The sequence below is a fragment of the Salicola sp. Rm-C-2C1-2 genome (assembly GCF_040196175.1).
In the GTDB taxonomy this organism is placed as follows: domain Bacteria; phylum Pseudomonadota; class Gammaproteobacteria; order Pseudomonadales; family Oleiphilaceae; genus Halospina.
The window spans coordinates 565,043-622,713 of the sequence record NZ_JBEFNF010000001.1; the positions used below are offsets into that span (position 1 = coordinate 565,043).

Annotated in this window: 49 protein-coding genes and 1 pseudogene (2 of these 50 running past the window's edge); 17 read left to right on the plus strand and 33 right to left on the minus strand. The window is 56.8% G+C overall.

Features of this window, described 5'->3' with window-relative positions:
• From AAF659_RS02640 to AAF659_RS02655, 4 genes are all read left to right on the plus strand, one after another.
• Positions 1–494, plus strand: partial view of a methyltransferase gene (locus tag AAF659_RS02640; RefSeq protein ID WP_349750140.1) — the 3' portion only. Its footprint begins 43 nt before the window's first position; 494 of the gene's 537 nt are visible here — the last part of the coding sequence; its start codon lies beyond the left edge, outside the window; it ends in the stop codon at positions 492–494.
• An 80-nt stretch (positions 495–574) separates the two neighbouring features.
• Positions 575–1,303 carry an HAD family hydrolase gene (locus AAF659_RS02645; protein ID WP_349750141.1) on the plus strand — a complete coding sequence of 243 codons (729 nt, stop codon included), beginning with the start codon at positions 575–577 and terminating at the stop codon, positions 1,301–1,303.
• 102 nt (positions 1,304–1,405) lie between these two features.
• A complete protein-coding gene (locus tag AAF659_RS02650) occupies positions 1,406–1,915 on the plus strand; it encodes an MOSC domain-containing protein (RefSeq protein ID WP_349750142.1) in 510 nt (169 codons plus the stop codon).
• Between the two features lie 181 nt (positions 1,916–2,096).
• On the plus strand, positions 2,097–3,128 hold the full coding sequence (locus AAF659_RS02655) for a GGDEF domain-containing protein (RefSeq protein ID WP_349750143.1): 1,032 nt from the start codon (positions 2,097–2,099) through the stop codon (positions 3,126–3,128).
• Between the two features lie 18 nt (positions 3,129–3,146).
• On the opposite strand, the gene AAF659_RS02660 is transcribed toward AAF659_RS02655, so the two are convergent.
• The 5 genes from AAF659_RS02660 to glpK all read right to left on the minus strand — a co-directional run bounded on the left by AAF659_RS02660 (position 3,147) and on the right by glpK (position 9,164).
• On the minus strand, positions 3,147–3,551 hold the full coding sequence (locus AAF659_RS02660; protein ID WP_349750144.1) for a DUF2721 domain-containing protein: 405 nt from the start codon (positions 3,549–3,551) through the stop codon (positions 3,147–3,149).
• 126 nt (positions 3,552–3,677) lie between these two features.
• A complete protein-coding gene (locus tag AAF659_RS02665) occupies positions 3,678–5,312 on the minus strand; it encodes an NADP-dependent glyceraldehyde-3-phosphate dehydrogenase (protein WP_349750145.1) in 1,635 nt (544 codons plus the stop codon).
• A gap of 20 nt (positions 5,313–5,332) precedes the next feature.
• Positions 5,333–6,127 (minus strand): triose-phosphate isomerase, encoded by a 795-nt coding sequence (tpiA, locus tag AAF659_RS02670; RefSeq protein WP_349750146.1) that lies wholly within the window; start codon positions 6,125–6,127, stop codon positions 5,333–5,335.
• Positions 6,128–6,151: 24 nt separating this feature from the next.
• Positions 6,152–7,453, minus strand: a complete 1,302-nt coding sequence (eno, locus tag AAF659_RS02675) for a phosphopyruvate hydratase (RefSeq protein WP_349750147.1) — start codon at positions 7,451–7,453, stop codon at positions 6,152–6,154.
• Positions 7,454–7,691: 238 nt separating this feature from the next.
• The gene (glpK, locus tag AAF659_RS02680) at positions 7,692–9,164 is read right to left on the minus strand and encodes a glycerol kinase GlpK (protein ID WP_349750148.1); all 1,473 of its coding nucleotides are present in this window, start codon (positions 9,162–9,164) and stop codon (positions 7,692–7,694) included.
• A 215-nt stretch (positions 9,165–9,379) separates the two neighbouring features.
• On the opposite strand from glpK, the gene AAF659_RS02685 reads away from it, so the two are divergent.
• Together AAF659_RS02685 and glpD are read left to right on the plus strand one after the other, a co-directional pair.
• On the plus strand, positions 9,380–10,138 hold the full coding sequence (locus tag AAF659_RS02685; RefSeq protein ID WP_349750149.1) for a DeoR/GlpR family transcriptional regulator: 759 nt from the start codon (positions 9,380–9,382) through the stop codon (positions 10,136–10,138).
• Between the two features lie 174 nt (positions 10,139–10,312).
• Positions 10,313–11,845 (plus strand): glycerol-3-phosphate dehydrogenase, encoded by a 1,533-nt coding sequence (glpD, locus tag AAF659_RS02690; RefSeq protein ID WP_349750150.1) that lies wholly within the window; start codon positions 10,313–10,315, stop codon positions 11,843–11,845.
• A gap of 173 nt (positions 11,846–12,018) precedes the next feature.
• On the opposite strand, the gene AAF659_RS02695 is transcribed toward glpD, so the two are convergent.
• Positions 12,019–13,194 (minus strand): porin, encoded by a 1,176-nt coding sequence (locus tag AAF659_RS02695; protein WP_349750151.1) that lies wholly within the window; start codon positions 13,192–13,194, stop codon positions 12,019–12,021.
• Between the two features lie 431 nt (positions 13,195–13,625).
• On the opposite strand from AAF659_RS02695, the gene pyk reads away from it, so the two are divergent.
• From pyk to aceF, 3 genes are all read left to right on the plus strand, one after another.
• Positions 13,626–15,074 (plus strand): pyruvate kinase, encoded by a 1,449-nt coding sequence (pyk, locus tag AAF659_RS02700; RefSeq protein ID WP_349750152.1) that lies wholly within the window; start codon positions 13,626–13,628, stop codon positions 15,072–15,074.
• Positions 15,075–15,144: 70 nt separating this feature from the next.
• Complete coding sequence (aceE, locus tag AAF659_RS02705) at positions 15,145–17,811, plus strand: pyruvate dehydrogenase (acetyl-transferring), homodimeric type (protein ID WP_349750153.1); 2,667 nt, start codon at positions 15,145–15,147, stop codon at positions 17,809–17,811.
• Positions 17,812–17,838: 27 nt separating this feature from the next.
• Entirely contained in the window at positions 17,839–19,506 is a 1,668-nt protein-coding gene (aceF, locus tag AAF659_RS02710) for a dihydrolipoyllysine-residue acetyltransferase (protein ID WP_349750154.1), read from the plus strand.
• Positions 19,507–19,550: 44 nt separating this feature from the next.
• Here aceF and AAF659_RS02715 read toward each other — a convergent pair whose 3' ends face one another.
• Positions 19,551–20,765, minus strand: a complete 1,215-nt coding sequence (locus AAF659_RS02715; RefSeq protein WP_349750155.1) for an iron-containing alcohol dehydrogenase — start codon at positions 20,763–20,765, stop codon at positions 19,551–19,553.
• 360 nt (positions 20,766–21,125) lie between these two features.
• Here AAF659_RS02715 and AAF659_RS02720 point away from each other — a divergent pair, with 360 nt between their 5' ends.
• Positions 21,126–22,655: a methyl-accepting chemotaxis protein gene (locus AAF659_RS02720; protein WP_349750156.1), complete on the plus strand. Its 1,530-nt coding sequence runs from the start codon at positions 21,126–21,128 to the stop codon at positions 22,653–22,655.
• 139 nt (positions 22,656–22,794) lie between these two features.
• Here the strand turns inward: AAF659_RS02720 and AAF659_RS02725 are convergent, their stop codons facing one another.
• The 7 genes from AAF659_RS02725 to AAF659_RS02755 all read right to left on the minus strand — a co-directional run bounded on the left by AAF659_RS02725 (position 22,795) and on the right by AAF659_RS02755 (position 30,769).
• The gene (locus tag AAF659_RS02725) at positions 22,795–24,537 is read right to left on the minus strand and encodes an ABC transporter substrate-binding protein (RefSeq protein ID WP_349750157.1); all 1,743 of its coding nucleotides are present in this window, start codon (positions 24,535–24,537) and stop codon (positions 22,795–22,797) included.
• Positions 24,538–24,717: 180 nt separating this feature from the next.
• The gene (locus tag AAF659_RS02730; protein ID WP_349750158.1) at positions 24,718–26,457 is read right to left on the minus strand and encodes an ABC transporter substrate-binding protein; all 1,740 of its coding nucleotides are present in this window, start codon (positions 26,455–26,457) and stop codon (positions 24,718–24,720) included.
• Positions 26,458–26,517: 60 nt separating this feature from the next.
• Positions 26,518–26,790 (minus strand): DUF2160 domain-containing protein, encoded by a 273-nt coding sequence (locus tag AAF659_RS02735; RefSeq protein ID WP_349750159.1) that lies wholly within the window; start codon positions 26,788–26,790, stop codon positions 26,518–26,520.
• Positions 26,791–26,806: 16 nt separating this feature from the next.
• Entirely contained in the window at positions 26,807–27,700 is an 894-nt protein-coding gene (locus tag AAF659_RS02740; protein ID WP_349750160.1) for a carbohydrate ABC transporter permease, read from the minus strand.
• Position 27,701: 1 nt separating this feature from the next.
• The gene (locus AAF659_RS02745; RefSeq protein WP_349750161.1) at positions 27,702–28,586 is read right to left on the minus strand and encodes a carbohydrate ABC transporter permease; all 885 of its coding nucleotides are present in this window, start codon (positions 28,584–28,586) and stop codon (positions 27,702–27,704) included.
• Complete coding sequence (locus tag AAF659_RS02750; protein ID WP_349750162.1) at positions 28,579–29,679, minus strand: ABC transporter ATP-binding protein; 1,101 nt, start codon at positions 29,677–29,679, stop codon at positions 28,579–28,581. The genes AAF659_RS02745 and AAF659_RS02750 overlap by 8 nt, the downstream gene beginning before the upstream one ends.
• Position 29,680: 1 nt before the next feature.
• Complete coding sequence (locus tag AAF659_RS02755; protein ID WP_349750163.1) at positions 29,681–30,769, minus strand: ABC transporter ATP-binding protein; 1,089 nt, start codon at positions 30,767–30,769, stop codon at positions 29,681–29,683.
• 381 nt (positions 30,770–31,150) lie between these two features.
• Between AAF659_RS02755 and AAF659_RS02760 the strand changes: the two genes are divergently transcribed.
• Positions 31,151–33,124 (plus strand): sigma-54-dependent Fis family transcriptional regulator, encoded by a 1,974-nt coding sequence (locus AAF659_RS02760; RefSeq protein ID WP_349750164.1) that lies wholly within the window; start codon positions 31,151–31,153, stop codon positions 33,122–33,124.
• Positions 33,125–33,300: 176 nt separating this feature from the next.
• Entirely contained in the window at positions 33,301–34,200 is a 900-nt protein-coding gene (locus tag AAF659_RS02765; RefSeq protein WP_349750165.1) for a DMT family transporter, read from the plus strand.
• Positions 34,201–34,242: 42 nt separating this feature from the next.
• On the opposite strand, the gene AAF659_RS02770 is transcribed toward AAF659_RS02765, so the two are convergent.
• The 8 genes from AAF659_RS02770 to AAF659_RS02800 all read right to left on the minus strand — a co-directional run bounded on the left by AAF659_RS02770 (position 34,243) and on the right by AAF659_RS02800 (position 42,460).
• The gene (locus tag AAF659_RS02770) at positions 34,243–36,210 is read right to left on the minus strand and encodes an ATP-binding protein (protein ID WP_349750166.1); all 1,968 of its coding nucleotides are present in this window, start codon (positions 36,208–36,210) and stop codon (positions 34,243–34,245) included.
• Between the two features lie 23 nt (positions 36,211–36,233).
• Entirely contained in the window at positions 36,234–38,456 is a 2,223-nt protein-coding gene (locus tag AAF659_RS02775) for a GGDEF/EAL domain-containing response regulator (RefSeq protein ID WP_349750167.1), read from the minus strand.
• 256 nt (positions 38,457–38,712) lie between these two features.
• On the minus strand, positions 38,713–39,435 hold the full coding sequence (locus AAF659_RS02780) for an ABC transporter permease (RefSeq protein ID WP_349750168.1): 723 nt from the start codon (positions 39,433–39,435) through the stop codon (positions 38,713–38,715).
• 3 nt (positions 39,436–39,438) lie between these two features.
• Positions 39,439–40,143 carry an ABC transporter permease gene (locus AAF659_RS02785; protein WP_349750169.1) on the minus strand — a complete coding sequence of 235 codons (705 nt, stop codon included), beginning with the start codon at positions 40,141–40,143 and terminating at the stop codon, positions 39,439–39,441.
• Positions 40,144–40,162: 19 nt separating this feature from the next.
• Positions 40,163–40,915, minus strand: coding sequence for a transporter substrate-binding domain-containing protein (locus AAF659_RS02790; RefSeq protein ID WP_349750170.1), 753 nt, complete (start codon positions 40,913–40,915; stop codon positions 40,163–40,165).
• Between the two features lie 115 nt (positions 40,916–41,030).
• Positions 41,031–41,819 (minus strand): ABC transporter ATP-binding protein, encoded by a 789-nt coding sequence (locus tag AAF659_RS02795; protein ID WP_349750171.1) that lies wholly within the window; start codon positions 41,817–41,819, stop codon positions 41,031–41,033.
• A 120-nt stretch (positions 41,820–41,939) separates the two neighbouring features.
• Positions 41,940–42,101 carry a YdhR family protein gene (locus AAF659_RS15050; RefSeq protein WP_502949193.1) on the minus strand — a complete coding sequence of 54 codons (162 nt, stop codon included), beginning with the start codon at positions 42,099–42,101 and terminating at the stop codon, positions 41,940–41,942.
• A complete protein-coding gene (locus AAF659_RS02800; RefSeq protein ID WP_349750172.1) occupies positions 42,080–42,460 on the minus strand; it encodes a diguanylate cyclase domain-containing protein in 381 nt (126 codons plus the stop codon). Before AAF659_RS02800 ends, AAF659_RS15050 begins: the two co-directional genes overlap by 22 nt.
• Positions 42,461–42,740: 280 nt before the next feature.
• Between AAF659_RS02800 and AAF659_RS02805 the strand changes: the two genes are divergently transcribed.
• Positions 42,741–44,480 (plus strand): GGDEF domain-containing protein, encoded by a 1,740-nt coding sequence (locus tag AAF659_RS02805; RefSeq protein ID WP_349750173.1) that lies wholly within the window; start codon positions 42,741–42,743, stop codon positions 44,478–44,480.
• A gap of 113 nt (positions 44,481–44,593) precedes the next feature.
• On the opposite strand, the gene AAF659_RS02810 is transcribed toward AAF659_RS02805, so the two are convergent.
• The 10 genes from AAF659_RS02810 to AAF659_RS02855 all read right to left on the minus strand — a co-directional run bounded on the left by AAF659_RS02810 (position 44,594) and on the right by AAF659_RS02855 (position 54,151).
• A complete protein-coding gene (locus AAF659_RS02810) occupies positions 44,594–45,562 on the minus strand; it encodes a Brp/Blh family beta-carotene 15,15'-dioxygenase (RefSeq protein WP_349750174.1) in 969 nt (322 codons plus the stop codon).
• Complete coding sequence (locus tag AAF659_RS02815) at positions 45,559–46,716, minus strand: lycopene cyclase family protein (RefSeq protein ID WP_349750175.1); 1,158 nt, start codon at positions 46,714–46,716, stop codon at positions 45,559–45,561. The genes AAF659_RS02810 and AAF659_RS02815 overlap by 4 nt, the downstream gene beginning before the upstream one ends.
• Positions 46,706–47,707 carry a phytoene/squalene synthase family protein gene (locus AAF659_RS02820; RefSeq protein ID WP_349750176.1) on the minus strand — a complete coding sequence of 334 codons (1,002 nt, stop codon included), beginning with the start codon at positions 47,705–47,707 and terminating at the stop codon, positions 46,706–46,708. The genes AAF659_RS02815 and AAF659_RS02820 overlap by 11 nt, the downstream gene beginning before the upstream one ends.
• Positions 47,707–49,263 carry a phytoene desaturase family protein gene (gene crtI / locus AAF659_RS02825; RefSeq protein ID WP_349750177.1) on the minus strand — a complete coding sequence of 519 codons (1,557 nt, stop codon included), beginning with the start codon at positions 49,261–49,263 and terminating at the stop codon, positions 47,707–47,709. The genes AAF659_RS02820 and crtI overlap by 1 nt, the downstream gene beginning before the upstream one ends.
• Positions 49,247–50,254 carry a polyprenyl synthetase family protein gene (locus AAF659_RS02830; protein WP_349750178.1) on the minus strand — a complete coding sequence of 336 codons (1,008 nt, stop codon included), beginning with the start codon at positions 50,252–50,254 and terminating at the stop codon, positions 49,247–49,249. Before AAF659_RS02830 ends, crtI begins: the two co-directional genes overlap by 17 nt.
• Positions 50,255–50,386: 132 nt before the next feature.
• Positions 50,387–51,172, minus strand: a complete 786-nt coding sequence (locus AAF659_RS02835; RefSeq protein WP_349750179.1) for a bacteriorhodopsin-like — start codon at positions 51,170–51,172, stop codon at positions 50,387–50,389.
• Positions 51,173–51,390: 218 nt separating this feature from the next.
• Positions 51,391–51,957: an isopentenyl-diphosphate delta-isomerase gene (gene idi / locus AAF659_RS02840; RefSeq protein ID WP_349750180.1), complete on the minus strand. Its 567-nt coding sequence runs from the start codon at positions 51,955–51,957 to the stop codon at positions 51,391–51,393.
• A 196-nt stretch (positions 51,958–52,153) separates the two neighbouring features.
• The gene (locus AAF659_RS02845) at positions 52,154–52,603 is read right to left on the minus strand and encodes a pseudoazurin (RefSeq protein WP_349750181.1); all 450 of its coding nucleotides are present in this window, start codon (positions 52,601–52,603) and stop codon (positions 52,154–52,156) included.
• A gap of 142 nt (positions 52,604–52,745) precedes the next feature.
• The gene (locus AAF659_RS02850) at positions 52,746–53,201 is read right to left on the minus strand and encodes a pseudoazurin (RefSeq protein WP_349750182.1); all 456 of its coding nucleotides are present in this window, start codon (positions 53,199–53,201) and stop codon (positions 52,746–52,748) included.
• Positions 53,202–53,269: 68 nt separating this feature from the next.
• The gene (locus AAF659_RS02855; protein WP_349750183.1) at positions 53,270–54,151 is read right to left on the minus strand and encodes a LysR family transcriptional regulator; all 882 of its coding nucleotides are present in this window, start codon (positions 54,149–54,151) and stop codon (positions 53,270–53,272) included.
• A 115-nt stretch (positions 54,152–54,266) separates the two neighbouring features.
• Between AAF659_RS02855 and AAF659_RS02860 the strand changes: the two genes are divergently transcribed.
• From AAF659_RS02860 to AAF659_RS15055, 4 genes and pseudogenes are all read left to right on the plus strand, one after another.
• Positions 54,267–55,376, plus strand: a complete 1,110-nt coding sequence (locus AAF659_RS02860) for an S-(hydroxymethyl)glutathione dehydrogenase/class III alcohol dehydrogenase (protein ID WP_349750184.1) — start codon at positions 54,267–54,269, stop codon at positions 55,374–55,376.
• Between the two features lie 9 nt (positions 55,377–55,385).
• Complete coding sequence (fghA, locus tag AAF659_RS02865) at positions 55,386–56,228, plus strand: S-formylglutathione hydrolase (RefSeq protein ID WP_349750185.1); 843 nt, start codon at positions 55,386–55,388, stop codon at positions 56,226–56,228.
• Between the two features lie 170 nt (positions 56,229–56,398).
• Positions 56,399–56,848, plus strand: coding sequence for an ankyrin repeat domain-containing protein (locus tag AAF659_RS02870; protein ID WP_349750186.1), 450 nt, complete (start codon positions 56,399–56,401; stop codon positions 56,846–56,848).
• A 32-nt stretch (positions 56,849–56,880) separates the two neighbouring features.
• A pseudogene (locus AAF659_RS15055) lies at positions 56,881–56,997 on the plus strand (S-formylglutathione hydrolase); the annotation flags it as partial.
• On the opposite strand, the gene AAF659_RS02875 reads toward AAF659_RS15055, so the two are convergent.
• Positions 56,979–57,671 carry the 3' portion of a nitrate- and nitrite sensing domain-containing protein gene (locus tag AAF659_RS02875; protein ID WP_349750187.1) on the minus strand. Its footprint extends 183 nt past the window's final position, so 693 of the gene's 876 nt are visible here — the last part of the coding sequence; its start codon lies beyond the right edge, outside the window; it ends in the stop codon at positions 56,979–56,981. The pseudogene AAF659_RS15055 and the gene AAF659_RS02875 overlap by 19 nt on opposite strands.

A 57,671-nucleotide genomic window follows, 5' to 3' on the forward strand; every position in this document is an offset into this window, starting at 1 on the left:
TTGAGCGCATTACCTACTTTCTGGTTTCCCGCTACCCGAATTACTGGTGCCGACTGTGCTTGCGGTCGCCGCTGGCATCCTTCGGTGGTCCTGTGGATGTTCTGAATGGACTTTTCTATGGCTTCAAGTTCATCCAGGCAGCGGTGTTTCTTTACTGGTGGGGATTCTATGGTGATACTTGGCTGCCACTTCCGACAGCAGAAGGTATTGGTCTGGTTTTGGGGGGAGGACTGATTGCTGTTGGCATCCTGCTCAACTCGCTTGTCTTCTCCAAACTGGGCCGCACCGGTGTGTTCTATGGTGCTCAGATGGGGTATGACGTTCCCTGGATCCGCGGTTTTCCGTTTTCAGTCTTGCGTCACCCCCAATACCTGGGCGCGTTGGTCTGCATCTGGGGGCTTTTTGTGGTAATGCGTTTCCCCAATGATGACTGGTTCTATCTACCGCTTCTTGAAACCGCCTTATACGCTTGGGGGGCTTACAACGAACCCTGACAGGCGATGGTATTGCTGCGTTCCATCAGGTTCTTGGTTTCACTATAGGGACCGAATCAGCGTACACTTGCGATTGTTGGATGCTTAAGAGAGACGCTGAAGTGACCGTTTTAAGCCTGGATCTGGATGAGACGCTGTGGCAGATGGAGGGAGTGATTGAGCAGGCCGAGCGGGCTATGCATGCGCACCTGTGGACGAACCATCCCGCTGTAGCCACTGCGTATCCACCAGAGCGGATGCGGCAACTGAGCACGAACATCGCCGCCACCAATCCCAGCCTGAAACACAATGTGACCGCTCTACGTCTTCGCACCCTGGAGCATGCCGTGCTTGAGACAGGGGCACCGCGAGCTCTTGCTGATGAAGCGTTCGCCGTCTTCATGGAGGCACGCCATCATGTGCGGCTTTACCCCGATGCAATCCCGCTTCTGGAGTTGCTTCACAAACGCCTTCCCCTGGTCGCTCTGACCAATGGAAATGCCGATGTTCAACGGCTTGGTATGGGACATTATTTTGCGGCGTCTTGTTCTGCTGCGGACGTGGGCGCTGCCAAGCCGGATCGTTCCATATTTGAAGCTGCCGCTGACCGCGCTGGGATCAGCCTACATAACCTGATCCATGTCGGCGACGACCCATTAACCGATGTAGCCGGTGCTGCCCAGCATGGCCTGCGTGCGGTATGGCTTAATCGCTCCGGATCTCCCTGGCCGGAGCACGCGCCCTGGGTGACTCATGACGAGATAACGAGTCTGGATGAACTGCCCGGGGTTCTAACACGTCTGCAGCCTGATCTGGCCCGCCTTGAGTAAATTAGAGAAGACTTTGTGGCGTTCAGCGACCCTGTGGGCGGTGATCGAGCGGTCTTTTTAATCCTTTGAGATCGTTTTGTAACGGCATAGTGAGATCCCATAATGTCCAATTCGGAATCACTCGCAACACTTCTTGATACCCTGCCGCAGGTGGGCGAAGTTTGCTGGCTCGGTATCCGCCCGGCCAGAGGCGAGTCCATGGAAAAGCTGGAACGGGTAAGGGTCTTTCAGGGCAGTGGCCTTGAAGGGGACCGTTATAACGGTCGGGCAACCAGCCGCAGGCAGGTGACGTTGATTCAGCAGGAGCATCTGCCGGTGATCGCCTCCTGTGCTGGCCATAAGAGTGTGGAAGCAGCGGCTGTGCGGCGCAATATTCTGGTATCCGGAATTAACCTTCTGGCCCTCAAAGGGAAGACGTTTCGTGTGGGGGAGGCACTTTTGGAATACACCGGGCCTTGTGATCCCTGCAGCAAAATGGAGGCGTTGCTGGGACCTGGCGGTTACAACGCCATGCGCGGCCATGGCGGGATTACAGCTCGGGTTCTGGAAGAGGGTGAGATAGCGATTGGAGACTCGGTATGGCAGGGAGCGGGTCACGGTTTAGCGCCCTGAGCAATCTGCAGGGTGGTTAAGTGGACTGAGCAGAGAATGGTGCTATGGTTTCACAGCCCAGCAAGCCGATTCCGTATAATTATTTTCGAAATGTTACAAATCTGATGGGCAGCGTTTTCGCTTTGGGTCTAGTTTTTTTCCGTTAGGTGCGAGAACTAGCTTCTTGGTTTAGGCGAAAATCATGTCTGTCACAGAAAAACGACCTCAATTCTGGAAGGCTCTCAAGCGCAGTTGTCAGATTGCGGGATCGGTTGACGTTGGGTTCTTCTTTATTTTCCACCTCCTGAGTTCCCCCATCCTGGCCTGGGTCAACGTGGTCAGTGTTACCATGTACGGGGTGGCTTACCGGGCGATCGGCAGAAAACAGAATGGTCTGGCGATCTCGCTGATCTGGCTGGAAGTCATTGTCCACGCTGGGCTCGGTACCGTTCTCATCGGCTGGGACAGTGGTTTTCACTATTACCTGTTGATTTTCATTCCCGCTGTTTTCGTCAGCATGGGGTTTTCAGCCGCATTAGTGGCCCTGGCCGGGCTGTGGACCTACTATGTCGGGCTCTATCTTTTGATGTGGTTCACGCAGCCCCTTCAACCCATTGCGGCCGGTGCGCTTCTGGGCGTTTATCTGTTCAATCTGAGCGTGGTGTTCGCCATGTTTGGGTACCTGTCGTTTTTCTATCTTAAAACGGTAACGAAGGCGAGCCGGAAGCTTCGACAAATGGCGACGACGGATCCGCTGACGGGGCTGCTTAATCGCCGGCATATGACGTATCTCGTGGAAAAAGAGCTGGCGCGGTTTCGGAGAAACGGCCGCCCGATGGCGTTCCTGCTGTTCGATATTGACTATTTCAAGGAGGTCAATGATCAATACGGTCACGAAACCGGCGACCGCATTCTGGAGGATGTTGCTCGAATCATTAAGAATCAGGTACGTGCCGAGGACCTGATCGCCCGATGGGGTGGGGAAGAGTTTCTGGTAGTGCTCCCTGGCACCCGGTTACAGAGTGCCCGGATCAGCGCGGAGCGGATCCGGGAAGCGTTGATGGCGCACAAGTGGCAGGGGGCCAATGGGCAGCGGATCGAGATCACCACGAGTGCTGGCGTCAGCGAATGCTGTGCGAATGACGACCTGAATTCCAGTATCAACAGAGCGGATCGCGCACTGTATTGTAGCAAGGAGCATGGACGGAATCGCGTGGAACAGGAAGCCGTTTAGGATTCTGCTCTTTACCCTTCACGTCAGTCTGGATCTGTGCTTTCGCTCGAAATCCTCGAGTTCCACATTGATGGCATTGGTGGAGATTACGATTTCCCACAGGGAGAACAGCAGCGACAGTGACAGTAGAATCAGACTGCCTCCAAAACTGATCATGCCGAACGTTTCCCATTTCAAGAACAGGGCGAACATGGACACCGTGCAGACGAAGAAGCTCAAAACGCCGGTGGCCTGCATGCGTTTGGTCAGCACGATGCGCTGGCGAAGCATGCGAAGCTGTCGGGCAACCAGCGGGTAATCGTCTTCCGTTTCCATCTGTTTGAGTTGACGGATCAGTTGTGCCAGTACCAGGAAGCGATTGGTGTAGGCCAGAAGAAGCAGCGAGATAGCGGGGAAAAGCAGGGCGGGTGTGGAGACGGTCAAAAGCAATCCTAGTGGGGCGCTTGGGCGGCCGGGTTTATTGCACCGGCGCCAGGTCATTGTGGACGGACTCCGGGATTTGTTGAAAAATCGCCGCAGCCCCCACAATGAGTCTGCCTGGATAAGCCGTTAAAAGATGTAGTCGGTCGTTAGGACGCCAGATCGCCGCTCTCGCACAATACTGTTAACGAGATTGCGATTGTCTTCAGTGGATTTGGTGGCGACCGTGGTCCGGATGGAAAACACGCGCAGCGCGTCTGAAACCGATAGCGTGCCTTCTGCCGAGTCTTTGCGTCCGTTGAATGGCAGGGTATCGGGCCCCCTCTGACACTGGCCGTTAATATTGATCCTGCCCACCTGGTTAGCCAGCACATCAATCAAAGGCCCCATGGTGTCAGCATTCTGACCAAACAGGCTCAGCTGCTGGCCAAAGTTGGACTGCCGCACATGCTCGATCACCTCGCTTTCATTACCGAAGACGCTGATCGGAATAACCGGACCGAACTGTTCCTCTGAACAGGCCCTCATATCCGATGTAGCCGGATAAAGAACGGCAGGGTGGAAATAGGTACCGTAAACCTGCGCTCCGCCGTCGTTAACCACGCGCGCACCTTTTGCCTGGGCGTCCTCGACGAGGGCCGTGAGATAGTCCGTTTTCCCCGGCTCGGGGAGTGGCGTCAGCTTGGTCGTTGGCTCCCAGGGCATGCCTGGCATGAGTTTGTTGACCTCGCTCACTACCTTATCAACAAAAGCCTCCGCCACGGATTCATGAACGTGCAGCAGCTTGAGAGCGGTACAGCGCTGGCCGTTGAACGATAACGCGCCTGCAACACATTCCTGTGCCGCCAGATCCAGGTCTGCGTCCGCCAGGACGATGCCCGGGTTCTTGGCGTCAAGCCCCAGAGCGGCCTTCAGGCGGTTGGGCTTCGGGTGCATCTGTTTAAGTGCCGCGGCGCCCTGGTGTGTACCGATGAAAGCGAACATATCAATGTCACCACTTTCCATCAGGGGCGGCATAGTGTCCCGTCCATTTCCGAAAATGATGTTGATAACACCGGCGGGGAAGCAGTTCTGGAAAGCCTCAAGCAGCGGGCCAACCAGCAATACGCCGTATTTGGCGGGCTTGAATATGACGGTGTTGCCCATGATGAGGGCGGGAATCAGCGTGGTGAATGTTTCATTCAGTGGGTAGTTGTAAGGGCCCATGCATAATGCAACACCCACCGGCAGCCGACGCGTCTGCGCTATAACGCCGCCGACCAGTTCGAACCTAGAAGAGCGACGATCAAGCCCCTTGAGCTCATCAATGGTGTTGCTGATGTAGTCGCAGGTTCTGTCAAACTCCTTGCAGGAATCTGTTTCGGTTTTTCCAATCTCCCACATGAGAAGCTCAACCACTTCATTTCGATGCGCCTGCATTTCATTGAGGAAGCGTTCAACATGCTCGATGCGTTCACTGACTGACAGCGTGGGCCAGACACCGCTGCCCTGGGCGTAGGCTTGTTTGGCCGCACGCAAAGCCTTGAGCGAGGCGTCGTGGTCCATCAACGGGGATTTTCCCATGCACAGTGGTTCCGGATCTGAAGACTGGCCTGTCTCAACACAGACTGGGCTCAGTACATCGGCGTAAGCCCCCTCCCACTTCTCCAGCTTCCCGTTGATCAGTGTGTGTGTGATTGAGGCACTTTGCTCGTCTTTAAACTTCGAGGGAATAGCGGCCTCAGTCGGGAAAAAATTGCTATCAAGCTTATAACTCGCTGACATACATGACTCCTTTGATTGTTTTATTCGCTGACGAGGGAACCTGCCGTCTCTGCCAGTGACTCAGAAATGTGGATGAATTCGCCTGCCTGTAACGAGGCGCCTCCAATCAGTCCCCCATCAACCCCGGTCAGATTGAAGATCTCTGCCGCATTGCTTGATTTGACGCTGCCCCCGTAAACGATGGGCAGTTGCTGACTGGGATCTTCGTTTTTCGAGGGGGCGTTGGAGGACAGGAAGGCACGGATCGACTGGTGGACGCTTTCAATCTGTGAAGCCTGTGCAACTTCTCCTGTGCCAATGGCCCAGACTGGCTCGTAAGCAACAATCGCCTCTTCGAAGCCTGCAAGACCGACCTGGTCAATAATGGCCTGCAGCTGTTGTTCAATGATCAGTCTGGTTTCTCCCGCCGCGCGTTCTTCGAGGGTTTCGCCAACGCAGAGAACTGGGGTCATCGCTGCGCTCTGTACGGCCTCAAACTTTGCGGCTACTGCGGCACTGGATTCTCTGTACTTAAGACGACGTTCGGAATGCCCGACCAGCACGTAACGGCATTTGAACTCGCTGAGCATGGAGGCGCTGACCTCCCCGGTGTGCGCTCCGGATGCGTATTCCGACACAGTCTGCGCACCCAGCATAAGGCCGGTACAGGCGAGCGCGTCGCACACCTGGAACAGATAGGGGGTTGGGGGGCAGACGGCGATATCAATATGTTTCTGGAGCTGTTGCAGCTTTGGAATAAGCCGGCTTAGCAGCTCCTGGTTGAGCTGCAGGTTACCGTTCATTTTCCAATTGCCGATCAGGAGTGGTTTTGTCATTGTATTTCTCCAGGCGTTATTCGGTCAGGTGCGCCATGTGGCAGCCATGGCCCGCGCGCCGGGATAGCTGGCGCGTGTGGCGATGTATTCCTCAATGCGTAGAAGGCGATTGTATTTTGCAACCCGATCGGATCTGCAGAGAGATCCGGTCTTGATCTGGCAGGCTCCCGTGGCAACGGCGAGGTCCGCGATGAACGTGTCCTCTGTCTCACCACTGCGATGTGAGATAACTGTCGTGTAGCCGGCGTTCTGGGCGGTCCGGATGGTATCGAACGTCTCGGTCAGCGTGCCGATCTGGTTGAATTTGATGAGCACCGAATTTGCGATGCCGCGCTCAATGCCCTTGGATACACGGGCAGGGTTGGTGACAAATACATCATCGCCAACCAATTGCATGTCCGCACCCATGCGATCCGTGAGCACCTTCCAGCCATCCCAGTCGTTCTCGTCCATGCCGTCTTCGATTGAAGCAATCGGGTAATTCGAGGCAAGGCCGGCGAGAAAGTCGGCAAACTGCCCGGAATCAAAATGTCTGTCTGCGCCCGGCAGATGGTAGACGCCGTTCCTGTAGAGCTCCGATGACGCGCAATCCAGCGCGAGAGTGATGTCTGAACCGGGACGATAGCCAGCTTTTTCAATCGCGCCCAGCATGAGCTCCAGGGCCTCTTCAGTGGATCGGAGATCTGGGGCGAAGCCACCCTCGTCGCCCACTGACGTGGAGAACCCCCTTGTCTGGAGCAATGCCTTGAGTGCGTGGAAGGTTTCCGCGCCCATCCGGAGTGCGTCGCTGTAACTGTACGCGCCAACGGGCTGGATCATGAATTCCTGGATATCCACATTATTGTCGGCATGAACGCCGCCATTGAGGATGTTCATCATGGGGACCGGAAGCAATGACGGCTCGCCATACCCATACTGCAGAGCCAGGTAACGGTACAACGGCTGCTTCTTGTCATTTGCGGCGGCATCAGCCGCGGCGAGCGATACTGCCAGTATAGCGTTTGCGCCCAGCTCGGCCTTATTGTCGGTGGCGTCGAGCTCACAGAGCTGCCTGTCAATCGCGGGCTGATCCTGAGCCTGTTGTCCGACCAAGGCCGGCGCGATGCGTTGGGTCACTGCTTCAACCGCGCCTCGAACGCCTTTGCCAAGATAGCGTTCTGGATTGTTGTCGCGCATCTCCAGCGCCTCCAGTGACCCGGTCGACGCGCCCGATGGCACCCGACCGCATCCCGTGGCGCCGCTATTGAGCAGGATGTCCACTTCCAGAGTCGGGAATCCTCGTGAATCAAGAATCTCCCGTGCCATGATTTTTTTTATTGGTCTCATAGCGGGGTCCTTTAAACGGGTAGTGGTGCGTTTTCATTCGCTATATCGTGTGTATTTTCGTTTAAGAAGTCTATAACGAAAATAAAAGAAAAAAAAGGCTTACCTTAGAACATTTGATAATTTGGAATCGAAACCTCACTCCGAGCGCGCATCGTAGTTTGGCGCAAAAGTGCCGTGAGCGGATTGAACCGGCGGAGCGACTGAGCGCCGCTCCATGGGGAAGGGTTGTGGGAGCGCGTCAGAGCTTTTGGACTGCGCGGAGCCAGCCGCCATAAAGGCGATCTCTTTTGTCTTTGGTCATAACCGGTTCGAATGTTCGGTCGCAATGCCACAGTTTCAACAGTTCTTCCAGCGAGCTGTACACGCCCGCTTGCAGTCCGGCGAGATAGGCGGCGCCAAGCGCCGTGGTTTCGATCATGGCGGGACGGTCAACGCGCGCACCAAGAATATCCGCCAGGAACTGCAGCACCCAGTTGTTGACGACCATGCCGCCGTCCACGCGCAGCGTGACTGGCCGGATGCCATCTTTTTCCATCGTTTTCTGGAGGTCTTTGGTTTGATAGCACACCGATTGCAGGCCGGCCGTCACGATTTCCTTGATGCCGGTATCCCGCGTCAGGCCCAGAATCGCCCCGCGGGCGTTCGGATCCCAGTGAGGTGCGCCAAGACCGGTAAACGCCGGCACCAGGTAGACGCCATGGTCCACCGGTGTGCCCTCGGCCAGGGGTTCCGTTTCGCAGGCATCCCTGATCAGTTGCAAGCCATCTCTCAGCCACTGAATGGTTGCGCCCGCGATGAAGATGCTGCCTTCGAGCGCGTAGGTTGGCTCACCATTGATGCGGTACGCCACTGTGGTCAGCAGGCGGTTCTGGGATTGCAGGGCCTCCTCCCCGGTGTTGAGCATCAGGAAGCACCCGGTGCCATAGGTACTTTTCGCCATACCCGGCTCGAAGCACGTCTGTCCGACCATTGCCGCCTGCTGATCACCTGCAACGCCCATGATCCGCGCGCCGTTTAGCGATTCGACGTCGGTGATGACCCCGAAATGGTCCGCGGAATCCATGACTTCGGGCAACAGAGTTTCGGGGATCCCGAACAGATCAAGGAGTTCGGGATCCCATTGCTGAGTATGGATATTGAACAGCATGGTCCTGCTGGCATTGGAGGCATCCGTGCGATGTTCCTGGCCGCCAGTCAGCCGCCAAAGCAGGAAAGTGTCAATCGTGCCGAAAGCAAGCTCGCCGCGCTCCGCTCGCTCGCGGGCGCCGCTCACGTTATCGAGGATCCAGGAGATCTTGGATGCTGAGAAATAAGGATCAAGGAGAAGCCCGGTTCTGTCAGCTACCCAGGGCTCGAGGTTGTCGGCTTTGAGTGATTCGCAGTAAGAGCTCGTTCTACGATCCTGCCAGACAATCGCGTTGTAGAGGCATTCGCCGGTCTCCCGATCCCAGACCACGGTGGTTTCGCGCTGGTTGGTAATGCCCACACCAACAACGCCATCGCATTGGATTTTTTCACCGACCATCAGGTCGTCAAGGGTGCTTGTCACGGTTTTCCAAATGGCCTCGGGGTCGTGCTCAACCCAACCGCTAGCCGGATAATACTGGGGGAATTCCTGCTGACGTGTCGCGACGATTTCGCCCTTGAGGTTGAACAGAATGGCCCGGGAGCTGGTGGTGCCCTGGTCGATGGAGAGTAGATACTGACTCATGATGTAGGCGCTCCGTTTGCGTTGTTGTTTGTTCGCATTTTTGCGTTTTTCAGGAAAAATGCCAATTCCTTTTTTCGAAAACGTACACCTTAATTACCGTCGAGTCATATAAGTGGCTGAAAAAGATCGCTGTCACCGGTAGACTGTCGTGAGCTGAGTGCCGAGCATAGGCGCCGTTAAGACAGAATCGAACATCAATGACAGAGGTGGTCTGAATGGCACAACGTCGCCGTCAGGAATTGATCATGGAGCTTATCCGTAAAAATGGGTTTGTAACCACGGAGCAGCTTGTGGATCATTTCAACGTGACACCGCAAACCATCCGCAGGGATCTTAATGAACTCGCGAAAAAGAATACCCTGAGGCGGCATCATGGTGGGGCGGGTATTGACTCGAGCACCGTTAATACGTCCTATCAGACGCGTAAAATCCTGGATCTGGAAGCCAAGGAGCGCATTGCGGAAGCGCTTGTCGAGCTCATTCCTGATAATTCATCAATCTTCATCAACATTGGGACCACGACTGAGACCATCGCCAAGGCGCTTCTCAGAAGAAACAACCTTCAGATCGTCACCAACAACCTGCATGTCGCCTCCATTCTCTCAGCAAGAGAGGATTGCCATGTCATCATCGCTGGTGGCGAGGTCCGTAACCGCGATGGGGGCATCGTGGGTGAGGCAACACGGGACTTTATCAACCAGTTCAAGATGGATTTCGGAATCATTGGCATCAGCGGCATCCACAGTGACGGTTCGCTGCTTGATTTCGATTACCGTGAGGTCCGCGTGGCCCAGGCAATCATCGAGAACTCGGCGCAGGTACTGCTGGCGGCGGACCATTCAAAGTTCGGTCGAAACGCGATGGTCCGACTCGGGAACGTAATGCAGGCCGACTACCTCTTTACGGATCAGGAGCCACCTGTCGAGCTTCGGCAGCTTCTTAATGAAAACGACGTTGATCTGCGCGTGGTGTGACACCCTGTCCTCCAGAATCCTTTAAATGGGATCGTGCTCAATGGGTTCGGATTTTTTCGTAATTTTCCTTTACGAATAAAAAAAGCTTTCGCATACTGCCGTATACCGTACCGGGAATCGGAAAGGGATCGTGACCCTCAGTGTCCCTTCGAACTGCGTCAGGAGAAAGCGAGAATGATCACAGACCATGAGAAGTTTGACGTTGTTGTCGTCGGCGGTGGCGTCAATGGGGCTGGCATTGCCATGGACGCAGCCGGCAGGGGCCTGCGTGTGCTGTTATGTGAAATGAATGACCTGGCATCCGCGACGTCATCGAACAGCAGCAAGCTGATCCATGGTGGGCTTAGGTATCTTGAACACTATGAATTCCGGCTTGTCAGGGAAGCGCTGGGAGAGCGGGAGTCACTGCTTCGCAATGCGCCGCACATCATGTGGCCATTACGCTTTCATCTTCCGCACCGCTCCCATCTGCGCCCAGCGTGGCTGATCCGGTCCGGATTGTTCCTTTACGATCATCTGGCCAAGCGCGAGATGCTGCCGGGGTCGCGCTCGATCAGGTTTGGGAGTTCAGATCCTCTGAAGCCCAACATTGTGAAGGGTTTTGAATACTCAGATGGGTGGGCCGACGACGCACGTCTCGTGGTATTGGCCGCCAAGAAAGCCGAGCAGCATGGTGCCAGAATCATGACTCGCACCAAATGCGTCCAGGCGGACCGAGGTGAGCAGGAGTGGCAGGTCACGTTGCGTGACCGGTGCAGCGACGACGAATGGGTGATCTCAAGCAAGGTGATCATTAATGCCGCTGGGCCATGGGTGAGCAGTCTTTTCGGCGATTCGCTGGGTATGAAGGCGCCGAAAACAATCCGAATGGTCAAAGGCAGCCATATCGTGGTGCCCCGTTTAAACAGGGACCAGGAAGCCTACATTCTCCAGAACGAAGACGAACGCATTGTATTCGTCATCCCCTATGAGGATGAATTCTCGCTGGTCGGCACGACCGACGTTGAGTACGAGGGTGATCCGAATAAGGCCAGGATCTCGGACGAAGAAATCGAGTACCTACTGGCGATCGTGAACGATCATTTCAAGCGCCAACTGAAGCCTGAAGAAGTCATCTGGTCCTACTCTGGCGTGCGGCCGTTGATGGACGACGAGGGAAGCGATGCCAAAAAGGCGTCCCGGGACTACAGTTTCGAGGTCAGCCAGGAAGAAGACAAGGCGCCGCTGATCTCGGTTTTCGGGGGCAAACTGACGACCTACAGAAAGCTCGCGGAGGCGGCAACCAACAAGCTGAGCGAGTTTTTCCCACATGCAGGGGCGGCTTGGACCAAGAATGCCAGCTTACCGGGCGGCGATTTCAGTGGGCATGAGGCGCTTGAGAAGCAGCTCCGCACGAATTTCCCCTGGCTGGATGAAGGGTTGGTCTGTCGTCTCGTGCGCACGTACGGCACCCTTTCCTACCCGGTACTGAGAGGCTGCGAAAAGATGGACGATCTGGGGCGCTGTTTCGGGGGGAACCTGTATGCCGCCGAAGTGGATTACCTGGTTGAGCATGAGTGGGCGATGACGGCGGAGGACATCCTCTGGCGCCGCACCAAGCAGGGTCTGTTTGCCTCAGAGCAGGATGCTGCCAGCCTTGAGCGGTACCTGGGTGATCGCCAAAGCGGGGGTATGGATGGCGTTGCAGCCCGTCACCGCAGCGCCTGAGTCCATTGACGGGTAAGACGTTCCTCCAAGCCTTTCAGTCAGCATCCTCCGAAGCACAATAGCCGTGGTTAGAATGTGGCGCGTTATGCTTGGGGCGCGCAAAAAAAACCCGCGACCGGGCCGCGGGCATTACAGGATGCCCCTTGCATGAAGGGGCGGATCAGTCAGATCGGTTAGAAGTTAAACTGAGAGCCGACAATCAGGGCCCGGTACTCACGCTGGGGCATGAGGGCGCCGCCACCTTCACCAACATAATCCTGAAGCTCAACCATGAGGGTCAACTGGTCCGTAACGCGATGACGGGAGAACACCATCGTCAGCTCGTTGGCGCCGCTGGCATTGTCTTCCTCACCCTCACCGTAACTGGCACCGAAGGTATGGATGCCGGCATCAAAGGTGCCCTCAGCGTACCACTGCTCGTACTCTTGATCGGGGGCGGTCGTGAAGATCACCGGGCTCGTATTCTCGCTGATGGAGTAGTTGGCACGGGCATTAAAGTTACCAGCGCTGAGCGAGCCCCCGAAATCGACGGTGTACATGGTCTCGCTGTCATTACCGCTCAAACCGGTGTCATCGACGTCCTGAAAGCCGCCACTGGTCCAGATGCCAACGTTATCGCCGGCATAGTCCAAACGATACTCAATACGGGGGGTCTCCTTGGTGCCTTCCTCGAGGTTGTTTGCGCCATCGTCGTCTTGGTTTGTCGTCCCGGCGAAGGCGCCGGTCCCGCTATCCGGGTCAATTGCTGCGACAGCGAACTGGACGCCGCCGGTTCGTGGCGAGAAATAAGCGACACGGGGCCGGAAGTCCGCGTACTTGTAGCCGGCGCCGATACGCCCGTTCGTGGCGAGGGAGTCGACACCCTGATCCGGCATTATACCCACACCCATGGCGCTTCCCGTGTCACCGATGGCCGGGGTACCCACCAGCCCGAAGCCTTGGCCAATGCTGACGGTACCGAAATCACCGTCTACGTTGATCTTAGCAACACGACTGCCAAACCCTTCGGTATTGTTTCCACCTTCACCCACGTGATTGTTGATCTGAAGGTGACCGGACACGTCGAGGCCGTTCTGGGTCGGCGCGGAAAACGAAAGGTTCAGGCTCGCTGGATTGAAGCCGGATCCCACCCCAATATTCGTTTCTCCACCGTCTTCATCTTCTCCAACCAAGAATACGGGAATATAACCGCCAGCGCCGAATGTCCAGCCGCTGTCGGTTTCGTAGGACAGCTCCGCCATCGCCGGAGACGCCATGCCACCGATCATCAGCGAGACTGCCGCGGCCAGCGTGGTTCTGCGAAATCCGCCGGTGGTTGATACGAGCGTTGTGTTGTTGTTTTCGAACATGGTGTTTTCCTGTTTTTGTTTGTGTCTGTTTCCGGCCGCCTCGTTGGGTCCCTGATGACAGGCTTACGATGCGATAACCGGTCATACCAAAACACGAAATGCCGAGCCGGTTGTTGGAGCCACTGACTCTTAAGCAGTTCGCATGGGAAAACCGTAGCTCTGAAACGAACAAATGAAAAGCCTTAATGGCGAAAATATCGACAAAATTTTCGGATTGTTTGCGTTCACGCTATGCAGGGTTTTTCAACAATCTGAAAAATATGCTGTTTTGTGGTTCGTGTTCGTTTTTTCGTTGACGAACATTCAGCCGGAGGATACCTTTGAGGGAGACTGTCCCGTGCACCGTGAATGTCTCTGCAGGGATTGCGATACTCGGCGGTAATGCCAGCGTCCTCCACGAGGCGATCCAATAGTAAAAAAGGAGCAGCTCAATGCTCAGACGCACAAAAATAGTCGCCACGCTCGGCCCATCCACCGACACGCCGGAGTCACTTGCGGCGATCATCGGAGCTGGTGTTGATGCGACACGCCTGAATTTCTCCCACGGGAGCGCGCAGGAACACATTGAGCGTGCGAACAGCGTGCGCGAAATCGCGGCCCAGCAGGGCCGTTTTGTCGCCCTCCTTGCGGATCTCCAGGGTCCCAAATTGCGTATTTCGAGATTCGTGGAACACAAGGTGGTCCTTACTGCCGGCCAGGAGTTCGTCCTGGACGCGGCCATGGCTAAGGAGTCTGGCACCGCTGAGCGCGTTGGAATCGATTATGAGCAGCTGATAGATGACGTCGCCCCGGGGGATGTGCTGGTCCTGGATGATGGCCGGATCGAGATGGAAGTGAACTCCGTGAGCGAACGGTGCATCAGGTCCCGGGTTCTGATCGGTGGTGTCCTGTCGGATAACAAGGGGCTCAATAAACGGGGTGGTGGCCTGTCCGCGGAAGCGCTTACCGCGAAGGACAGGGAGGACATTGTCACCGCCGCCCGGCTGGGGGCCGACTACGTTGCGGTGTCGTTTGTCCGTACGGCCGATGACATGCATCAGGCCCGCCGGTTACTCAGGGAGGCTGGTTCTGCAGCGGGCCTGGTTGCCAAGATCGAACGCGCCGAGCTTGCCCACGATAACGCGGCCCTGGATGCCGTGATTGAAGCCTCCGATGTGGTCATGGTGGCCCGCGGTGACCTGGCGGTAGAAATTGGCGATGCGGAACTGGTCGGCGTTCAGAAACATATCATTGAGCGCGCTCGGGTGCTGGATCGCAGTGTCATCACCGCGACACAGATGATGGAATCCATGATCACCGAGCCGATGCCGACCCGTGCCGAGGTCTCCGATGTGGCCAATGCGGTGATGGACTATACCGATGCCGTGATGCTCTCGGCAGAGACGGCCGTGGGTGACTACCCTGTGGAAGCGGTGCGGGCGATGGTACGGGTTTGTCTGGGCGCCGAAAAGCACCCGTCAATGCACCAGTCCCAACACCGTATCCATGAGAGCATGGAACACATCGACGACGCCATCGCGTTGTCCGCGATGTACGCGGCCAACCACCTCAGCGGTGTCGCGGCAATCATCTGTATGACCGAATCCGGGGCGACGCCATTACTGATGTCCCGGATCAAGTCGAGCCTCCCCATTTTCGCTTTCTCGCGTCACCACTCCACCCAGCACCGTGTCGTCCTGTTCCGGGGCGTCCATACTGTCCCCTTTGACAGCCTGAAAATTCCCAATGATCAGACAAATGCGCTTGCTGTCTCTGAGCTGGTGAGTCGCGGAATGGTTCAGGAAGGGGATCTGGTGGTAATGACCAAGGGTGACTACGTTAATGCCCAGGGTGGCACCAATACCATGAAGGTTGTCCGGGTGGGGGCTGAAATCCAGTGAGCTCAGCGTCCACCTCCACCCGCATCCCCGCATACCCAATCCCTGCCAAAAACACAGGAGCGCACGCCTCATGAGTCAGGATGATGATCCGGTTGAAACCCGGGAATGGCTCGATGCACTGGCATCGGTGATTCAGAACGAGGGCGTTGAGCGCGCCGAGTACCTGCTGGGTAAACTCTCGGACAAGGCAAGCCGCGCCGGCACGCTCATGCCCCATGCCATGACCACCCCCTTTCGAAACAGCATCCAGCCCTCGGATGAGAAACGCATGCCGGGCGACATGTTCATGGAGCGGCGCATCCGCTCGCTGATCCGGTGGAATGCGCTCGCCATGGTCATGCGCGCCAATATGAAGCCGGATGACCTGGGTGGTCATATCTCCACCTTTTCCTCTGCCGCCACCCTCTATGATGTGGGTTTCAACTATTTCTTCCACGGTGGCGATGAGAGCCGCGAGTCGGATCTGGTGTATTTCCAGGGGCATGCCGCGCCGGGCATCTACGCGCGCTCGTTCCTGGAAGGACGGCTGAGTGAAGAGCAGCTGGATCATTACCGCCAGGACACTCTAGAAAACGGCATCTCATCCTACCCCCATCCCTGGTTGATGCCGGATTACTGGCAGTTCCCAACAGTCTCGATGGGTCTGGGCCCGCTGCAGGCTATCTATCAGGCCCACATCATGAAATACCTGGATAACCGGGAGTTGGTCGATAAAGACAAACGCAAGGTTTGGTGTTTCGTCGGTGATGGTGAGTGTGACGAACCCGAGACGCTCGGCGCGATTGGTCTTGCCGGGCGCGAGAATCTGGATAACCTCATCTTTGTGGTTAACTGCAACCTGCAGCGCCTTGACGGTCCAGTGCGTGGCAACGGCAAGATCATCCAGGAGCTGGAAGGGATCTTCCGGGGTGCTGGCTGGAATGTGCTTAAGGTGGTCTGGGGCCGCCACTGGGATGCCATCCTCGAAAAGGACACTGACGGGGTGCTTCAGGAGGCGCTGGATGCCACCTGCGACGGTGAGCTCCAGAATTACCTCAGCCAGGGGCCGGCCTATACCCGCAAGCATTTTTTTGGACAGAGTGCTGAACTCGCGGAATTCGCGAAAGACCTCACCGACGAGGACATTCTCCAGCTCAACCGTGGTGGGCACGATCCCTATAAGGTCTACGCGGCCTATCATGAGGCGGTGCACCATAAAGGGCAGCCCACCGTCATTCTCGCGCACACCATCAAGGGGTATGGCTTCGGCGATGGCGCGGAAGCGCAGAACATTGCCCATCAGGTCAAAAAGCTGGACAAGGATTCGGTCAAGGCATTCCGGGACCGCTTTGCGGTGCCGATCAACGATGATGAACTCGATCAGCTGCCCTACTACAGGCCCGCGGAGGGCAGCCCCGAGAACCAGTATCTGCAGAAGCGTCGACGTGAGCTCGGGGGCTATCTGCCGCGGCGCCGTCGTGATTCGACGCCGTTGAAGATTCCTGAGCTCAAAACCTTCGACAAGCTGCTGGAAGGCACCGGTGACCGTGAGATGTCCACAACCATGGCCTTTGTCCGCATGCTCACCACGCTGCTCAAGGATAAGCAGGTGGGTAAGCGGGTGGTGCCGATTGTTCCGGATGAGGCGCGTACCTTCGGTATTGAGGGGCTGTTCCGCCAGACCGGCATCTACACGTCCGAAGGGCAGCAATACACGCCCGAGGACAGGGATCAGATCATGTACTACCGGGAGGACAGGAAAGGGCAGATCCTGCAGGAGGGGATTAATGAAGCCGGTGCCATGTGCGCCTGGATTGGTGCGGCGACCGCCTACAGTCATCACGATTACCCGCTCATTCCCTTCTATATCTTCTACTCCATGTTCGGTTACCAGCGGGTGGGCGATCTGTGCTGGGCTGCTGGTGATATGCGCGCCCGGGGCTTCCTTCTGGGCGGAACGTCCGGGCGCACGACCCTCAATGGCGAGGGGCTGCAGCATCAGGACGGTCATGGGCTGATCCTGCACAATGTGGTGCCCAACTGCCTGACCTATGATCCGACGTTCGGCTATGAAGTCGCGGTGATCATCCGGGAAGGGATGCGGCGGATGTATCAGGAAAACGAGAGCATCTACTACTACATCACGCTGCTTAACGAGAACTATCAGCACCCGGCGATGCCCAAGGGGGTGGAAGAGGGCATCATCCGGGGTCTCTACCAGCTGGATAGCTTGGATGTGGCCGAAGAGGCTGAGAACGCGACACCCCGGGTCCAGCTTCTGGGCAGCGGCGCCATCCTCAATGAAGTGAGGGCCGCAGCGCAGATGCTGAAGGAGGAATTCAAGGTGGGCTCCGATGTGTGGAGCGTAACCAGCTTTGGTGAGCTGGCCCGCGATGGCCAGCATGTGGCGCGCTGGAACCGCCTCCATCCGGACAAGACAAACCGGACCTCCTGGGTGCACGACCAGCTCAGGGATCAGACAGGGCCGGTGATCGCCTCCACGGATTACATCCGGCTGCAGTCCGAGCAGATCCGTGCCTTTGTGCCAGCCCCTTACCACGTTCTGGGCACCGATGGCTTTGGGCGCTCCGACACCCGCTGGAATCTGCGAGCGTTCTTTGAGGTTGATCGCTACTACGTGGTGGTGGCTGCTTTGAGCGCTCTGGCCGAGGAAGGCGCTGTGGAACGCGATACAGTCATCGAGGCTATGAACCAGTACGGCATCGACCGCGACAAACCCAACCCGGTGTCCAGCTGATCCGGTGACGGAAGGAGAAACGGCATCATGAGTGAACAGGCGATACGGGTTCCCGAACTCGGCGGCGCGGATTCGGTTGAGATCGTCGGGGTCCTGGTCAATGTGGGCGATTCGGTCAACGCCGAAGACCCCCTGCTGGAGCTGGAATCCGATAAGGCCACCGTGGAACTGCCTGCGCCGGCAGACGGAACGGTGACCCGGCTGGATGTAAAGGAAGGCGATTCCCTCAAGGAAGGGGATCTTGTGGGCATGATGGAAACCGCCGAGATCGGTGCCTCAGGCGACAGCGACCAGTCCGAAGGCGAGGAGGGATCTATAGGAGCAAGTCCCGCTCGCGATGAGGAACAGACCTCCGATGACGCATCCGACGAAACGGAGGCCCCGCAGGACGACGCTCCCTCCGGCGGCGAACAGCCAATCCACGTCCCCGAACTCGGCGGCGCTGAGTCGGTCGAGATTGTCGGAGTCCTTGTCAGCGTCGGCGACTCGGTGAACGCCGAGGACCCGCTGTTGGAACTGGAGTCCGACAAGGCCACCGTCGAAATGCCGTCTCCCGCCACCGGCACAATCACGCGCCTCGACGTCAAGCAGGGGGATGCCCTCAAGGAAGGCGATGTTGTCGGAGCGCTGGAGGTTGCAGGCAGTGGCGCCCAGGACTCCGGTGATGACAGGCAGCCAGAGACAGAGCAGAAAACGCCCGCGGCGGAAGCGAGCCCGGGTCGCGATGATCACAGCGGGAAACAGCAGCAACCCGTCGATATCCCTGACTCAGACCAGACCCCGCAAACCCTGGTCCACGCCGGACCGGCGGTGCGCAAGATCGCCCGGGAATTCGGGGTGGAACTTACACAGGTTCGTGGCAGCGGGCCCAAGGGGCGCATCCTCAAGGAAGACGTGCAGGACTGGGTCAAACGCCAGCTTGAAAGTGGCGGTACCCAGGCATCTGCCGGCGGTGGTACCGGCATTCCCGGTGTGGAGCTGCCGGACTTCAGCCAGTTCGGCGAGATCGAGCGCCGGCCCATGAACAGGATCCAGAAACTCACCGCCCAGGGGATGCAGCGCAGCTGGCTCAACGTTCCGCACGTGACCCAGTTCGAGGATGCCGACATCACGGACCTGGAGGCCTTCCGCCAGGCCCGCAAGGCGGAGGGGGAGAGCCGGGGTGTGAAGCTCACCTTCGTACCCTTCCTGCTCAAGGCCTGCGCCTACGCCCTGCGCCGGTACCCGCAGTTCAACGTGTCGCTGGACATGGCGAACGAGGCCTTCATCCAGAAACACTACTGCCACATCGGCGTGGCCGTGGACACCCCGAAGGGTCTGGTGGTGCCGGTTGTGCGGGATGTGGACAGCAAGAGCATCTGGCAGTTGGCCGAGGAACTCCAGACCCTGGCCGGCAAGGCGCGTGACGGCAAACTCACCAATGACGACATGAGCGGCGCCTGCTTCACCCTCACCAGCCTGGGCGGCATAGGCGGTACGGCATTCACGCCCATTGTGAACACACCGGAAGTGGCCATTCTGGGCGTCTCGAAAGCCAGCACCCAACCGGTCTGGGACGGCGAGCAGTTCCAGCCCCGGTTAATGGCGCCTCTGTCGCTCTCCTATGACCACAGGGCCATCAACGGTGCGGACGCGGCACGCTTCACCACGCTGCTCAGCCGCCTGCTGGGGGATCTGCGGGAACTGGTGATGTAAGTGCCTCGCAGGTTGCCGGTTTCAGATCCTGAAACCGGCAACCGCTAGAGCCGACACGCCAGAACACCCGCCAGCTCGTCATCGGTCAGTTCAAGCGGATTGGTTTTCATGCTGCTGCCCCGGGCCCCGGCACAGACTCTGGGGATGTCCTCTCCCGTCATTCCATAGGCGCCGAGGCGGGGCAGATCCAGCTCCCGGACCCAGGCCCGCAGGCATTCAATCAGGGCTTCACCCGCCTCCGCATCGTTCAGGGTCGACTGGCCTGTCATCAGGCGTCCGACACGGGCGTATTTGGGGAGTGCCGTGGAATCCGGATTCCGCGCTCTGAGGGCATGGATGTTGGTGGCGGTCGCTTCTGCCAGCAGGGTGCCGCACACAACGCCGTGGGGCATCGGGAAGAAAGCGCCCAGGGGTGACGCAAAGCCGTGGACCGAGCCGAGTCCCGCCTGGGCCAGCGTGACGCCGGACATCAGGGAGGCGTAGGCGAGTTGCGTATAGCCCGATGACGCGTTTGTGTGGTCGCCTTCCCACGCGGCCCAGAAGCCTGCTTTGAAGGCCTCCATTCCAGACCAGGCCAGGGCGTCGGTTACCGGGTTGGCCCGGGTTGAGACATAGGATTCGAGCAGCTGCGTCAATGCATCCATGCCGTTGGCGGCGATCTGGGATCTGGGGCATGAAGCCAGCAGATCGGGGTCGACCAGGGCAACCCGGGCGACAAGCTGGTTGTCGCGGAATGACTTTTTGAACCCAGCGTCGCCCTGTACGCTCAGGACCGCGTTTCGCGTGGCTTCGCTGCCGGTGCCGGCGGTTGTCGGTACGGCGATCAGGGGAACGCTTGGGCCAGTGTAAGGCAGGTTGTTGCCGACACCCTCCAGGTGGTCCATGACGGAGGTGCCGGTGCGCAATAAGCCGGCAATGGCCTTGGCGGCATCCAGGACACTGCCACCGCCAATGCCCACAACGACATCAATGCCGGATTGTCGATGCTGTGCCACCGACGCGTCCACAAGCTGGGGTGAAGGCTCACCATCCACCTGCACCCAGTCCCAGGTGATGCCCAGTGCCCCAAGCCCGGTCTTCAATACCGACCACGACGAGGTGCTGATGAACGCGTTCTGGCCGGTCACTATGAGCGCGTGTTGACCCCTCTGCTGAATGATCTGCGGCAGCTGCCTGATCTGCCCCTGGCCAAACTGGATTTCGGGCAGGGCAGCCACCTGGAATGGCGATAGGGTAGGGGTCTCGGATACCAGTGACATCTGTACTCCCGGGGCAGAGGCGAGTGATTGAAAGAGCGGCCAGTATAACCTGGATCGGTCGCCCAGGTCTGGTCCGGTTGCCGCCCCTATGAAGCTCGACTACACTTGGATCACTTGCCTTCCGATGGCTGGTTTGCGTCTACCCGTGTTTGTGGGAGACGGCAATCCATGGCTATCAGAACCCGGACGCAGCCGGGTTCGGGCGCAGGGTCATCAGAGCCACGCGCCCGGGGTAGGGATTGTTTCGGGACCTACTGACACAGCAGAAACACCCGGGTTGGCGGTGCGGCGGTTGTCGATTCTGAAAAAGGGTCGGGCTGCACGGCGTCACGCGGGTCGTGTTTCAGCAGGGATCCCGTTATGAGATTGACCAACCGTATCAGCTTTCGATTCATTACCGTGACCGGTGCCATTCTGGTACTGCTATTGACGGTATTCGCCTACAACAATCATCAGGCCAATGCCGAGGCCCTGAATCAACAGATGGCCAACCAGGTTGATGCCACGGTGTTCCGTCTTGAACAAAGCCTTCCCGCTACCCTTTGGAATTTCAAAGCCAGTCAGAGCCTGCTGATTGCCGATGCCGAGCTGGCGGCAGAGGCCATTGAGGCCATTTTCGTGTACAGAACGGATGGCAATGAGCTGATCCTGGGGCGCCAGACTGACGCGGAAAAGGAGCTGGGCACCGGTGAGGCTGACCGAAGTGCCTTTCCCGAAGAGCCGGACCGTCTGGTTGAGTTGGAGTGGAGCGACTCAGTGATTGGCGAAGCGCATCTGTTCCTGGATGACTCGTCGGTCCAGCAGGCTATGACCGATGCACTGAGACAGAACGTGATCCAGAACGTCCTGCTGGTGGTCGTCATCATGGCTGCCATCGCGCTCTTACTGCATGTTCTGGTCAGCCGTCCCATCAAGGCGGTGTCCCTGGCCCTGGCGGATATCGCGAGTGGCGATGGCGACCTTACCCAGGAAATCCACATCCGTCGGCAGGACGAAATCGGCGCGCTGGCCCGGAACTTCAATCTGTTCATTGGAACCATCCGCCAGCTGGTCCAGGAAGTCGTGGCCTCGGTGGAACGGATGGGTGACGCGATTACCGACAACCAGGCGATCACGCGGCGTACCAGCGAAGGCGCGCGTGCACAGCGTGAAGAAACCGACCAGGTCGCGGCGGCCATGCAGGAAATGACCAGCACGACCGAGGAGGTGTCCAGAAGTGCGAACAGTGCCTCGGCGTCGGCCGACAGTGCCCATGGAGACGGCGAGCAGGCCCGGGAAATCGTGCGTGACGCCATCTCCGCGATCGTGTCACTGGCGGACGACATTGAAGAAAGCGCCGGAGCCGTGCGCTCGCTGGAAGGCGATGTGGCGAACATTTCCACGGTATTGGATGTTATTCGCAGTATTGCGGAACAGACCAATCTGCTGGCGCTCAATGCGGCTATTGAGGCAGCTCGCGCCGGTGAGCAGGGACGCGGTTTTGCCGTAGTGGCCGACGAAGTGCGTACACTCGCCAGCCGGACACAGAGCAGCACGGAAGAGATCCACACCATGATCGAGCAACTGCAGAGTGGCGCTGGTAACGCCGTCCGGTCGATGACGGGCAGTCAGGAACGGGGCGTTAAGACGGTGGAGCAGGCGCGTGAGGTGGAGAAATCCCTTGAGAATGTGGCGGACGCTGTTGCCCAGATCAATGAGATGAATACTCAAATTGCCAGCGCCGCGTCCCAGCAGACCTCTGTCGCCAGCGAGGTCAGTGGCAGCCTGACGCGTATCGTCGAAATTGCGGACAGCGCTGAGAACGAGGCAAGGGAGGCAGAGCGGAACAGTGAGGGTCTGGGTGAGCTGGCCGCGGAACTGCGTCGCGTTGTGGGCATTTTCAAGGTTTAAGGATGGAAAACCACCCCAGGGGGTGGCTGCCATACTGAAACACTCCCGCCATCTTGCGGTACCACATAATATGGTGATGCCTCGGGGGATTTGATGATCCGGGCAAGGCTTTGGCTCGCCATCCATTGGGTATCAGGATTCAGGGGGCGTCACCCCAGCTCCGTAAAAGCTCATTGTAAGGCACAGTTTTGCCTTTCGGGTTTTCATCGGGAAGTAAGGATCTGGGTGCGCCCGGTTTTGCAAGCCACTTGCGTGCTTTACCCGCTTCATTAAGCTTCGGCGCACATTTTTCCATTTTATCGGTCTTTTCAAGACGATTCAGCATGTGATCCAGCGCTTCAGCTAAGTTGTCAAGTGCTTGCCTTGGTGCCATCTCTCCGCGTACTACTCGACCTATGTTCATCCACCAAAGTGAGGCCAATTTCGGATAGTCGGGAACATTGGTTCCAGTTGGTGTCCACTCATTCCGCGCTGGGCTGCGATAGAATTCCACGAGACCACCAAGTCTGGGCGCCATTTCCGTCATGACATCGGAATTGATATCGGACTCGCGAATCGGCGTCAGCCCTTCCAGAGTTTTTTCCAGCGAGACGGATTTAGCAACCGTGAACTGCGCGTAGAGCCAGGCAGCGAGGCGACGCTTTTTGGGTGTGGAGCTCAAGAATGTCCATGCGCCGACATCCTGATATCCGAGTTTCATGCCATCTTTCCAATAGGCGCCGCGAGGAGAGGGTGCCATACGCCATTTTGGAGTACCGTCAGCATTAACGACAGGCAGTCGCTTATCGAGCATGCTTCCTGTGAAAGTGGTATACCAGAAGATCTGCTGTGCGATGTGGCCCTGCCCCGGGACCGAGCCTGCCTCAGAAAAGGTCATGTCCTTCGCTTCTTCTGGCGCATAACTCTCAAGCCAGTGGATATACTTTTTCGTTGCGTAGACTGCTGCGGGCGCATTCGTGGCGCCGCCACGATCCACGCCGGCTCCAACCGGTCGGCAATCCTCAACGCGAATGCCCCATTCATCCACCGGCACACCGTTTGGGAGTCCTTTATCACCACCGCCCGCCATAGAAAACCAGGCATCGTGAAAACGCCAGCCAAGTGACGGATGGAATTTGCCATAATCCATGTGTCCGTAAACAGGCTCTCCGTCAATCTCCTGCACGTCTTCCGTGAAAAATTCGGCGATGTCCTCGTAGGCAGACCAGTTCCTCGGGACGTCGAGTTCATAGCCGTATGCCTCTTTAAACCGCTTCTGTAGGTCGGGTCTCTCGAACCAGTCAGCGCGGTACCAGTAAAGATTGGCGAACTGCTGTGTGGGCAGTTGGTAAAGTATGCCGTCAGGTCCAGTGGTAAAGGCCAAGCCGATAAAGTCATCGAGGTCCAGCGTTGGCAGTGTGTAATCACCCCCCTCAACCCGCATCAAATGATCAATCGGCACCACTTTACCCGAGCGAAAATGGGTTCCGATCAGATCAGAGTCATTAACGTAAGCATCATATATGTTCTGATCTGTCTGCATCTGCTTCTGGAGTGTGTTGACAAGGTCGCCCTCCGGAATCACTTCGTGGTTTACTGTTATTCCGGTAATTTCCTCGAATGCCTCCGCCAGAACGTTGGATTCGTATTGATGGGTCGCAAGACTTTCTGATGCGACATTAATTTTCATATCACGTAAAGGCTTGGCTGCCGCAGCAAACCATTTGAGCTCCGCAACCTGCTCGGACTTGGTCAAAGTGGATCTTTTGAAACGTTGATCCGCCCATTTCTCTGCGGCCCATGAGTACTGCTCGGCGCTCACGTTCAGGCTGAGAGCCATGATTGTCACACTCATAACAGAGGCGAGAAGTTGAATGTGTGCACGCTTTTTTTTGTTGTTCATAACCCACCTCTATCGCTTTGGGTCCGGGTGAATAATTCGCAGTGTAGGTTGGGCAAAAATAAAGCCACCCCTGAGGGGTGGCTAAGGGACACTACAAACACAGAGGTTTTGTAGTAAGGCTGTACGGGAACGCAGACCCCGCAAAGCCCGCTTCCAGGGGTCACCCCCTTTTATCGTGCATTACTGGCTGTTGCCGGACTGCCATTCCTCCATCATCTTGTCGTACGGCATAGTGGTGCCCTGAGGCATCTCATTATCCAGCTTGGGCTTGGGAGCACCGTCTTTGTCGTACCAGTATTCGGGGTCACGCTCCTCGTTCATGACAGGGGCGTATTTATCGAATACATCAGCACGCGCGAGGCGCTTCATGATGTCATCCATGGCTTCCGCCAGATTATCCAGGCCTTCCTTCGGTGTGACATCGCGGTTCATGACCGGTGCGAGGTTCTTCCACCACAGGGGGGCCATACGTGGATAGTCCGGCACGTTGGTGCTTGAGGGGGTCCACCAGCTCTCGTTCTCGCTCCGGTAGAACTCCACCAGGCCGCCAAGTTGTGGCGCCATTTCCGTCATCTTTTCGGACTCGATGTCAGACCGGCGGATGGGCGTGAGGCCTTCGATCAGCTTTTCCAGAGACACTGACTTGGCAGTGGTGAACTGCCCGAACAGCCAGGCCGCGGTCCGGCGATCTTCCGGTGTTGAATCAAAGAAGGTCCACGACCCCACGTCCTGGTAACCGACCTTCATGCCTTCTTCCCAGTAAGGGCCGGTCGGAGACGGCGCCATACGCCATTTCGGATTGCCTTCATCATCGGTTACGGCCACGCTCGGGTCGACCATGTCGGCCGTGAACGCGGTATACCAGAAGATCTGCTGGGCAATAGTGCCTTCAGCGGGGACAGGGCCTGCCTCACCGAACGTCATGCCAGCTGCCTCGGGCGGCGCGTAGGCGTGCAACCAGTCCACGGCCTTGGTCATGGCGAATACCGAGGCCGGTGAGTTGGTAGCGCCACCACGCGATACACTGGCGCCGACCGGGTTGGCGTTTTCATCCACACGGATACCCCAGTCGTCTACCGGATTACCGAAAGGAAGACCCTTGCTGCCCATGCCGGCCATGGAGAGCCAGGAGTCGTGGAAGCGCCAGCCCAGCGAGGGATCACGGCGTCCGTAATCCATGTGGCCGTAGACCTTTTCCCCGTCGATCTTATTTACACGCTCTGTGAAGAATTCAGCGATTTCTTCATAGGCTGTCCAGTTCGTGGGGACGCCCAGCTCATAGCCGTAAATCTCTTTGAACTGCGCCTTCAGGTCGGGGTCTGTGAACCAGTCATAACGGAACCAGTAAAGGTTGGCGAACTGCTGCGTCGGCAACTGATAGATATCGCCGTCCGGACCGGTGGTGTACTGAATGCCGATAAAGTCATCCAGGTCCAGCCTCGGGTTGGTGTAGTCCGCCCACTCGTCCGCCATTGCTTCCGAGAGATTGATGGTGGTGCCGTAACGGATGTGCGTACCGATCGCGTCCGAATCGTTGACGAAACCGTCATAGATGTTGCGGCCGGTCTGCATCTGCGTCTGCATGGTATCAACCACATCACCCTCACCGATGATGTTGTGGGTGATATCGATCCCGGTAATTTCCGAAAACGCCTTGGCCAGAACCTCACTTTCGTACTTATGTGTAGTGAGACCTTCCGCCACGGTGCGGATCTCCATGCCGCGGAAGGGCTCAGCGGCTTCGGCGAACCACTTGAGTTCCTGGATCTGCTCTTCGCGCGACAGTGTCGAGTGTTCGAATTTGTCCACCCAGCGCTCTATCGCCGCGTCTCTCTCCTGCTCGCTGGCGGACAGCGTGCCGGATGCGAGCATGATGCTACCTGCTAGTACCGATAGGTACATTGTCTTGTTATTTTTCATGCTTACCTCTTCGCTCGTTTTATCATCCCTGGCGTTTGCTTCGTCCCTGCACCCAATGATTCAGCCCCAGCGAAGCAGTATCGCCATCCAGGCAATACAAGCCACCAGAACCAACCAAAGACTGATATCCGTAAAGCCAATGGCGCCCAGATGGATATAGGCGGACGTCAGTAGGCTGATGAAGAAGCGGTCACCCCGAGTGGTTGCAACGGGCAGAAACCCTTTGCGTTCAACCGTGGGTGACAGGATTTCCCAGAGGGTCATGCCTCCGAGCAATGCGGCGATCGTCGAAAAGAAAATCGCGGTTGGTGCTGTCCAAACCATCCAATTCATGATCCGTCTCCCGTAATCAGGTGCGGCCCAGGGCAAAACCCTTGGCGATGTGATTGCGCACGAAGTAGACCACCAGAATGCCTGGAACAATGGTTAGTACTCCGGCTGCGGCCAGAGTGGACCAGTCTATGCCCGAGGCTGTGGATGTCCGCGTCATAACGGCGCCTATGGGTTGCGCGTTGGTGGCGGTCAGCGTCCGGGCAAGCAGTAATTCCACCCAGGAAAACATAAAGAGGAAAAACAGAGTCACGCCTACACCGGACCGGATCATCGGGATAAAGATCTTGACGAAGAATCCAGGAAAGGTGTGGCCGTCGATGTAGGCCGTTTCATCCACCTCTTTGGGCACACCGCTCATAAAGCCTTCAAGAATCCATACCGCCAACGGGATATTGAACAGGCAATGAGCCAACGCCACACCGACGTGTGTATCGAACAACCCGACGGAGTAATACAGCTGGAAGTAGGGCAGCAAAAATACTGCCGGTGGCGCCATGAGGTTGGTGAGCAACCAAAAAAACAGATGCTTATCACCGATGAACTCATACCGACTGAACGCGTAGGCCGCAGGCAGGGCTACACAGATACTGATCAGCATGTTTATGGCGACATAGGTAAGGGAGTTGACATACCCCATGTACCAGGTGGGGTCTGTCAGGATCTTATTGTAGCTGTCAAAAGTCAGATCCTGTGGCCAGAGCGAAAAAACACTCAGGATTTCCTGGTTCGACTGCAGTGACATGTTGATCAGCCAATAGATCGGCAGCAGGGTAAAAATCAGATATAGCCCTAGCAACGCGCGGTTACGTACTTTGGGTGTCCCCTTGTGCGCGCTGACTTTTCGGGTCAGTGGCGCGGCTTCGGCACTCTCCTGTGCCTGACCCTGGTTTTTGATTGTTGTTGTAGTCATCTCAGGCGTCCCCGTTTTTGGTTGCTTTCTCTTTCTGCATATTCATGATGCCGATGTAGAACACGTAGCTCACCGCCAGAATGATCAGGAAGTAGATGATGGAAAATGCCGCAGAGGGCCCCAGATCCTGCTGCGCTATTGCCATCGTCGTCAGTGATTGACTCAGGAAGGTGGTGGAGCTGCCAGGGCCGCCGCCGGTGAGTACAAAGGGTTCGGCGTAGATCATAAAGGAATGCATGAAGCGAAGCAGAACGCCGATGACCAGCACGTTAGTCAGCTTCGGCAATTGGATGTAACGAAAGACAGCCCACTTTGACGCACGGTCAATCCGGGCCGCCTGATAATAGGCTTCAGGAATGGATCTCAGTCCGCTGTAGCACAGCAATGCGATCAGCGGCGTCCAGTGCCAGACGTCCATAAGAATGATCGTGATCCAGGCATCAGTGGCATTGCTGGTGATGCTGTAAGTGTACCCCAGCTCGCGGATGCCATGGCCCATCAGACCAATATCACCCCGAGTAAAAATCTGCCACATGCTCCCAACCACAGACCAGGGCACTAACAATGGCAAAGTGATCAGAATCAATACCGCTGATGCCTGCCAACCTTTTTTCGGCATCAGCAGCGCAATGCCGATGCCAAGAGGGATCTGGATTGCCAAGATCGTGAATGAGAAGCCGAATTGGCGAAGGAGTGCACTCTGGAACCGCGGGTCATTCAGTGTTTTTTCAAACCACTCCGTGCCAACGAAAAATGCCGAGTTGCCGAGAATGTCCTGCAGTGAGTAGTTCACAACCGTCATTAAAGGGATGATGGCGGAAAATGACACCAAAACGAGCATCGGCAGTACAAGCAACCACGCTTTGTTGTTCTTAACTTTACTCATTACCTGCCTCCACGCGGTATTCGTCGATGTACAGTGTCAGCCACTGCTCCGGAAAACTGACGTAGGCTTTTTTCTGGGGAACGCGCTGGTCTTCGTGCAGGCGGGCCCGCATCAGAGAATCACCGAAATAGAACGACATGATGCGGTAGGTACCCAAGTCCTCCATGTCTTTAATCTGGACCTCGAAGGCTTCCTCGTTCCTGTCATCCCAGACATGCACGAACTCGGGGCGAATGCCCACTTTGATGTTGTCGGATTCAGAGGCTTTGGCGATGGCGTGCTGATGATTACTGATGGGGATGTCGATGTCACCGTACTGTGCGCCACTGTTATTAATGGTCACGTCCAGGAAATTCATACCCGGACTACCGATAAAGAAGCCAACAAAAGTGTGGGCTGGGCGTTCGAACAGTTCCCGCGGGGAGCCAAATTGCACCATCTTGCCCTCATACATCACCGCAATTTTTTCAGCGAAGGTCGAGGCCTCAAGCTGGTCGTGAGTGACGTAGATCATGGTGATATTGAACTGCTCGTGGATCTGCTTGAGCTTGCGCCGTAACTTCCATTTCAGCTGCGGGTCAATCACGGTCAGCGGTTCGTCAAACAGGATGGCGGAGACGTCATCCCGGACCAGGCCGCGACCCATGGAGACTTTCTGTTTCTCGTCGGCGTTCAGGTTCTTGGCTTTCCGCTTGAGCACCGGGGTCAGTTCAAGGATATCCGCGACTTCGTGCACCCGTGGCGCAATCTTGTGCTCCGGGGTTTTGATGTTACGCAGGGGGAAGGCAAGATTCTCAAACACCGTCATGGTGTCGTAGATCACAGGGAACTGGAAAACCTGGGCGATATTGCGTTCTTCCGGAGAAAGATCATTCACGATGCGGGAATCGAAGATCACATCCCCTTCCGACGGCTGCAGCAGGCCCGAAATGATATTGAGCATGGTGGACTTGCCGCATCCGGACGGGCCCAGCAACGCATAGGCGCCTCCCTGGTGCCAGACATGATCCATTTTGCGGATCGCGTAATCCTCTGGAGAAGCGGGATTGGTTGCGTAGGTATGAGCCAGTGAGCTCAGTGTAATTTCAGCCATGTCAAACGCCTCCCATACGTGTTGGCACATGAACGGCGGAACCATCCATGTCAAAGGCGTATATCTTGTGGGTCGGGAAATACACCTTGATCTGTTCGTCTACGTCGTACTCGTGGACGCCGGAAAGGTGGAGGACGAGTTCAAGTTTGTCGCTTCGCACGTGCAGGAAGGTTTCCGAGCCACTGATCTCCGCGAGGTCCACGTTCATCGGGAGTTCCAGGTCATCGTCAGCGTGTGGCACCAGACCGATGTGAGAGGCCCTGACGCCGAACTGGTAGCGGCCCGGAGTCAACGATTGCAGGTCCGCATTAAGCTTGAAATGGACTGTCTCGTCGAAGGTTACTTCAGATTCCGTTACCAGGCCTGGGACCACGTTGATCGGAGGTTCTGAGAACATCTCAGCGGTCAGGATATCCTTCGGCTGGTGATAGACCTCCGGAGTACGGCCGTATTGAAGAAGCCTGCCTTCATGCAATACGGCTGTGTTACCGCCCAGCGCGAGGGCCTCATTCGGCTCGGTTGTGGCGTAGACGGCAATGCAGTTCTTGGTCTTGAACAGCTCGCGGAGTTCCTCGCGGAATTCCTCACGCAGTTTGTAATCCAGGTTCACGAGTGGTTCATCAAACAGGATCAGGTCGGCATCCTTGACCAAAGCGCGCGCCATGGCGGTACGTTGCTGCTGTCCGCCGGACAGCTCCAGCGGATACCGGTTGAGCATGCTTTCAAGGTGCAGCATCTTCGCGGTTTCCCGGACCCGTTCATCGATAACCTTTTTGGACATCCTGGCAAGCCGCAGGGGAGAGGCGATGTTGTCGTAGACGGTGTGGGCGGGATAATTGATGAACTGTTGATAGACCATGGACAGGTTGCGGTCCCTGACGGAAACACCCGTAACATCGACGCCGTTCATCAGTATCCGGCCCCTGGTTGGCTTCTCGAGGCCGGCCATCAGTCGCATCAACGTCGTTTTTCCCGCCAGTGTCCTGCCGAGCAGAACGTTGAACGAACCAGGTTCCAGAGTCAGGTCGACATCTGATATCCAGGCCTCGCCGTCAACCGTCTTGCTGACGTTTTCAAGGGTTAGAGACATTGTTGTTTTCCTGCTTGTTGTTGTATGCGCACTTGCTTGACGCCGTGCAAAGCGCTTCGAGAGATCATACAAGTGCGGTGCCAACTTTTTTCGAAAACGCGCATAATTAAATAAATTACTGAGTTAAAAGAATAAAACATTATTTTTTGAGCCTTTGGGGTGCTTTTGGGGTGAATTGGGGTGTTCGTTAATGTTCATTTTTGTGTAAAATTAACGTTCACGAACTGTTCATAAAGTGTTCAGTATGATGTTCAGAAGCGTGTTAACAATGGTTTTAAGACGGGATTGCAGAGACAGGATTGGTCGTTGACACCTTCATGGAAAGGGCGAAAATGTCTGAAGTGGTGCTTTAATAAAAAGACCAATAAGAGGTAGAGGTCATTGGCACAGGACAAGAACAATAACCTGGCCGAAGAACCTGTCGCGGATCCGGCTGCGAATGCCAGCCAGACGCATCAGGAGGTCATTGAGAACTCATGGTACAGGTGCGAAAGCTATGGGTTGGTACATGGTGCCGAGCCAGATTTCGGTGATGCGCGTCAAGGCGACGTCAGTGCACTTGTGGATCAGCACCATGAACTGATGTACACCACTGAAAACGAGGTGTTGCCTTATTATGAGAATATCCTCTGCAACTCATCCTGTCTGATCGTTCTGGCGGATAATCAGGGACATGTGCTCAATACCTGGGGAGCCTCACAGTTTCGGGGCAATAGAGAGCATGGCCTGGTCCCCGGTCACCAGTGGCGTGAAAAAGGAGTAGGCACGAATGCGATTGGAACTGCCCTGGCTACAGGGCAAGCGATTCAGGTCAACCGGGATGAACACTTTTTGCGTGCCAACCGCTACATGGTGGGGTCGGCGTCGCCAATCTACGATATCAAGAAAGAGATGATAGGGGTTCTTGATATTTCCTCCGACGCTTATCTGCCGCACGATCACACTCTTGGTATGGTCAAGCTGATGTCTTTGAGTGTGGAAAACCAGCTGATTAATGCGGCTTTCCAGCAGGACCATTACATCATTACCTTCAGCACTAATATCAGTGGCCTGGACAGCCATTGGGCCGGCCTTTTAGTTCTGGATGATCAGGGTATTGTGGTATCCGTTAATCGGCGTGCCTGGGTGTTGTTGGCGCATGACATTGCACTCATGAATATTGAACAGATATTTGGCTTGAAATTCCATGAGCTGCGTCAACAGCCTTCTAATGCGCCCCTCACACTCAGGGTTTTTGAGCGTTATCGAATGTGGGTGCGTGTTCAGCCGCCTTTGACCCCAACACTAAAAATCACAGATTTTCGTGTTAAATATCAAACGCCTGAGCGAGACACAGCAGGATCAGAACCGCTCGTCGCCAGTGATGACTTACCCGATGATGTCGTGCCATTCGAGGAATTGGAGCTTGGTGATCCAAAAGTACGGGAAGTGCTAAGTCAGGCCCAAAAAATCATTGAGAAAGACATACCTATCCTTATTCATGGTGAAACAGGCGCTGGCAAAGAAATCATGGTGCGCTCCCTGCATTTTCACAGCAGTAGGAGGAGAAATACGCTGGTCGCTGTGAACTGTGCGTCAATACCCACAGAGCTGGTTGAATCCGAGTTATTCGGTTACGAAAAAGGCGCGTTTACTGGAGCCAACAGTAAGGGAGCCGTGGGACTGATCCGCCGAGCTAATGGAGGCACGCTGTTTCTTGATGAAATTGGCGAAATGCCGTTCCATGTTCAGGCTCGGTTGCTACGAGTGCTACAGGAACGTGTTGTTGTGCCTCTAGGTTCAAGTGAAGCTTTCCCTGTTGACATCCGGCTCGTATCCGCTTCGAATCGCAACCTCAAGATGGAGGCGGACGAAGGGGCGTTTCGCCAGGATCTTTACTATCGTGTTTCCGGCCTGAATATCGAGGTGCCGGCATTACGGCATCGCGAGGATAAATCGGCGCTCATCAAGTATGTGTACAACCGGTTGCAAGAGAATGAGGGCCGGATTCCTATGAGTTCTGCAGTCGAGTCTCTTCTGATCAGGCATCCTTGGCCGGGTAACATGCGACAACTGACAAATGTGTTGAAGATAGCGCACGCCATGGCTGATGGCGGAACCATGGAGCCGGAGCATTTGCCAGCGGATTTTTATGATGACCTCAATAAAGTGATGGAGGTACCGCCTGAAGCTGTGCCTAGCGCGGTTAACCTGGCGGATTCAATTGCGCCTAGAGAATCAGCGGAAACTATAGAGCATCGGATTCAGAAGCTCTATCGGCAGGTAGGTGGTAATGTCAGCCAAACCGCGCGACTTGCGGGCGTCAGTCGTAATACGGTGTATAAGTACGTTCGTAAAAGTTTGTTAGAGGAATGACTTACCCACGGCTGAACCAGTCTATCCTTTTAAATCTAGAATAGTACTTCAATTTCTTCAAGGAGATCGAGTTGCGGTGCGGTGTTTAGTACCATTATTCAAAATTGCTGAGACCACATGTTAGCGATTTCGGTGTCAGTAGGGCGTTGCATGAACCCCTGTCCAATTGATCCAGCATGAAAGAGGCCCGGCGGGGTAGTATCGTTGTCGTTCTTGTTGGCTGCCTCTGGGGTACCTACTGGTTTCCTCTGCGCCAGATCAACGAAGCAGCATCGCTTGGTACGTGGGCAACGGTCTGTGCGCTGTTCGCTGCCTGTGTGCTGCTGAGCCCCTGGGTCATAGCCTCGCGTCACCGCATCCGCTCTGTGGGGATCGGCACGCTTATGGTCACTGGGTCCGGGGGTGGCGCGTTTGTCCTGTACTCGAACGGACTTCTTTACGGTCAGGTGGCTGTCGTCATCCTTCTTTTTTACCTGACTCCGATCTGGAGCACCCTGATTGGCCGGATCTGGTTTGGGTGGCCGATTACACCATGGCGCATGGGAGCCATTGCGTTAGGGATCATTGGGATTGCGCTGGTCATGGGGCCAGCTAACGGTGGTATGCCGCTGCCCAGTGGCATCGGTGACTGGATGGCGTTGATCTCCGGCGTTGTCTGGGCAATCTCATCGACCGGAATCCGGACCCAGCCGGGCTTGAACGCTGTTGAGTCCAACTTCGTGTTCTGCCTGGGTGGGCTTGCCACGGCGCTCCTCTTGGCATTGACCCTTGATGGCATGAGCGTGCCTGGTGTCAGCCTTGGAAACCTCGCCGAGGTTGCGGCCTGGTCCCTGTTTCTTGGTGGGAGTTGGTGGGCGGTGGCGCTGACCGCCTTCCTCTGGAGTGCGCAGCGGATAGAGCCCGCACGCGTGGGGATTCTGCTAATGGGGGAAGTGGTGGTGGGTATGCTGTCGGCGGTTCTGGTTGCCGGAGAACCCTTGGGAGTTTGGATGGCTTTGGGCGCTGTCATGGTGATGGCAGCGGCTGTGATCGAGACCTGGCCCCGTGAAGTCACAGCTCATACGGTTTCGGAGTAAGGTGCATGAATCCGGCAGGAATTCTTTTAGAGTCGTTGCCGATCATGAGCTTTCTGTAAGCGTTGGCGCAATAAGCGGTATTGTCACAATAAAGCAGCTACCCTGATCCGGCGCGCCTTGCACTTCAATATGGCCACCGAGAATACCCGTCACCAAATTGAAGGTTATGTGCAATCCCAGCCCCGAGCCCCCTTGGCCGAGTCGGGTGGTGTAGAACGGATCAAAGATGGATTTTTGACGGTCAACGGGAATACCGTTGCCATCGTCAGCAACCTGCAATGTAACGGACTGCCCCTCAGTGTCGGTGCTGGCCCTTATGCTGATGCAGCCTTCGTTGCGGCCGGCAAAAGCATGCAGTAATGCGTTGTTAATAAGGTTGATCAACACCTGCGACAATGATCCCGGAAAGCTATCAAGAGTGACCGCCTTTGGGATATTGGTTTCAAGCTGATAGGGGGATCGCTGAAGAGTGGGCCGCAGTGAAAGACTTACCTCGTTCATCAATGCCTCAAGATCGAATTCGCGCCGATGTGAGCTGGCCTGATCGACTGCCAGCTGCTTGAAGGCACCGATCAACTCTGAGGCACGGGTCATATTGCGCTCAATGATCTGCGCGCCTTCATCTACGTCGGCCATAAATTCATCAAGGTCGCGGCGGGTAATATTTTGCTCGAGCTTGCGTGAGAAACTGCGGTTGGCATCGGTAATGGCCGTTGACGCCATCTTGGCATTACCAATTGGCGTGTTCAGTTCGTGCGCGATCCCGGAAACCAGTGATCCCAGTGATGACAGTTTCTCACTCTGCACCAATTCATCCTTAACATCTTCCAGGTGCTGAAGCAGCGACTTGAGCTTATCGCCATAGGCATTGACCGCCTGACGCAGCTCACCAACCTCGTTTATGGTGCCCACATGCAGCGCCTCAGTGGTTTCGCCATCAACCAGCTCGCGGATCTGATGAGTGGTCTGCTGGACTTTATGCAGTAGATTGCGTGCAATAACCGCCGCGACAACCCCAACCCCCAAGAGCAACGCACCGATTGCCGCCATCAGGAAAAGGCCCATACTGTCAGCGGCTGCGGTCATTCGGCTTTGAGGTACAGCCAGGCCGATTACCCAACCCGTCTGCTGATGCTTGATGAGATCGGCGTAGGCCGCCTCCCCAAAAACACCATCGCGCTTGATCTCAACCAAAGTGGCATCCTCAAGATCCTTAGCGGCCTCTAGAGTGTTGCGTAGCCAGGGTAGCTTCCGGGCCATCTGATCAACCGTCATCAGTGACGGAGCGCGCTGGCCACGGGGGAGAGCTGCTTTTGGTGAGCTGACGACGTGCCCGCTCGAGTCGATGGCGAAGGCGTAACCGTCATTCTCTTCTCCGTATCGAGTCAGAATATCGGAGATGCCCTCCAGTCGCATATCAACCGTGGCTACGCCTGCAAAGCGGCCACCCTCGCGTATCGGTATCGTGCAGGTCACCATAGGCGTGCGGGTGAAAGGGTCTATATAGGCTTCTGACCAGGCGCAGCGGTCAGCGGGAGCGCCTTCACCGGCCTTGTACCAGGCTTTTGTGTGGTAGCCGGAACCCTCGGGATCGTTGTAATCATCTACGTATTCCAGGCCTTGCTCGGATCGGCCCCAGAAGAAGCTGCGCCGCGTTACGCCTTTTTCGAAGGCATTTGGCTCGGGCCAGATTCCGCCGCCGGCAATGGTTGGATCACCATGATTATCCAGAATCGGGGGGAACGTCTTTTTAAACAACGCTTCGTTTTTAGGGAGTTTGGCAGCTGTCTGCGCCATGGTACTGGTAAGGAGCTCAATCTGGCCCAGTTTGGCGTCTAGAAGATCCCTGAGCCCCTTTTGATTGATGGTGATCTGTTTCTTCTGCTGTTCGATCAGGTTGGGTTTTATCTGCCACTCGATGACCGCAAAAATGGTCAGCAGCGCCATGATCAGCACTAAGGCGAATCCAAGATTGATTTGGTGGCGGATCATCAGGGCAGGTCGAATCATGGTAATCCTAACCCCTCGGCCTTTCAGGTATCAGGCTTTGATTGCAGCAGCCAATCGTAAAACTGCTGCTGCCCAAGGGGCTTCGAGAACAGGTACCCCTGACCTTCAAGGCAGCCTTTCTGGCGGAGAGCGTCGCGTTGCTCCGGCGTTTCGATGCCTTCGGCGATTGTCTGCATCTGAAAATTCTCGGCTAACTCCATCATCGTATGCGCCATATTGAGGCGCAGACCGTCGGCGGCATGGCCGCTGACAAAACTGCGATCGATTTTGAGCCGATCAATTGGCAATCGGCTTAATATGTTGAGCGAGGAATACCCGGTGCCAAAGTCATCCATGGCGATGCCGATGTTGTACCGTCGCAGGTAATCCAGTTTCTCTTTGACGCGAGTGACATCATCCACCGCAACCGATTCTGTCAGCTCAATTTCAACCTGATGCCCTTTCAACTGATGGGTGTAGAGGGCTTGGACGAGCTTTTCCGCAAAGTCGTCTTCGCGCATCTGCATCAGCGAAACATTAACTGCGACCCGGAATGCATCGCCGACATGCCCCACGAGGCCGGCGCGCCAGCGCAGAGCGGTGTTGATGACCCAATCTCCCAAAGCCACCATCATGCCGGACTGCTCGGCCAGCGGGATAAACTGATCCGGCGGGATGTAGTTGCCATCTTCGGTTTTCCATCGCAACAGGGATTCAGCACCGACTGTGGCCTCATCGGTTAAGCGGATGAATGGCTGGTAGTGCAGTTGCAGGCGGTCTTTAGTGAAAGCGGTTCGCAAGCGGCTGAGTAGCTGCATCCGGTCGCGCGCCGCGTCCGCTAACTCGGTGGCAAAGCGCACCGTCTGGCCGCGATAGAAGTGCTTCGCCTGTTTCAGGGCGACCCCAGCGTCCTTGATGATCGCAGCTGCACTCGGGGCCTTTTCGCTATCAGGCACAACACGGAGCCCACTGGTCGCGGCGATACGCAGCGGCTCATTCTGGTGCAGCGACAAGGGAGCAGAAAACAGCCTTGAAATTTGTTCCGGGGTGAGTGCCTCGGGATCGCCCATAACCCCAAAGACATCACCGCCAACACGCGCCACAACCACCTCAGAACCGAGTTGTAAACGCAGGCGTTGGGCAACCGCGTGCAGTATAGCGTCACCAAAGGCGTCGTCCAGCACGCTGTTCATATACGAAAAGTTGTCGAGATCCACCAATGCAACAGCGAATGAGCTGGGCGTGGTTGAGGCGATTTGGCGCTCGATGGCGGCAATGAAACCATTGCGGTTGGGCAGTTGGACCAGGGAATCCTGATAAGCAAGCTGCTCCATTGCTTCATAGAGTCTCAGGTTTTCGAAGGCAATCGCCACGTTGCTGGCAAACACCTCAAGCAGGCGCTGGTCTGAGTCGGTAAGACGCTTATTCGAATCAACCCAGGCGGCCAGCGCTTGTTGGTTGGGTCCAGGCAGATAGATGCAGATGCCATCGTCCAGTCTATGACGTTGCTCATGAAGCACACTTACAAGGCGCTGGCGGACCATTGGCTCATCCACGGCGTTGAGCGGGCGCCCTTCATACTCAGAGAAACGCCCCTCAGCAGTCAGGATAAAGGGTTCGTCCTGCTGCGGTTCCAACGCGGCGCACATGATGCATGGGGTGTCGGCGTTAAGCAGCGCGCGCATCTGCGTCAGGATCTCGGCGCTCAAGCGTTTAAGGTCCGAGGCCTGACTGATGGTCGACGTGGCCTCGACGACCTGTTCTAAGCCATTGCGGTTGGCTTCAAGTTGCTTTAGCTGAGAGTAGGATCGGATCGCAATGGCAATGCTTGTGAACAGACGAACCCGTGTGAGCTCCGACTTCGTCCTGTAGTCATTGATGTCATACCACTGGATGGTTTCACTCTCGGGCGCATAGCCGGGTTGACCAGTGCGTAGAATCAGACGGATACGGTGATTGTGGAGCCTGTCCCGAATGGTCTGAACCAGTCTCAGCCCTGAATCATCGCGCTCCATGACCACATCAACGAGGGCAACAGAGAATTCTGAATTCTGTTGCAAAAGTTTGAGCCCCTCCTCGGCGGAGTAGGCGTCAAAAAAGCTCAGTTCACACCCATCAACTGATAATCCTTTTAGGGCCAGCTTGGTGGTGGCGTGTACGTCCGGGTCATCGTCAATGATCAGTATTTGCCACGGCAGTGGTGCCGAGCCATCGTCGGTGCCGGTTTCATCGGCAAAAACCATCAAATCGTCGTTAACGTCAGACACGGCTCTGCTCTCCCGACCATGTTTCAATCACCCTCCTTCCGTGGTTACGTACGCTGAACTGTGTCACCAGGACTTGCTTCGGGCGGTAAGGTTAAATCGACAGCGGTACTTGATTGGCAATCCATTTTTAACAAGGGTAGGGAACCAGCATCTTTTTGCAAGGCGAGGGGGCTAGGGAATGGGTGAACTATCGTCTGGCTGGCAAAGCGCTGGAAGACTTTGCAGCCAGCTCACCGCAGATACATAGCGGGTGACGCTAGTGGTTGAGTGGTTTCAGGTGGCGCAGCAGGTGCTGCTCCAGCCGCCGGAAGCCATAAACAATCAGCAGCGTCAGCACCATATAGATGAGAGCAACGGCGATGAACGCGGTGAAAGGGGCATAGAAGCGCGAGTAGATATCCCGTGCGGCACCGGTCAGGTCGACAATGGTCACGACACTGGCGATGGCGCTGGCGTGCAGCATGAAGATGACTTCATTGGAGTAGGCCTGAATCGCCCGGCGGAAGGCACTGGGCAGGACGATGCGGCGCATGCGCAGAGCCCAGGACATGCCGTAGGCCTTTGCGGCCTCGATCTCGCCATGCGGGGTTGTCATCAAGGCACCACGGATGATTTCGGTCGTGTAGGCGCCCGTGTTTAGAGTGAAAGCAAGCAGTGCAGGGTAGAATGGGTCACGGAAGATGTCCCACCAGAGGGTCTCCTGAATGCCTTCAATCTGACCGATGCCGTAATAGATGATGTAGAGCTGGATCAGCAGTGGTGTGCCCCGGAAGATATAGGTATAGAGCCAGACTGGCCCGGCGACGAAAGGGTTCCTGAAAGTGCGCAGAATCGCCAGCGGTACCGCCAGGACCAGTCCGATGATCAGCGACAGGAATACCAGTTGGACCGTGGTTACCAGTCCGTCCCAGTAATGCGTCACCGTGGTGGCGTTGAAGATGGCGTTCTGGTTGAGCAGGTCCGCGAGGAACTCGGGCATGACTCAAATGCCTCCCACGATGCCGGCATTGGCGCGTCTGTTCAGCCACTTGATTGCAAGCTCCGTTATCGCCGTCAGAGACAGGTACATGGCGGCAACCGGAATGAAGAACTTGAATGGTTCATGTTCTGCTTTGCTGGCCTGTTCAGCGATGCGGACCATATCCGAAAGACCGATCACGGAGACCAGTGCCGTGGTCTTCAGCAGCACCTGCCAGTTGTTGCCAATCCCCGGCAGGGCATGGCGCAGCATCTGCGGGAACATGATGCGGCAAAACACCTGAATACGGCTCATACCATAGGCTCGCCCGGCCTCAATCTGGCCAGTGGGAACAGCGAGGAAAGCGCCCCGGAATGTTTCCGTCATATAGGCGCCGAAGATCAGCCCGATGGTCAAAACACCGGAGACAAACGGATCGAACTGCACGAAGAAGTCGATGTCGTAATTATAGTAGAGGTAGTCGGAAAGCCGGTTCATCAGAACCTGGCCTCCGTAGTAGAACAGCATCATCATTACCAGATCGGGAATACCGCGGATCACCGTGGTGTAGAGCGTGGCGATGCCCTTGGCTGGCCGGTTTCCAGACAGTTTGGCTGACGCACCGACCAAACCAATAGTCAAAGCCAGTGCCAGTGAGGCAAACGCCAGTTCAGTGGTGACGATTGCGCCCCGGACAAGTTCCGGGCCGTAACCATGGAAGTCAAACATGGACGCGGTAATCCGTCATTTACATCTTGATGCTGTAATCAAAGTAACGCTGCATAATGGCGTCATAGGTGCCATCGTTTTTTAGCGTCTTCAGAGCCGCGTTGATGTTCTCGGCCAGCTCTTTGTCGCGCTTGCGCATGGCAACGGCCACGCCTTTACCAAGTTTGACCGGCTCGCCAATTTCCTTGTAGCCGTCCTGGCTCAGGAAATACTCCTCGCCCACGGGGTAATCCACGAAGACCAGATCGAGTCTGTCGCTTTCGAGGTCCAGCGCCATGTCATCAGCGGTGGTGTAGCGTTTAACATCTACCATGCTGTTCATGTTTTCGGTCACGTACTTGTCCATAGTGGTCCCGCGTTGAACACCGACTACCTGGCCTTTCATGGCCGACTTGTCGGTCACATCCACGTTGGTGTCCTTTTTGCCGAACCAGGCTCCGGGTGTGCGGTAATAGGGGTCAGAAAACAGTACGCGCTTGGCGCGATCCTCGGTGATGGACATGGAGGACATGATGGCGTCGTACTTGCGAGCCAGAAGGCCGGGGATGATGCCGTCCCAGGCCTGCACCACAAAGTCACACTCACGCGCCATTTCCTCGCACATCGCTTCGGCCAGCTCGACCTCAAATCCAGTCAGCTCGCCATCCGGTGTTTTGTATTCAAAAGGCTCATAGGGAACGTCGAAGGCGATGCGCAGCGGGCGATCCTGAGCCTGTACGAGGCTGGTCATCATGGCGAGAATGCAGCCTAGGGCAATCAAGAGTTGTTTCATGACAAGAAGACTCCGCAATTGTGTTTTATTAATGGGTCAGTGAGTGAGTGCCACAGTGGCAACGCTCGCGTGAAAGGGCGACAGGATAGCAAGGATCAGGCCAGTCCGGGAAATCTCACCCTATGGATCTCTGGAAGTTGGGTGCAAGGAATTGTTTGACACGCTCGGATGACGGATTGTTGAACACCTGCTCCGGCGAGCCTTTTTCCTCGATCTGGCCCTGATGCAGAAACATAACCTGGCTGCACACATCCCGTGCAAAAGCCATCTCGTGGGTAACCACAATCATGGTGCGCCCTTCCTCAGCGAGTCTCTGCATCACACGCAGCACATCGCCGACCAGTTCCGGGTCGAGGGCTGAGGTTGGTTCGTCAAACAACATGACTTCGGGCTCCATTGCCAGCGCCCGCGCGATGGCGGCCCGTTGTTGCTGTCCCCCCGATATCTGAGCCGGGTAGTAGTCTTTGCGCTCATGGATGCCTACTTTATCAAGGTAGGCTTCCGCACGTTCGGTGGCTTCCTTTCGTGGCACCTTCAGCACATGCACGGGTGCCTCGATGATGTTCTCCAGCACGGTCATGTGTGACCACAGGTTGAAGTTCTGGAAAACCATGGCCAATCTGGCGCGGATTCGCTCCACCTGACTCTGGTTGGCCGGCACACGAAGGCCCTTGCGGTTGTGCTTGAACTGGATCGGTTCACCATGGACGATAACCTCGCCCGAGGTTGGTGTCTCCAGCAGATTCAGACAGCGCAGGAAGGTGCTTTTGCCGGAGCCGGAGCTGCCGATCATGGACACGACATCGCCTTTGCTCGCCTCCAGATCCAGTCCCTTGAGAACCGGCGTATTACCAAAGGACTTGTGGATGTCCCGGCAGACAAGGGGGGCGCTGTCATCGGCCATGTCGTGCTCCTGAGTTCGTGGTAGGCGTTTTTTACGGACTATGACGGCAAAAATCAATAGGGCTGTAACACGCCGTTGGGCAAGCGAGGTAATGGCGTTGTGAGTGCGGTTCCTGCGTTTCTACGCGGGGCCGACAGGCCCATCATCAATCGCGGTGAGCGCTTCGTTGAGCTGGAAAATCTTACTTTTCACTTCCAGGGTACCGAACGCTCTGAGTCTGGCTTTATGCTTTTCGAGATACTGGCCTCCATTATGGGATGTCAGTCTGACATCGCGGTGGATTCAATTCTGTTGCGGCCTTTTTCTTTGGCCGCGTAAAGCATGTAATCAGCGTTGCCGATCAACTTGTCCTTGTCAGCATCAGATGTGGGGATGATCTCCGCTAACCCGATGCTGGCGGTGAGTTGCTTGCCAACGGGCGAATTGATGCCGAACGCATCGCCCATCGCTGATGCTTTGTCACATTCTTCCAGGTAATTCAGCTTGCACCAGTTTTGAGCGAGTACGCAGGCCTTGTTGTTTTCGCTGAACTCCCACCAGGTTCTGTTTACATACTGGATATCAGCGGAGTCATCGATAACGATGATGTTTTCAGTAACCGAATCCAGGATGGATCTTAGGCACTCGGCTGAATGTTCCAACAACAGCTTCCTTTACAATAAGGTAGTATGAAGCAATACACGGATCGACTGATAGCCTCCCTTGGCAGGCTGACCTTCTACCCTGGTGTCCGGCCTCACGTGGTGTTCCACAGTGATCTGCCCCGCTGATTCACCATTCATCTTCGTGTGAAAGGTCAAGTACTGACAGGTCAATAAGGAGGATTGTTTTCATTAAATCGCAATAACCAAAGGGTACAACCTGTTGCTGTAGATGGCAGACCGTGCTGCCAGGAACAATCAGCCATCCGGGGAGTAGGCAATGAGTTTTGAGCAGCTTGAGCAGGAGCTGGAGCGGCTTTTGGTGGGAGATGGAATCCAGACACTTTTTCAGCCCATCGTGGATGTTCGGGAACTGCTGGTTGAAGGGTATGAGGCGTTGAGCCGTGGCCCGTCTGACAGCCCTCTTCATCCAGCTTCAATGCTGTTTGAGACCGCCGAGCGCTGTGGACGCACGCTGGAGCTGGAGAACCAGTGCCTGAGCGCAACCCGTGCCAACTGGACCTCAACCCGTAAAACTCAGAAGCTTTTCGTTAATGTCAGCCCCGATAACCTGCTCCCCGGAGCCGGTAACCAACGACTGTTGGAATCACTGCTTGAAGGCGATCTGATCCAGCCAGGGCGCGTGGTGATTGAACTGTCTGAGCGTTATCCCGCAATTGATCTTGATGAACTTAAACGTTCACTGACCTGGCTCAAAAGTCGTGGTTTTCAGGTGGCTCTTGACGATCTGGGAGCGGGTTATTCAGGGCTCAAGCTCTGGTCAGAAGTAGAGCCGGACTATGTGAAGATTGATCGTCATTTTATCCGGGACATTCACGAGGATCTGGTCAAGCGCGAGTTCGTGCGCTCGGTCATGCAGCTGTCTTCTCGCCTTAACTGCAAGGTGGTTGCTGAAGGCGTGGAGCGCCATCGGGAGCTCGAGCTGTTGCAGGACCTGGGGGTGCGCTACATCCAGGGTTTCCTGTTCGGACGGCCGCGTTCGGTCGCCACCGCCACTCTGGAACCCCTGAGTCAGGTCAGTAAACACCCCGCCAAAGGTGTGGTCAGCGCCGCAAGCCTGGTGCATCACCCGCCAACGTTGGATCCCGATCAGCCGCTTGAGGAGGCCTGGGCAATGCTTCAGGCGCAGAACGGGGTGTTCGCGCTACCCGTCATCGATCCCCAAGGCCGGGCCCTGGGTCTGCTCCATAAATGGCAGATTCTGGAGGCGTTTGGTTCTACTTTTGGCCGTTCACTGAACGAGAAGAAGCCGATTCGGCGTGTGATGAAATCTGACGCCCTGGTGTTTGAGCATAACCAGCCCCTGGAGGAACTGAGTCGCCGCCTGACTGAGGACGAGGATGACTACCTCCGTCAGCACTTTCTGGTAACGCGTGATGGCTTTTACGAGGGGATGGGCGCCACGCGGGCACTGCTCAAGCGAATGACCGAGCACCGGATCGAAAAAGCGCGCTACGCTAATCCCCTGACACTGCTCCCGGGCAACGTGCCCATTCACCAGGAGATCGAGTCACGGCTTTCGGTCGAGACCTCATTCCTGATGATCTATTTCGATATCAATGCCTTCAAACCTCTGAATGATCACCTGGGGTTTTCAGTGGGAGATCGTTTGATCGTGCTTCTGGGGCGGCTCCTAGAGCGCTATTTCTGCCGCCAGGACGATATGATCGGGCATCTCGGCGGTGATGATTTCATCGTGTTCTGCAACAGCGCGAATCATGCCGTTTACAGCTGCACGGAGGTGATTACCCGGTTCAATGATGAATGTCAGTCCGTTTACCGCGAACAGGACCGCCGGAGGGGGTGCGTGAAAGCTCAAGACCGCAACGGCCGGAGTCAGACATGGCCCCTGGCAACGCTGGCCGCAGGGATCATCCGGGTGCACCCCGGGGAGACACAGGACACGGAGGATGTTGTCCAGCGGGCGGCAGCGGCCAAAAAGCAGGTGAAAGCCGAATCTTGGCCAGAATATGAACAGCTGTTGACCCGAGTAAGTTGAGGGGTGGAACATCACTTGGCGGTTGACACATACACAGATCGCCACTGTCAGGTACAGGCCAGCAGGCGTCACAGCGCTTCTGAATTGCGCCTCAAGAATGCGCCGTCCAAAGGTTAGGCGTTGCTGGTTCCGCCTTCCCACCAGAGCTTGACCACCAGGCCATGGGGAAGTGTAAGCGCGGCCAGGGCCCAGAACATGACGCGGATGGCCTCCACCAGCAGGCTGGAGGTAGGCTCGAGCAGCACGATCACTGCCCATGCCCCCACTGCCAGGGCAATGGCGCCAAGCGTTGCCGGTGCGGCTTTGCGCCCGAGAAACGCCAGGGTTGATGCAATCTCCGTCCGCCCAAGCCCCTGTTGGGCGACGGAGAGGAAGTGACGGATGCTGTGCACAACGCAGAAGTAGAAGGCAAAGGCCAGCAGCGGCGGTAATGCCACCAGGGCGGCTGCTACCAAAACCAACTCCGCCAGAACACTTGGCCCCAGCTGAGCGTAATGGCGGTAGGCCAAAATCCCGAAACCCATAAGCCATAAAACCGCCAGCAAGGGCCCGGCGGGCTCGAGAATTGCGAGCACCGGCTGCGGCTCACGCCCGATCAGCCAGGCGAAGAGCTCACTGGTCTGGTTGGGGTGCCCGAGGACCGGGCCCAGTATGGGCAGGCTGCCGCAAAGCCACAGCAACAGCGTATTGGGTTGCGAGCTGAGGAAGGTGGCATCCGTAAACCCAAAGTGCCAGATGGAAAGCGTGAGGAATACAAGTAGCGCGAGGGTCGGGAAGAACCAGATCAGGGCCACGAAGGCGAGCGAGGCAATGACATAGAGACCGGTGATCATCGCCAGGCGGCCCGGGCGGTTCAAGGCAAGCCGCTTGAGGATCAGCGGGTCAGCGCCGCCGTGAGAAAGGCCAAAAACGCCGATGGGCACCAGTACGATCCAGAACTGCTGCGCAATTGACAGTGACGGCAATGCAATGGCCGCCAGTACAGCCCCAAGGGCTGCAGCGAGGACACTCCATTGATGGCGACGCCCTCCGCTGCTGTCATGGAGGCTGTCTTTTACTCGGTCTGTGGCTTCGTTGCTCATACAAGTGCCGCTTTCAGAAAAGGCCCTGGCGGTAGCGCACTGGCAATCGCCAGCGCATCGCGCAGGTTTGGCTGGTCGTTCATGAATCGGCCCATCTGGGGGGCTGTGGTCCTGGAAAACAGTGACAGAAACCACTGGGGCGCCTGGTCGGGGTGGCGTTGCAGTGCCCGCAGGAAAACCCGATCCATCCATTCGAGCCAGCGGCTGCGGACATTGGGCGGGGTAAGGTGCCACTGGTTCGAGGCGCTGGCCGCAAGGATTTGCTGCGCCAGCAGCATGCTACCCCGCTGACAGCTTGCAAAATGGTAGCCAGTGGCAGCGCGCATCCATCCTGCCCCCACGCCGGCCTTGATCACCCGCCCGGAGCGGCGTTCGTCGCTGATCGGGATCATGGGCAGCATCGAGGACTCGGATCGGATTACCCGGTAGTCCTTGATACCCTCGCTGGCGAGCCAGTGTTCAAGCTGTGCCCGGTAGCCCTGATTGTCTCTGTGGGACTGAAACGCAGTCCACTCAACGAGCAGGTGGTGGGCGTCCTTGGGCAGGAGATAGACGAAGCAGGGGTGGTCATCACAGGCCTGGAAGTCCATGAGTCGAGCGGTGGTGGTCTCATAGCCGTGGTCGGGGCAGTGAATCTCTATGCCTGTAAACACCTGCCAAAACCCAGTCGTACTAGTCTCGGGCAGGTTCTCAGGGGGGCGAGTGTCTACCATGGCCCGGGCGTTCAACGTGCCAGCACTGGTATGCACCTGTACACCGCCATCCTGCTCTTCGATGCCCTCCACGGTTACGCCCTGCTGCAAGCTGAGCCCTGGGCACGCATCAATGCGTTCCAGCGCATACCCGTACAGGGCGTCAGCCGGCAATAGGGCGTAAGGGGTTTGCGGATTGGACTGCACCACGCGGCGTCCACCGGCGCTGACCTGCCATTGGGGCCAGCGGTGGGTAATCAGCTCACGGAAGGGGTGATCCTCGCGATCCCAGAAACACCAGGTGCGGTCATTGTGGTAGGTGGTTCTGGGCTCCAACAGGTGCACACGGGGCATGGCTTGTCCGTTGTGGTCCGCCAGTTGCGCCAGCCAGCAGGCAAGGCTGAGGCCTGTGAGGCCGGCGCCAATGATCACTACATCCGCATCTGGATCGTTAGTTGCCATAACCGCTCTCTGCCTGCCGGTCGCCTGGCGTTTCGGTGTAGTGATGTCGCTGATTGGCTTGGAGACAGGTGCTCAGGTGACGGTGTAATTGGCCATCGTGCTCGCATGCGGTATTGCTGGCAGGCGTCAATGCCAGCCGTACCGCCGCTGTCAGCGACACCTGGATCTTGCGCAGTGGGCCGACCACGCTGCGCTGCTGCCAATAGGCATCCTCGCCCCGGCGCAGAATCCGGCGCCCGATCTCGCGGTAAAGCCGCGCGGCCACGGCGATGGCGAGCCGGGGTCTGGGCGGCAGGTAGCGAAGGCCCTGCCAGCCGCTGGCGTAGTAGACCTCGGCATGGGCGAGCAGCTCGCGCACACCACCCCAGGCCTGCCGGCGGGACGACGCATGGCCCGCAACCAGGGCGTCCGGGTCGACGGCGCCGGCGGCGCCCTGCGCTGGCAGATAAACCCGGCCAAGTTCAGCATCTTCCAGAACATCCCGTGCAATGTTGGTCATCTGCATGGCCATCCCTAAGTCAATGGCATGGGGCAGCGCACGTGTCCGTGGTTCCGCGCCCAGAAGGCAGCTCATCATGACGCCGACGGTGCCGGCCACGCCATAGCAATACTGCAGCATCTCTGGATGATCAGAGACGTATACTGGCTTCAGGTCCTGCCGCACCGTGGCGATCAGGTCCCGCAGCGCCTGCAGGGCAACAGGGTCGTCTGCGAGCAGCTTATGGGCCTGTTCGTACACCGGCCGTAATGCATCGGCGGGAGGCTGGCTCTGTGCCAAGGCTTGGTTCAGGGCCTGAAGCTGCTGCTCAGCGCAAGCGCGTTGCAAGGGGGTAACGGCCTCATCGGCCAGGTCATCAATCCCGCGACAGAGGCTGTAGAGGCTTGCGGCGTTGGCCAATTGGTCACCGCTGAGCAACTGGCCCGCCCAATGGAAGCTTCGGCCATTGCGCCTCAGTACCTCGGCATTGGTGCCTGAGTGGTTTGAATGCATTATCCAGACTCACTGGGCGCCGTTGACTCGATCCCGCCCCCGCCGTGTTCCTTTTGTGCCTGCCAGCGGCTTACCAGCCGTTCAACCACCCCGGCTGAAGAGACCACGCCCGGTACGCCGGCGCCCGGATGCACGCCAGCCCCTACAAAGAAAAGGTTGGGATGACGCGGCGACTGGTTATGGAATCTCAGCCCGGCGGATTGCGTGAGTGTCGGGGCTATGGAGAATCCGCTCCCGTGGGGGCTGTTGAGCGCCTCATGAAAGTAAACCGGTGAAACACTGCGCTTCGCCCGTATCTGCTCATGGAGGCCCGGCATGAGTCGCCGGGCCAGGATATCGACAATGCGCTGCTCAAGCTCGGGCGCGAGCTGTGACCAATCCTGATTGCCCTGCAGGTTCGGGACAGGTGCCAGCACGTAAAACGCGTCGCCGTTGGCGGGCGCCATGGAGGGATCGGTAGCCCCGGGGCGATGCAGATAAAGGCTCAGGTCTTCCGGCACCTCATGCTTATCAAAGAGCTGGTCAAGAATCTCGCGGAAGGTGTCGCCAAATACAATGGTGTGATGTTCAAGCTGGGAATAGACGCGTTCGGTCGTGAAATAGAGCACGAACAGCCCCATCGAGTGCTTGAGGCGCGCCCGGTGGCTGTCCGCAATGCGTTGCCTGGCCGTGCGGGCGATCCAATGATTGTAGACATACAGCGGGTCGGCATTGCTCACCAGCAGATCGGCTTCAAACCGCTGCTGGTCGGCGGTGAGCGCGGCGCGCACCTCTAAGCCGTCCATCTCAAGGCATTCGACGGATTGGCCGGTATGCAGGCGCCCGCCGTGGCGCTGGAACAGGCTGGCCAGTGCATCAACCAGGGCACCGGTGCCGCCCTGAGCGTACCAGACCCCACCTTTGCGCTCCAGTGCATGGATCAGCGCGTAGAGCGATGAGGTTCGGAAGGGGTTGCCGCCGACCAGCAGTGACGGCACCGAAAACGCCTTACGCAGGCGCTCGTCCCGAAAGAAGCGGGCGACGAACTGGTAGATGCTTCTGTCCGCTCTCAACCGCACAAGATCCGGAAGCACGTCCAGCATATCGCTGACACGGGTGAACGGGCGGGTGGCCAGCTCTACAAAGCCGCGCTGGTACATGGTGTCAGCTGCTTCCAGGAAGGCGTGATATTGGGGCCCCTCGCCCGGGGACAGGCGCTCTATTTCTGCAACCAGGGCTTCGGTGGTATCCCAGTAATCGAAATGACTGCCGTCCGCAAATTCCATTCGGTAAAAGGGCGCAACGGGCAGCAAAGTGACGTGATCTTCGAGGTTTTCGCTGAAACGCTGGAACAGCTCCGAAAAAATAAAAGGCGCCGTTAGGACCGTTGGACCAGCATCAAAACGGTGTCCGTCCAGTTCCAGTGTTCTGGCTCGCCCCCCCAGGTCGCCGTGTTTTTCAAGCAGATCAACAGCATAACCGCGCGCGAGAAGGCGTAGTGCTATAGCCAGCCCGCCAAAGCCAGCACCAACAACGACAGCTGTGGTCTGTCTGTTACTGCTATAAGGAGGGGGCATTAGGCGTAGGCTCTTCGGTTTGTGGGGTATTCTGGCGATGCGCCAATGCTCTTTGCTCAAGCTGCATCAGCAAAGGTTGCAGCCTGGGGGCCAGAGCTGTTGGCACTGTAGTTTCCAGCTCGTTAAGCACTCTTTGGGCGCGTTTCAGCGACGCCAGTGCGTGCTCCGTCGCTCTTTTTATACGCGGCTCAGCTTCTTCTTGCCCGATGGGCCGGTGATGATGCCAAGCATGAAACGGATGCAGGCCTTCAGTACCGTTAACCACGTCATCAAGATCGTCAATAATCTGATAGGCAAGCCCAATCGCATTGGCCAGTCGCTCTATTTGGATTCGTGCCATCGAGCCTGCTCTGGCAGCTACAGCGCCGGTCATGAGCGGCAATTCAATGAGCGGAACTGTCTTTGCCATAGTGGTAGTCAGATAGCTGCGTAAGCGCGGTTTTACCTGCTTTTGGGATGCTGCGACTTCCTGACTTTGCCCAACAATAGTACGGCTGGTCATGGCTGTTAACTGTTTTGTAAGCTCGGTCGATTCCTGTGGATCGGCCAGACTGGCAGCAACTCCAAACGCCGTGCATAACAGAAGGTCGCCGGTACACAGAGCCACCTCGTTTCCGAACTGTTTCCATACAGCGGGTTTGCCGCGTCGGTGCTCGTCGCCATCCGAGAGGTCGTCATGCACCAGTGAGGCGTTATGAATCAGCTCGCAGGCGGCTGCTGCCGCTATGCGGTATTGTTGTGAACATTGGAACGCCAGCCCGCTGGCAAGCGCCAGACGTGCTCTCAGAAGACTGCCACCTGTGTCGGTCTGATAGCTGGCAGCGTCCCTGGCTGGGCCATGCGCCAGACCCATTATGCGCTCTTCCATCAGCGCCTTTACCTGTCTCAGCTCCTGAGTGTCGGCCTCGCTTTCGGCATCAGTAACGTTGGTTCTGGTTCGAATGTTGGTTCGGACGACATCCACATCGGTTGTTGCACAGGAGATAGTCATTGTCGTACTCCCTCGGTACCGATTTGCTGCGGCTCTGCGTCACGCTTGGCGGAAGTCGTCGCCAGCGTGAACCGAGCAGCGCCGGGTCTGGGACCCGGCGCTTTACGACGGTATTCAGCCGCTAAGTAACCCTCAGGCCTTTTTGCTGGCTGAGGAGCCCGAACCACTCTCTTCGTTTTCTGACTTACGCAGTGCAATGGTGAATATGAACAGACCAAAGACGGCTTTCGCGACGATATCGGCAATCGTATAGCCAGTTTCCACCGCGACGATGGCTGAGCCACCGGTAAAGCCTACGAGTGGGAACAGGTACACGATGGGATAGAACGCCCAGGATGCGATCACCAGATAGGAGGCGATATGGATGAGCTTCTTCACGTTCTCCGGCTGCTTTTCGATTGATTCGCGCAGACCGATCACGAGCTGATACACGATGTAGAGGAATGGAATCATCGACAGAATCCAGAAGATCATGCGTGTACCGATGGTTTCTGCGACCTCACCGGGATACCCCAGTACGATCATCAGAGCGGCAGCACCACCCAGTTTCAGCGATTTGTTAATGGTTTCCTGCTGGGTGAACTTCATGACCAGAATCAACTCAATCAGCAGTAGTGGCACTGTCAGTAGCCAGTCCACATAGCGGTAGGCGCGGTTGAATGGTTCACCACTTGTAACCACTTCACCTGCCTGGACGCTCGCTGCGTGGTCCCACGAAAGCATGATCTGAAGGTAATGGTAGGCCGCAATAGCGGTTACCAATCCGGTAATGGTCACAGCCATCCGGTAGGCGGGTGCTACTGAGGAACGCATCAGCCATAGGAAGATCGTGGTCGCAGCCATTACCGCAAATCCGAAGGAGAACGCATTCGCGATGAACGAATACTGATCCATGGACAACGTTTCAAGGTTTAGCATTTTATAGCTCCCTCTGACGGTTTCGCTGACTTTTGAATCCGACGCCACTGCGCGCCGCGATCCTTACCCAGCTATTACCCCTGTTACAGGGCACGCAGTTTCACTGCAGAGCGTTCCTCTGCAAGCTCAACCACAAGAGATTACGAGCCATTTATCGGCACGGATCAAGGTCGTTACGAATTGGTAGCGATACGTTCAGCAAGCTCAGTCCGCAGGCCTTACAACGCTTGCAGGCGGTTCCAGAACGTTTGCCGAAGGCGTGGCCATTCGAGCTTGAGCCAGGGGGTATAGCGTTCTGGGTTCTGCGCCAGCTCATGGTCCAGCGCTTCAGGGGCGATATAACAACAGTCCACGATTTCACTTTCATTGAACGCGATCGGCGCATCGGAGCGGACGATGTATACCGAGCACAGCTCGTGCTCGGCGCCGATATCGCCAAAGGCCGCGTGATAGGTGAACCGGTAGACCAGTTCCGGCTGTGCCTTAATGGAAAGTTCTTCGGATAAGCGCCGTTGCGCGGACTCAAGGTCGCGCTCACCACGGCGTGGATGGCTGCAGCAGCTGTTCGACCAGTAAAGCGGCCATAAGGGTTTCTGGTCACTGCGCTGTTGCAAAAGAAGCTCATTCTGTCGGTTAAATACAAAAATGGAAAACGCTCGATGCAGTTGCCCCTGTCCCTGGTGGCACGCCAACTTCGACTGGTAACCCAGAACCGTGTCATCTTCATTAACCACGATCAGCGGTTCATCGTCGAATGAGACAATGGTTTGCTGGCCTTCGCGCATGCCACACGACTCCCACGCTCGTGTTCGGTTCCTATTTGCTCAGTTGTTGATACGCTCGTGGCCCGCGAATAGGTTTCCCGGAAGCACGCGAAAAACGGAGAGGCGCTAAGGTGGGGTGGTTAAAGTACTGAGCCAGTGCCCGTCCATGGGCACTAAAAGGAATGGACGCTGACGCTCCGGCAGCATCCTGACGGCATTACGGCTTGGCTACGTTGTCAAAATAACCAGTGAGACGGCCCTGATTGGCTGCTGCTGCGTTGCTCAGCTTTTCAACTGCGGCCTTGGCAGCGTCATAGTTTGTGGATTTGCCAACGCTGATGACGCCCGCCATGTTGAGCGTTGCGTGAGGAACGCATTTGTACACATACACGCCTTCCTCAGAGAGCGTGACAGTGATTTCTTCGTTGATACTGCCTGACCAGTCCTCCGCGCCTTCGGGTACCGCTTCCGATACTGAATTATGAGCAGGATCGGTTGCTACAAATTTAACAGTGTCGCCCGGTGAGGCCTCCAGATAACCGGGTTCGAAAACCATCGATCCATCGTTACCTGAGTTTTTCATTTTTACAGTGTGTTGTTCAGCCAGAGCCTGGGCGGAGCCCATTACCAGCAGAAACGTGAGAGTGTGAATCAGAGTACGCTTCATGGTGCTGCCTCTACTTGCGTTCATGGATGCTCAACCCGGTCTGGGTCGGCGACCTTAAAGATCGGGTTCAGTGCAGTATGGATACGTCCAGCCCAAAGTGGGGGTTTTCCGTTCTGTGTATTGGCGCCATAGGCATTGTCGATCAGGGAATGGGGACCTGTCTGAAGTAACCTCGAAGCCGGTCCTCATTGGTCGCGGATACATCTGTGAGCTTCTCAACTGACGCCTGGGCTTCACCGTAGTTGGTCGGTTCACCAACCTGGATGATACCGGTCATGTTCATCTTTAAGTGAGGAGCGCACTTATAAACATAGACTCCTTCCTTTGAGAGGGTCACCGTAATTTCTTCATCGATGGCACCAGACCAGCTCTCAGCATCTTCCGGAACCGTGTCCGAAACCGAATTGTGCGTTGGGTCGGTTGCAAGGAACTGTATGGTGTCACCTGGCTGAACCTTAAGATAACCAGGTTCAAAAACCATGTTGCCGTCTTCCCCCCTGTTTTTCATCTCGATGGTGTGCTGTTCAGCCAATGAGAAAGTGCTGCTGAGTACCAGAAGGACGACGGTCAGTGAGAGGAGTGGTTTACGGGTAATCATGCTGTCTCTGCACGAGTGAATTGAGCCAACAGTATAGATTGAGCGGCTATAGGCCGTAAAACGTCGCTTTAGCCCGCAGGGGTCTCGAATCCCTGAATCAGAAAGTCGACGAATTGACGTACCTTGGGCGAGATATGGCGGTGGCGCGGGTAGACGACCCAGACGGCCGTATGAGTGCACACGTAATCATCCAGTACTGATACCAGATTGCCTGTTGCCAGGTGTTCATGCACGTAATAGTCCGGCAGTTGGGCAAGACCAACGCCTTTGCGCACAGCATCCAGAAGCGCTTCTCCGGAATTGCCCCGCCAGTTGCCATGCACCCTCAGTGCACGGTGCTGTTGCTCTACATCAAAGCTCCAGTGGTCAGTGGACCCCACAAGGCAGTTGTGATCGGCAAGATCATCAAGCGTGCGGGGTGGCGGGTGCTGTGCAAAATACGCCGGCGATCCAACAACGTATTCACATCGTGAGCACAATCGCCGCCCGATCAGCGAGGAGCTGGGCATGGAGCCGGCGCGGACACCAACGTCGAAGCCCTCGTTGACGATATCCACCCACCGGTTGGTGTATTCCTGATAAACGGTCAGCTGAGGATGGCGGAGCAGAAAGTCGTTCACCAGTGGCGCGATGTAGCGTTCCCCGAAGGTGGCGGCACAAGTGAGGCGGAGCACGCCACTGGGGCGTTGCTGGTAGTCGCCAATGGCATTCAGCGCCTCCTGAAAGCCGTCGAAAAGGTGAGCACAGTGATTGAAGTAGACATCGCCCGCATCCGTCAGGTGCAGCTGCCGTGTGGTGCGGTAAAGCAGTTGGGTATTGAGTTGGGTTTCGAGCCGAGTGACTAGCCGGCTGACATGTGAGCTTGAAACGCCTAGATGGCGAGCGGCATTCGCGAAGGATTCCTGCCGTACCACCTGAACAAACGCTTCAATCCGATCCCAGTGTTGCATCGTTGCTCTCCAGCAATAATCCGTTGTCGCATAGTGCATTAAAGCGGTGGTCTTTGACACCTATACTGTTTAGCGTCAATAAACAGATGCCTGACCGCATTGCTGGAGGAAACCGATGAAATCACGCGCCGCACTCGCCATGGAGGCTAATAAGCCTCTGGTTCTGGAAGAAATTGACGTGCAAGGCCCCAAGCAGGGCGAAGTTCTGGTGCGCATGGCCGCCACCAGTGTCTGCCATACTGATGCTTACACGCTGTCCGGTGCGGACCCGGAGGGATTATTTCCGTCGGTTCTCGGGCACGAGGGCGCTGGTGTCGTGCAGGAAGTCGGCCAGGGTGTTACCAGCCTGCAGCCCGGCGACCACGTCATCCCGCTCTATACTGCGGAGTGCGGCCAGTGCAAGTTCTGCCGCTCCGGTAAGACGAATCTCTGCAGTGCTGTTCGCGCCACCCAGGGCCAGGGCGTCATGCCCGATGGGACCTCCCGCTTCTCGCTCAATGGCAAGCCGCTGCACCATTACATGGGCTGTTCAACATTCAGTGAATATACGGTGCTGCCAGAGGTTTCCCTGGCCAAGGTCTCCAAGGAAGCGCCACTGGACAAGATCTGCCTGCTTGGCTGTGGTGTCACGACCGGTATCGGTGCCGTGCACAACACCGCCAAGGTGGAGCCGGGCTCGACCATCGCCGTTTTCGGGCTCGGGGCTATCGGCCTCGCGGTGATCCAGGGCGCGCAGATGATCGGAGCAGAGCGGATCATCGCCATTGATGTGAACCCGGAGAAGTTCGACCTGGCCCGCCAGTTCGGCGCCACCGACTTCGTGAACCCCAACGACTACGACGACCCCATCCAGCAGGTCATCATCGACCAGACTGACGGCGGCGTGGATTACTCCTTCGAGTGCATCGGCAATGTGAACGTCATGCGCTCGGCATTGGAGTGCTGCCACAAGGGCTGGGGTGAGTCCATCATCATCGGTGTCGCCGGTGCCGGCGAGGAGATCAGCACCCGTCCGGTGCAGCTGGTTACGGGGCGCGTCTGGAAGGGCTCCGCCTTTGGTGGTGTGAAGGGGCGCAGTGAACTGCCCACCTATGTGGATGACTACATGAAGGGCAAAGTTAAAATCGACGAGTTCATCACCCACAATATGCCCTTCGAGGAAATCAACGAGGCGTTTGCGCTGCTGCACCGTGGCGAAAGCATCCGCACCGTCCTGCATTACTGAGGAGCATCCATGACCGACACACTGGAACTGGTTTCAGAGAACAAGAGCTTCGGCGGCTGGCTCCGGCGGTACCGCCACCGCTCGGAGGTTCTGGACTGCGATATGGTCTTCGGGATCTACCTGCCGCCGCAGGCGGAAAGCCAGTCCGTCCCGCTGCTCTGGTGGCTCTCGGGCCTCACCTGCACGGATGAGAACTTCATGCATAAAGCCGGCGCGCACCGCGTGGCGGCGGAGCTCGGGATGGCGATCATCTGCCCGGACACCAGCCCGCGCGGTACGGATCTGCCCGGCGAGCATGAAAGCTACGATTTCGGATCCGGCGCTGGCTTCTATGTTGATGCCACCGAAGCGCCCTGGAACCAGCACTATCACATGTACAGCTATGTGGTGGATGAACTGCCCGATCTGGTGCACAACGCCTTCCCATTCAGCGGGCAGGAGGCCATTTCAGGGCATTCAATGGGCGGCCATGGCGCCCTGGTCTGCGCGCTCCACAACCCGGAGCGCTACCAGTCAGTGTCCGCCTTTGCGCCAGTCTGCCACCCGGTTAACTGCCCCTGGGGTGAGAAAGCTTTTGAGAATTACCTGGGCGATGACCGCGAGGCCTGGAAGGTATGGGATGCCAGTGAGCTGATCCGCTCCCATGGCACGGCGCACTCGGTGCTGGTCGACCAGGGGAATGCGGACAACTTTCTTGAGGCGGGTCAGCTCCAGCCCGAGGCCCTAGAGGCTGCCTGCTCTAAATCAAGAGTGGATCTGAACCTGCGGTATCAGCCCGGGTACGACCATTCCTACTTCTTCATTGCCAGTTTCATCGAAGACCACCTGCGGTTCCTTCACGCCCAGATGTAGCGTGGTATCAGTCGCTTCACTCGTTCTTACGAGTGGAGCAGGCCTCCTCCCGTTAAAAGCATTAGTATGCTCTAATTTAAGTAAGCTTATTCATTACGGTGGCGGGATGGATAAATAAATTGGATATGAGTGCCTTTCAACGGTGGGCTGGACTCTGGGGAGCTGCCCTGATGCTGGCGGTTTTCGCTGGGGTTGCATCCTGGCTGTTCGGCGATACGGATCTGGAAAGCCGGGACAAGCGTGGGCGTACGCCGCTGATCGTGGCAGCGGAAGAGGGCGATGCGGCGCGTGTAAAAAGGCTGCTTGAACGTGGTGCCAGGGTTGATGTGGAAGACAGCTGCCAGTGGACGCCACTTATGAGGGCTGCTTCCCATGGGCATCTGCCAATCATCAAGACACTGCTGGAGCACGGTGCCTCGGTCAATCATCAGGGCGAGATTGGCTTCAGTGCTTTGATGGCTTCCGCCATAAATGGTCACGATAAGGTGGCTAGGGTACTCATCAGCCATGGCGCTGACCTGTCGTTTCAGGAAACAGAAACCGGGAAAACCGCTTTACAGCTGGCAATCATGAACGATGACGACGCCATGATCGAGCTTCTTCTCAACGCTCGATCATGAGCCTTCCGAGATGCAGCGCCAGACGCTCCGCCCTGGAGGTTGCCTGCACCGAGGCCAGCGTTGATCTGAGCCTGAGGTACCAGCCCGGCTACGACCACTCCTATTTCTTAATTGCGAGCTTCATTAAGGATCACCTGCGGTTTAACGCCTCATTACCCCTGACGGGCCGGTTGTCTTCGGCCATGGCACCGAGTGTGTCCGCCACCAGCGTGAAGAGTGCGTCCACGGTGGCCGTGGCATCGTCAAAATAGGTCTTGGCGGGAATCACGATGGGATCCGCTGTTAGCAGCTCGGTCTCGACCTCATACAGCAGGCGTTCAACCGCCTGTTGAGCCTCCTTCAGGTGTTGGTTGCTGACGCCCGAGGATGCGGCATCCTTCAGGGCTTCGAACGCAGTACCTGAAAGGTCCTGGATTTTATCGTTGAGAAACCGCATGCGCACCCGCTGGGCCGCCGAACTGGTACCGGCTGCTGCCATGCCGGTTCCCAGTGCCCGAGCCTGGCCCGACCACTCCGCCGCCTCAAGCACTTCGTTCCAGATACAGCGCTGATTGGCAGGGTGGGGCGCTACCCGGTCGTCCGCGGCGATGTCCTGGATCAGGAAGAGGGCATTTCGGATAATCTGGTGATGTTGGTCCAGGTTGTTCTCGACTGTGTGGTTGTCGGTCTGGCGCAGGCGTGACCAATGGTCCGCAATGCCCGACCAGCGCTCGGCGTAGCGGGCATCATCCATCGGTGCTTCGCGGATGAGCCGGTCCAGGTGAGAGCGCCGGTTTTCCAGCTCGGCCCGCATGCCTGAGTCTCCGGAGAGTACGCCTGTACT

Coding starts and splice junctions, on each gene's coding strand:
- AAF659_RS02645 (WP_349750141.1), top strand. CDS start 575: ATGCTTAAGAGAGACGCTGAAGTGACCGTTTTAAGCCTGGATCTGGAT.
- AAF659_RS02650 (WP_349750142.1), top strand. CDS start 1,406: ATGTCCAATTCGGAATCACTCGCAACACTTCTTGATACCCTGCCGCAG.
- AAF659_RS02655 (WP_349750143.1), top strand. CDS start 2,097: ATGTCTGTCACAGAAAAACGACCTCAATTCTGGAAGGCTCTCAAGCGC.
- AAF659_RS02665 (WP_349750145.1), bottom strand. CDS start 5,312: ATGTCAGCGAGTTATAAGCTTGATAGCAATTTTTTCCCGACTGAGGCC.
- tpiA (WP_349750146.1), bottom strand. CDS start 6,127: ATGACAAAACCACTCCTGATCGGCAATTGGAAAATGAACGGTAACCTG.
- eno (WP_349750147.1), bottom strand. CDS start 7,453: ATGAGACCAATAAAAAAAATCATGGCACGGGAGATTCTTGATTCACGA.
- glpK (WP_349750148.1), bottom strand. CDS start 9,164: ATGAGTCAGTATCTACTCTCCATCGACCAGGGCACCACCAGCTCCCGG.
- AAF659_RS02685 (WP_349750149.1), top strand. CDS start 9,380: ATGGCACAACGTCGCCGTCAGGAATTGATCATGGAGCTTATCCGTAAA.
- glpD (WP_349750150.1), top strand. CDS start 10,313: ATGATCACAGACCATGAGAAGTTTGACGTTGTTGTCGTCGGCGGTGGC.
- AAF659_RS02695 (WP_349750151.1), bottom strand. CDS start 13,194: ATGTTCGAAAACAACAACACAACGCTCGTATCAACCACCGGCGGATTT.
- pyk (WP_349750152.1), top strand. CDS start 13,626: ATGCTCAGACGCACAAAAATAGTCGCCACGCTCGGCCCATCCACCGAC.
- aceE (WP_349750153.1), top strand. CDS start 15,145: ATGAGTCAGGATGATGATCCGGTTGAAACCCGGGAATGGCTCGATGCA.
- aceF (WP_349750154.1), top strand. CDS start 17,839: ATGAGTGAACAGGCGATACGGGTTCCCGAACTCGGCGGCGCGGATTCG.
- AAF659_RS02715 (WP_349750155.1), bottom strand. CDS start 20,765: ATGTCACTGGTATCCGAGACCCCTACCCTATCGCCATTCCAGGTGGCT.
- AAF659_RS02720 (WP_349750156.1), top strand. CDS start 21,126: ATGAGATTGACCAACCGTATCAGCTTTCGATTCATTACCGTGACCGGT.
- AAF659_RS02725 (WP_349750157.1), bottom strand. CDS start 24,537: ATGAACAACAAAAAAAAGCGTGCACACATTCAACTTCTCGCCTCTGTT.
- AAF659_RS02730 (WP_349750158.1), bottom strand. CDS start 26,457: ATGAAAAATAACAAGACAATGTACCTATCGGTACTAGCAGGTAGCATC.
- AAF659_RS02735 (WP_349750159.1), bottom strand. CDS start 26,790: ATGAATTGGATGGTTTGGACAGCACCAACCGCGATTTTCTTTTCGACG.
- AAF659_RS02740 (WP_349750160.1), bottom strand. CDS start 27,700: ATGACTACAACAACAATCAAAAACCAGGGTCAGGCACAGGAGAGTGCC.
- AAF659_RS02745 (WP_349750161.1), bottom strand. CDS start 28,586: ATGAGTAAAGTTAAGAACAACAAAGCGTGGTTGCTTGTACTGCCGATG.
- AAF659_RS02750 (WP_349750162.1), bottom strand. CDS start 29,679: ATGGCTGAAATTACACTGAGCTCACTGGCTCATACCTACGCAACCAAT.
- AAF659_RS02755 (WP_349750163.1), bottom strand. CDS start 30,769: ATGTCTCTAACCCTTGAAAACGTCAGCAAGACGGTTGACGGCGAGGCC.
- AAF659_RS02765 (WP_349750165.1), top strand. CDS start 33,301: ATGAAAGAGGCCCGGCGGGGTAGTATCGTTGTCGTTCTTGTTGGCTGC.
- AAF659_RS02770 (WP_349750166.1), bottom strand. CDS start 36,210: ATGATTCGACCTGCCCTGATGATCCGCCACCAAATCAATCTTGGATTC.
- AAF659_RS02780 (WP_349750168.1), bottom strand. CDS start 39,435: ATGCCCGAGTTCCTCGCGGACCTGCTCAACCAGAACGCCATCTTCAAC.
- AAF659_RS02785 (WP_349750169.1), bottom strand. CDS start 40,143: ATGTTTGACTTCCATGGTTACGGCCCGGAACTTGTCCGGGGCGCAATC.
- AAF659_RS02790 (WP_349750170.1), bottom strand. CDS start 40,915: ATGAAACAACTCTTGATTGCCCTAGGCTGCATTCTCGCCATGATGACC.
- AAF659_RS02795 (WP_349750171.1), bottom strand. CDS start 41,819: ATGGCCGATGACAGCGCCCCCCTTGTCTGCCGGGACATCCACAAGTCC.
- AAF659_RS02805 (WP_349750173.1), top strand. CDS start 42,741: ATGAGTTTTGAGCAGCTTGAGCAGGAGCTGGAGCGGCTTTTGGTGGGA.
- AAF659_RS02810 (WP_349750174.1), bottom strand. CDS start 45,562: ATGAGCAACGAAGCCACAGACCGAGTAAAAGACAGCCTCCATGACAGC.
- AAF659_RS02815 (WP_349750175.1), bottom strand. CDS start 46,716: ATGGCAACTAACGATCCAGATGCGGATGTAGTGATCATTGGCGCCGGC.
- AAF659_RS02820 (WP_349750176.1), bottom strand. CDS start 47,707: ATGCATTCAAACCACTCAGGCACCAATGCCGAGGTACTGAGGCGCAAT.
- crtI (WP_349750177.1), bottom strand. CDS start 49,263: ATGCCCCCTCCTTATAGCAGTAACAGACAGACCACAGCTGTCGTTGTT.
- AAF659_RS02830 (WP_349750178.1), bottom strand. CDS start 50,254: ATGACTATCTCCTGTGCAACAACCGATGTGGATGTCGTCCGAACCAAC.
- AAF659_RS02835 (WP_349750179.1), bottom strand. CDS start 51,172: ATGCTAAACCTTGAAACGTTGTCCATGGATCAGTATTCGTTCATCGCG.
- idi (WP_349750180.1), bottom strand. CDS start 51,957: ATGCGCGAAGGCCAGCAAACCATTGTCTCATTCGACGATGAACCGCTG.
- AAF659_RS02845 (WP_349750181.1), bottom strand. CDS start 52,603: ATGAAGCGTACTCTGATTCACACTCTCACGTTTCTGCTGGTAATGGGC.
- AAF659_RS02850 (WP_349750182.1), bottom strand. CDS start 53,201: ATGATTACCCGTAAACCACTCCTCTCACTGACCGTCGTCCTTCTGGTA.
- AAF659_RS02855 (WP_349750183.1), bottom strand. CDS start 54,151: ATGCAACACTGGGATCGGATTGAAGCGTTTGTTCAGGTGGTACGGCAG.
- AAF659_RS02860 (WP_349750184.1), top strand. CDS start 54,267: ATGAAATCACGCGCCGCACTCGCCATGGAGGCTAATAAGCCTCTGGTT.
- fghA (WP_349750185.1), top strand. CDS start 55,386: ATGACCGACACACTGGAACTGGTTTCAGAGAACAAGAGCTTCGGCGGC.
- AAF659_RS02870 (WP_349750186.1), top strand. CDS start 56,399: ATGCTGGCGGTTTTCGCTGGGGTTGCATCCTGGCTGTTCGGCGATACG.